Origin of the sequence: Pseudoalteromonas sp. XMcav11-Q (assembly GCF_040104525.1) — a bacterium.
Classification (GTDB): Bacteria; Pseudomonadota; Gammaproteobacteria; order Enterobacterales; family Alteromonadaceae; genus Pseudoalteromonas.
On record NZ_JBECOX010000006.1, the window covers coordinates 230,685 to 288,355 of the forward strand.

The following is a 57,671-nucleotide window of genomic DNA, read 5'->3' on the forward strand; positions in this document are numbered from 1 at the left end:
GAACTATTTAGCAGACTTGGGGCTCACTTGATGCCATGGAATCCAAGTCCTGAAGATTTAGCCAGCGCACTTAAAAGTGCCAGCTTTAACGAATTTCAATTGTTCAGAAAGCAGTTTTTTTCAGCCATTCACGTCAAAGCTTTTATGCATGGTAATTGGCAACTAAAACATGCTGAAAAATTAAAAACATCAGTACACGGGCTGTTTTCAAGCAGCGAAATCTTGGAAGATCTGAAACGCCCCTTAAACGAGTTGACGCAACTAACGGAACAACATATCGAACGTGAAGGCAGTGATTATGCCTTCATTGAATATTTTCAATCACGTACCGATTCTGTTGAAGAAAAAGTCACCATGATGGCGGTTAATAACCTCATAAATCAAGATTACTTTGAACAGTTAAGAACGAAGGAACAACTTGGTTATTTGGTTGGCGCTGGATATGCACCATTCAATACACGTGCGGGTATCGCTTTTTATATTCAATCCCCCAACTTTGATAGTAAGCACCTACTTACAAGGCATACTATATTTCTTAAACAATTTGCAAAGCAATTACATCAGTTAGATGAGAAAAGTTGGCAGCGCTCTAAAGAAAGCTTGTTGTTACATATTTCGGAGCAAGACAAAAACCTGAGGCTAAGAGCGCAGCGTTTGTGGATTTCAATTACCAATGACTTTCACCAGTTTGATATGCAACAAAGATTAATCCAGGCTTTGGCCGATTTGGAACTAGAAGACATCCTTGCCTATATAGATAAGATGCTAGAGCCAAATGCTCCACGATTGATTTTAAAGTGCAATTAATACTTTAGTGTAAGCAAGGAGCGCTTATCAAGTTTTCAGATACCTAATAAGACTTTCCTCACCTAGCGCATCCATATAAGTCTCAACTGAAGCTCAAAAAATGCGCAACCATATTCGTTAGCGCAATGAATTTCATCTGAAACTTTGTTTCGCTGTTGTGAAAAACCGCAATTAACCTGAATTTACCCTTAATCAACGTTTTCCTTTTGACTACTACAATGGCTTGATTTAGATTAGAGATTGCAGTTATGAATTACGCATAATATGAGCCTAAAAATAAAAACAATAACAATCAATGCACTACTTTTATCACTGACTCCGCATGTAACTTACGCCAGTGAAGCAAGTGTATTAACTGGTGCCCAGTTAGCCTGGCTTGTACCATGCGTGATTGCTCTGCTCAGCATTCCTTACTTAGTTTGGTCGAATCACCAACTCAAAAAGTCCACTCTTCAACTTAAGCACTCAGAACAACGATTTAAAAGTACGATTGAAGGCAGTGGCGATACACTATGGGACTGGAATATTCAATCAGGTGAGATTGTTCGGATCAACGACAAATACGGCATGAACTCTGCCAAGCCTGGCAGCATCATCCCCAACCAGCATAGGATCCATCCGCAAGACCTATTAATCGTTGAAAAGCTGATGAAACAGCATTTCGCAGAAAAGACGCCTTTCTTTGAAGCTAGCTATCGTATTAAAGATGAACTAGGTCAGTATCATTGGGTGTTAGACCGAGGCAAAATTATCGAGAAAGATGCCAACCTCAACCCCTTAAGAATGACAGGTACGGTTCGCGATATTAGTCACTTCAAGAGTACCGAAGAAAGGTTAAATCTGTTTGCAAAATGTGTTGAATCACTTACTGACGCAATCGCAATTTACGACAAACATTATAATTTAGTCGACCTAAATCCAAGCTACTTGAAGCTATTTGGTGGTCAACGGGAACATTATCTGAATAAGCACTTTAACTTACCGGGTTATGATCAGAAGTTTGTCGCCCAAGTAAAAGCTCAGCTAAAGCAAACAGAGCATTGGCAAGAAGAACTCAAACTTCGTAATGCAGCAGACGTACTCTTGCCTATAGAAATTACGATTGACGAGATTAAAAATAATCACGGCCAGATCAGCAACTATGTGGTTGTTTACTCAGATTTAACCGAACGTAAGAAAGCAGAATCACAACTCCACAATTTATCAAATCGCGATCGTACGACAGGTCTCCCCAATCGCAACCTGTTCTTTACCAATCTACAAAAGCTATCGTTACAAGGGGCGCATCATGCCCTACTTGTCTTCGACTTAGATAACTTTAAAAAGATCAACGATTCGCTGGGCCACCAGTTAGGTGATACGCTACTAGCAAAACTAGCAATGCGGCTAAATAAACTTGCTCGCCAACAAGATACCTTTTACCGGCTGGGTGGTGATGAGTTTGCATTGGTAATTTCAGGCACCAATGATATTCACACTATTACACGTACTGCAAAACAGTTTCTAGCTGCGATTGCTACGCCTTTTAAAATTGCTAACCACGAGTTAGTGATCACCTCTTCTGTTGGGATTGTACTATGCCCTGAAGATGGTAAGTCTCCTGAAAGCCTGCTGAAAAATGCAGATACCGCTATGTATCATGCCAAGCAAAAGGGTAACCATTATTTATTCTTTAATGATTCAATGAATGAGCAAGCGGTTAAACGTCTGCAAATAGAAAACTTAATGCGTTATGGCCTCAAAGAGGATCACTTTGTTGTCTACTATCAGCCAAAAATGAACATTAAAACCGGCGAACTGGTTGGTATGGAAGCGTTAGTACGTTTCATTACCCCAAAAAAGGGGGTGATAAGTCCTGGTGTATTTATCCCCATCGCAGAAGAAACTGGACAGATCATCGAAATTGGAGAGGTCGTTTTAGACAAAGCATGCCGTGATGTGAAGCGCTGGATTGATAAAGGATTGTTTAATGGCAGAGTTGCGGTGAATTTATCAGCAAAGCAGTTTAGCTTGCCGGATTTGACCACTCGTATCGACATTATCTTGCAAAAAAATCAACTTCCTTCTTATTTTCTTGAGTTAGAAATCACAGAAGGAACGGTGATGGACGATCCAAAAGAAGCAATTTCAATAATGCGCTCCCTCAGTGCTAGAGGAATACACTTAGCCATGGATGACTTTGGTACTGGTTATTCATCACTGGCTTATCTCAAGCAATTTCCACTGAATACACTCAAGGTCGATAAAGCATTTATCGATGACATGGGTAACGAGCGCGGCAGAAACATGGTGGACTCTATTGTCACTATCGCGCACAACTTAGACCTTCATGTTGTCGCAGAAGGTGTTGAAAATGAAGAGCAACTCAATATTTTAGAACAGTTAAACTGCCAAACAGTTCAGGGCTATTACTATTCAAAACCGCTTTCAAGCAATGAATTTGAGCAATTTTTAAAGCAACACACCCCGAGTGAAAAACCAAACCTACAGCTCGTACAATAGCCTTATTTCATTTGACCTAACTACGTTTATGCTTTCCAACTAACTAAATTTGCGCATCGACGCATCCACGCTCTGCGATAGTGCACTCGAAATAGAACCAGCGCCGCGGGACCTGCCACTAAAGCCAAACTTAACCAGCGTTTTCTCGGCATTCCAGTCCACAGAGTTTGAAGATACATTGCCATCGCACATAAAGCTGAAATAATTCCAAAAGCCACTGATACACCTCGGTTTTTTAATTCAAAAAGAAAACTAAAACATTCTTTATTGGGAAAGAAACATCACATTTCGATACTATTTACTAATGCGGGCGATGAGTCTACACAACGTTCAATATTTAATCAATGAAGAAATTATTGTTGCATATTTTTGTATTATTTAATTTAATAGCGGACTGTTTAGAGGTATAGCATTGCACAAGGGGTGTTATGCCGTAACTTTCCTAATTTGGGAAATAGAGACAAGTGGGAAATTTTTTACGGTCAAATGCCAATGATTTCCTAGCTTAGTCCACTTAGGTTATGAGTGTATTTTTAGCGTACTGTGTTGAGCAGACTTTGTCCTTAACTGGAAATTAAAAGTTAGCTTTTCTAATATTGTAGACGACTGAAATTTTAGTGCTTTTACACACTGTACTTATTTTAATCGTCAACTGTGAGTTAAACCGATATAAAACGGTCAGTTATTCAATAATTGTCTGCGTTATAACGCCATAGTATAGACTTTCTGATAGTTTTTACTGATAGACGATTACAGTATTATCACAAGAGCTGCTAAACTTACTCTCATGTAGTATTAACTGTTACTTCAAGGACACGGGCTATGGATCAGAAAAGCGTACATGAATATTTGCAGGCCAAGCCTGCAACCTTTATCACTAAGCCTTTTGCGCAAGACGTAGATGTGTACAAAGTTCAACATAAAATGTTTGCAACTCTGACTGAGGGGAAAGAGGGGCAAGTAAATGAAAATGGTGAACCTGTTTGGTGGTTAAATGTAAAATGCGACCCTGACGAAGCATTATTGCTTAGAGATAAGTATTCGTCTGTTGTGCCTGGTTATCACATGAATAAGCGTCTTTGGAATACAGTCATCTTAGATGGCACTATTCCAGAAGACGAAATAAAGAAAATGATCGATGATTCTTATCAAATCGTCGTGGATAACCTACCGACCGCACAACGTGAAGAACTTGCTAGCAAAGTCACGCAACGTTAATTAAAACGGCATTTAGGTAAACCTAAATGCCGTTTTACCTTTCTATATATATCCTCGCACTTAATCTCTATATTTAATGTCGATCAACTTGTCTTCAAATCACTCTGATAGTATACAAAAAGAATAACCAAGCAATGTTAGAGTGACGACATGACGAAAAGGATAGCAGTATTGACAAGTGGCGGTGATGCGCCGGGGATGAACTCAGCGATTAGAGCTATCACATTAAGTGCCCTGAGGTCTGGATTTCAGTGCTTTGGCTTTTTTCATGGTTACAATGGTCTAATTAATCAAGAGTACACCGAGCTAAGTGCGGTTTCCGTCACCGATATCACCCAACTTGGTGGCACAATTCTAAAAAGTGCCCGCTGCCCTGCGATGCTAGAACCCTCAGGCGTGCTGCAAGCAGCAAATGCCCTGAGAAAGCTCCATATTGACGTACTTATTGTGATTGGTGGTGACGGCTCGTTTAGGGGAATGCAGGCGCTGGCAGCTCACTGGCAAGGTCAGCTAATTGGTATTCCCGGTACTATAGATAACGACCTTTCAGGGTGTGACAACACCATTGGTTTTTCCACAGCCATCAATACTGCCACCTCTGCAATAGATAAAATCCGCGATACCGCAAATGCCTTTGAACGGGTTTTTATCACCGAGGTGATGGGTCGCCATAACGGACATATTGCTTACCATGTAGGTATTGCGACAGGTGCTGAGGCTATCATTTCATTTGAAAATTGCACGGCAGAGAATACCTCTCAGGTCTTAACTCATCTCAAAAATGCCATAGAGCAGCAACATCAACACGGTAGCTTTTTGATAATACTGGCCGAAAATTTATGGCCAGGCGGCGCTCAAGCGCTTAAGACAGAGTTAAATAGCAATGACGATATCAATTGTGCACTTTGCGTGTTAGGCCATATTCAACGAGGTGGGGCACCATCTGTTGAAGATAGAATGCTCGCCACGGAATTAGGAGTAGCGGCCGTGGAAGTGATTAATGGTAGCATCAAACCAAACACTGATGTTGCGACGCCCGTTATGGTAGGAAAAATACATGGTGCAATTGTCATTACTGAAGTAGAGAAAGTCCTGAATATGGATAAACCAGTATCACAGGAATGGGTACAACGTTATCGGCATTACCTCGCCGAGCAATAAAAGCAGTGAGAGTGAAGCACATATTGATTATTCACTCTCACTACACCTTGTGTAAGCGCTAGCCAAACACGCTAAAAGCAGATTCGTTAAGCCACAGGTGACATAAAATGCTCGCGATATAACCAAGCAAGATCACAGGTGCCCACTTTAAGTGCCCCATAAAAGTATAATAGCCTCTAGCTTGCCCCATAAGCGCAACACCTGCCGCAGAGCCAATAGAAAGTAAACTTCCCCCTACCCCAGCCGTAAGCGTGATCAACAACCAATGGCCATGTGACATTTCAGGTTGCATCGACAGCACGGCAAACATCACTGGAATGTTATCGATGACCGCGGAAATAATGCCTAAGAATACGTTGGCATAGGTTGCAGACCATTCACCGTATAATATCTCTGACATTAAACTTAAATAACCGAGAAACCCAAGACCACCAACACACATAACGATGCCGTAGAAGAATAATAAAGTATCCCACTCAGCGCGTGAAACTTTGCTAAAGACATCGAATGGCACAACACTTCCTAACTTCTCGAGACGCTCTTGATCCCCTTCTCTCTCGGCCATCGCTCGCTTTCTTGCTAATGACCCAGGCAATGTCATTCTTAGGAAGTAACCAAAAAACTGTAGGTAGCCCAAGCCCATCATCATGCCAAGAACCGGTGGTAAATGCAGCAAGCTGTGTGAAAGCACAGCGGTTGCGACAGTCAGTAGGAACAAAGTTAAAATTCTCAAAGCGCCGCGTTTAAGCTCTACTCTTTCGTAAACTGCACTGGGCTTTCTATCCGCCACAAAATAACTCATTACGAGTGCTGGTACGATGTAATTGACCAGTGAAGGAACAAATAGCGCTAAAAATTCGCTGAAATGTACCATACCAGCTTGCCATACCATCAAAGTGGTAATGTCACCAAAGGGGCTGAATGCACCGCCTGCATTGGCTGCTATCACAATATTGATACAGCTTAAATTGATAAACTCTTTGTCACCTTCAGCCACCTTCATCACCACAGCACACATCAGTAAGGCTGTGGTTAGGTTATCTGCAATTGGAGAGATAAAAAAGGATAAAAACCCAGTAATCCAAAAGAGATTCTTATAGCTAAAACCCTTTTGGATCATCCACGCTCGTAGCGCATCAAAAAGGCGGCGTTCCTCTAGTGCGTTGATATAAGTCATCGCAACCAGCAAGAACAACATCAGCTCCGCAAATTCTAACAAATTGTGCCGAAATGCATGCTCGGTAACATCGGGTTGCCCCTGATTGACGTAATACGCCCCAATCATGAGCCAAATGACGCCTGCCGCCACGAGCACTGGCTTTGATTTTCGCATATGGAGTTTTTCTTCGAGCATTACAAGTGCGTATGCTAAAACGAAGACAACAATACAAACCAAGCCGAGTGTCGAGCTGGTAAGATCTAAGGTGCCTTGAGCCGCCAAGGCTGGTGATGGGATCACGGATATGACCCATGCGCAACAGAATAGCAGTAGTCCATTGATTTTCATTTTTTTGCCTATCGATGAGTGCAGAGGGATGGCATTTCAGCCAAACTCACTTTAGCATAGATAAAAAGTAATCAGCATTGGACTGAAGTCTAAGGCATGCTGTTTACAGTATTACAAACAGGCCCATACATCAGCAGTAGGTATTTATGCTTCAACTTTCGCAGCAACAACAAATTGAATTACAGCAAAAATTGAGCAACGAAGGCTTTGCACGGATTGAAAATATTCTAGACGATACAAACGCTCAACAACTACATGAGTGCCTCTGTAACCTAGACTACCAACTCGCACTTTTTCATAACGGGGCAGCAAAATCAGTCAAAGACAGTGATATTCTTGCCTTAACACCACAAGAGCAGCAAGCCTTGCTCGAAGATATACATAGCTATGCATCACGTGGCGTTGGTTTTATGTATGGCCGCCACTCCATAGAATCGACGAGTCCTGAGGCGCTGAAAAAGCTCTACAATAACCTCAATAGTAGCGCTGTACAGTCCTGCTTTTCCGCGATATCTGGACAGAACATTATCCGTACCTCTGCCCAAGCAACACGATTTATTGGTGGTCAGTATTTAACGCGACATAATGATATTGTTGAAGCAGAGGGCCGGGTTTATGCCTATGTACTTAGCCTAAGCAAAAGTTGGCACCCTGACTGGGGCGGGCTACTGCAGTTTTTTGAACGTGATGGCACACCCACTAAAAGTTATGCACCTAAGTTCAATTCACTGGTGGTTTTTGATGTAAGTAAAATTCATTCTGTGACTTACGTCGCGCCATTTACAAAAGCGCCGCGACTTTCTGTGACTGGGTGGTTTAGAACAATAGACACGTAAGCTCAACGCGTGTCTATTGTTCTAGATGTCTATTTTATTAATATTTTTCGCTTATCTTTTCAATGGTTAAGATCAGCGCAAGGCCTGCAATGGCAAGCGCAATACATGCCAACGTATTCGGGTCTTGACCATACAGCGTACTGTATTGTGCTGGCAAAATATTGGCCTGACTCAATGGCTTTTCTATACCACTGGAATTCACGTAAGTCGTAAGCACTTGTTTCCAAGGCCACAATAAATTAAGCGAGCCAAGTAAAAAGCCAGCAAGTAGCGAAAACGTTACTTGTTGATAGTGCGCCAATAGCCAGCTGAGTAGGCGCGAAAACGACATTAACCCCACAATACAACCTAGTAAGAATAAACTCACTAAGCCAAATTCAAGCTGGTTCACCGCACTGAGCACATGACCATACATACCCAATAACAGTAGGATAAAGCTCCCTGAGATCCCAGGTAAGATCATCGCGCAAATGGCAATAGCACCTGAGATAAAAAACATCCAATGAGATGCTTGCGCTTCAGCTGGTGAAAGAGAAGTAATAGCAAAGGCCACGACAGCACCAACTGCGCAGGCGATAATATTTTGGCCGTTCCAATGAGAGACCTGTTTTGCAACATAAATAAAAGAAGCGACGATAAGACCAAAGAAAAATGACCATACCAATGTTTGATGTGCTTCCAATAAATAAGTGATCACCTTCGCCAAAGACGCTGCACTGATGAGCAAACCAGAAAATACCGCCAGTAAAAAGCTACCATCAATGTACTGCCACGTTGCTTTTAGGCCGTCACGGCGCAATGTGCTCAAAGCCTGTAAGTTCACACTTTTGATGGCATTTAAAAAACGTGCATAGATACCGGTAATAAAAGCGATAGTACCGCCAGAAACGCCAGGGACAACATCCGCAGCCCCCATTCCGGCCCCTTTCAAAAACATAAAGAGATAGTCTCGTTTGCTATCTTTATACTGCACAAATTTCTCCTTTCATTTCCACTGCCGAGCAGTTTAACTTAAAACGCTAAAAAATAGCGACAGCTAAAGCTTTCGCTTAACTGGTCGATAACCAATTATGATATTTTACGCGCTTGTACCATGATCATCAGAACGCTTTTATTACTTGTTACCGCTTTACCCGCGACAACTTTTGCAGCAGAACATATTGATGCAGCACCGCTTGGTTCTCTTTATCAGCAAGACGCTAATCGGTTCTACGAGCCATCGCAATTGATTAAGTTGGAAAGCGAAAACGAGAGCTTTTATGTATTTCATCAAGAATATATGGCAGCTGCTCGTGAAGGCATCGTGATCTTATTACCAGACATGCAAACTCCACCCCTCAATAACAGCGGCATAAGCTTTCTTGCAAAACGCTTAAGCGATGATGGCTACGACACCTATACCCTTACTCCGCCAGACCTTTCTTATGCACCGAGTCTGCTAGAGCAAGACATCGCGCTCCCCGATGCTGAAAAACCGGCTCAGCAAACGCTTGCACCCATTTCAGAATTTAATCTCGACGAATATAAAATGGCCCTGATCAGCCGCTTTGAGGTGCTTTACAACACCCTGTCCATGACTCAAACAGAAAAGTTGGTGGTTGTCGCATTTGGTAATAGCGCAGGTTTATTCGGTGAGCACTTAGCTACCCTGCCCAATCTACGTATCGATGCCTTTGCCGTTGTTAGCCCACAACTGCCTAATGCAACGCGGCAAAAGCACTTAGCATCCAACCTTTCTCTGATAAGCCCTGCTTTACTGGATGTTTACTACAGTTTTGACAATCCTATTGTGGTCGACAATACGCCGGACAGAGCGCGCTGGGCGAGAAAAAACAGTAAATTAGATTATCGCCAACGGGAGCTTTTTGGAGAAAAAACCGATCCACTCCAACATCAAAGGCTCAGAAAGGAGTTACTCGGCTTTTTACGCGTCTTATAGTGTTTCAAGTTAGCTCTTTTTTAAATATTCATAGGCAGACTGAATATCTTGGCTTTTACGCTTTGCAACTTCCATCATATGCTTAGGTAATCCCTGAGACACCAATTTGTCAGGATGATGCTGCGACATCAGTTTGCGGTAAGCTTTTTTGATATCACGCTCATTTGCCTCTTCATTCAATCCCAGTACAGCCAAAGCTTTAGCACGGCTTAAGCCATTATCTTGTGATGCTGGTTGACGGCCGCCATGTTGCTGGTATTGATGTTGCGATCTCCCCGACGCCTGTGAGCGGCGAAACTCAAATTCTGCTTGGTAGCGTTTTAGCAGGAATAAAAAGTGTGTTTCTGCAAAGCCTAAATACTTGCTCACTTGTTTAAGTAAGGCCTTCTCCGCATCAGACACATGACCATCACAAAATGCCATTTGAATTTGAATCTCTAAAAACAGCTGCCTCAAGTCATAGCGTCTGGCAAAAGCTTCTTTAAAATCGGTAACCGCTTCTTTTATCGAAAAGTCACTGCTTTTTCCCGCAGTAAACGCATGTTGTGCTTCTTTTCGCTCTTCACCCTGCAAGCCCATTTCGCTCATAAACGCAGACGCAGCTTGAATGTGGATTTCGCTGACTCGACCATTAGACTTCGCAATATGTCCCATCACAGAAAAACAGCTGGAAAAGAACAAGGCTTGGCGCTCATGCAGATCTTCACCTTTCATGAAACCTTGAAAGCCACCGACTTTATCAAAATCCTGACGCAAACTTTTATCAAATAAATGGCCGAGATAAAAACCTAAAATAGCACCTAGCCAACGACCAAATAAAAAGCCGAAAATTGTGCCTAATAATTTACCCCACATCGCTATATCCTAACTTTTCGTTGATCATTTTTAGTCGCTCTGGCGTGCCGATGTCGTCCCATGCGCCCAAATACAGTTCAGTAGAAACTTTATGCTGCTCAAGTCCACTGCGCAGCAACGGCCCTAGTTTTATAAAGCCAGCCCCAAGCTCGGTAAAAAAACTTTGGTGATATTTGCCAATGCCAGACAAGGTATACTTTTGCTGATTGAGCGGTTGATGGGCAAGGCAAAAATCGCCTTCAGGATTATGTTCGGGATTTTCTACCAACACAATGTGCGCCTCGCAATGGCCCTCTGCTGTGCTGCCGAGCTGTAACTGCACTAAGCTGCTGACATCATAGTCCGTAAAAATATCGCCATTGAGTACAATAAAGCTGTCATCCTGTTCACATAACATCGGCAGTGCTTGAATGATTCCACCTGCGGTTTCTAATCCACCCTCAGGTTCATCACTGTACTCAATATTGACACCGAAGTGACTACCATTGCCGAAATAGTCTTTTATCACCTGACCTTGCCATGCAAGATTTATCACGATATCGCAGATCCCAGCCGCTTTTAAACGCTCGATATGATGCTCAAGTAGTGGTTTTCCTGCGACGTTAAGCATAGGTTTTGGTTGGTTCGCGGTCAGTGGCATCATGCGTTTACCACGACCAGCAGATAAAATTATCGCTTTCATTGTTACTTCTATTTTGTGCCTAATTTGGCCTGCGCTTGAGGCATTATGTCATTCTCTAGCCAGCTTGCAAGCCACTGAAATTCTTTATACTTATTCGCTACTTCAACGAGGTAGCGTAACGTTGGCAAAATATTTTCTAAGTACCCGCCTTTGCCGTCTCGCTGCAATAGGCGAGTAAAAATCCCGGCAGCTTTAAGGTGCCTTTGCATCCCCGTTAAGTCAAAGTAATGTTGATAGGTGCTAAAATCCATGCCGCCTAATAAATTTGCCGCTTTTAAACAATCAAAACTATGTTGCTGAAGCTCGGTAAACTCATGTACATCAAGACGAGTATAACAATCCCGCAACAGAGAAACCGCATCATAAGTGACAGGTCCTTGTACCGCATCCTGATAATCAATGAGATACCACTGAGACTGATGACATATCAGGTTGCGGCTATGAAAATCTCGATGCATCGTGGCCTGCGGCTGACGAGTCATCGCATCAACGAGTTTCAACTTCACATTATGCCATTGCACTTGTTGATATTCGGTGGGTGTTAAACCAAGCCATTTTGTTACAAGCCACTCGTAAAAGATATTAAGTTCCATATCAACGAACTCAGCATCATAGGGCTTCATCCATTCACTCTTTGGTGTTTTGGCTATTTCTGGAATAAGCGCTATCAACGCACGATAATCCTCTAGCCGAGAAGGCAATGCTAACCTATCGGCCAAATGCTCAGAGCCTAAATCTTGTAACAGTAACAGCCCTTGTTCTTCATTATTTGCAAGGATTTGTGGCACATTAAGGTCTTGCTCTGCAAACACCGTATTTAAACCAATAAAAGGGGCATTATCGAGTTTATCGACCGGTGTCTCCATTAAGATCCACGACATCGTTTGTTGTTTGACGCGATAATAACGCCGGAAACTGGCATCCGAGGTGATAGCCTCACACGTAAAATCGTCGCTATGTATTGCTTGCTGTATAAACTCGACGCGCTGGTTTTGACTATTCATGGATTAACTATTACACCTTCTACTTGTAAATATTTAAATGCTACTGTATTTCCGACAGTTTTCATTTATCATGATGAGCTTATTATTAAATGCTCAGCTAATAGGTTATTAAATGCGCAAAATTTGGGGCTTGGCTGTATTATCCGCGATTCATTCTACAGCTTTTGCTAATACGAACATTGTCGCCGCACAATGTAAAGACTATATGCAGCCAGAAAACTGGAAGCCGTTAGCCTCGCTGCCCAAACATGCCATTGATATCGTTGCCGATGACTTAGAACTACAAGGTACTGATAGTGCTGAGTTTTCGGGTAATGTGGTGATTAACACTGAAACCATGAGCTTAGAAGCTAGACGTGCGCTAATCGATAAAAAAGAAGGCCTGCTCAGCGCTTCTGGACCACTACTCTATCGTGACCAATTTACCAAAGTTCACAGCAATGGGCTATTCGCGGATTTAAATGCTAACACCGTGAGCTTGCTTGGTGCTGAATACGAATTAACAGACCAGCTGGGGCGCGGTGGTGCAGAGAAGTTGCATGCCTCTGGCAGCAAAATTTCACTCGACAACTCTAGCTTCACCACGTGTCCTGCTGATGACCCATTTTGGAGTATCGAGGCAAGCAGTATTGTACTTTCTCGAGAAGACGGTTGGGGTGAAACCTATAATACGGTGTTCAAAATTATGGACACGCCAATTATCTATTTACCCTACTTTACGTTTCCAATCGATGATAGACGAAAATCTGGCCTGCTGACACCGACAATTTCCAGCTCAAATAAGTTTGGCTTGGAGCTGATCACCCCTTATTATCTCAATCTAGCTCCTAACTACGACGCGACCCTAACACCAAGGTACATGGCTAATAAAGGATTTCAGCTTATTACCGAGTTCAGATATTTAACTGAACAACATCAAGGTAAAATTGGCGTCGAATACCTCAGTAAGGATGATTCCGAGCCACAGCTAGACGATCGCTATTTAGTGCATTGGCAACAAAAAAGCTATTTAAGTGATAAATGGCGTGCGTTTGTTGATGTTACAAATGTGAGTGACGATAACTATCTCACTGACTTAACATCCGAATACGCCAATGAAACTGACACTCAGTTATATCGCACCGGCAGTCTAAGTTACCTTGGTGAAGACTGGTTAGTCGACTTAAAGTTGCAAGATTTTGAAGTGTTGGGTGACCACAGAGAATCCTACACTGCACTACCGCAAATTAGCTTCCGTACACGGGACAGCTATGAACTTGTTGGCCTTGATTGGGACTTTGAGGGTGAGTTTGCCTATTTTCAAAATGATGCTTTGCCAATCTCAGAGGCGTCGCGATTACACCTAGAGCCTCGCGTGTCTTTTTCACGCAGCGACTACGCTTGGTCATTTACCTCCGAGGCACGCCTACTTCACACGCGTTATGAACAAAATATAGATATGCCTGATACAGAGTATGATGAGTCTGTCACGCGTACATTGCCTAGTTTACGGGTACACGGACAACTGAACTTTGAACGCAGTACAGAGTTCTTTTTTGAACAAGGTACGCAAACGCTTGAGCCACAAATTCAGTACCTTTACACACCTCACAGAGAGCAAAGCCAAATTGGCTGGTACGATACCGCTAAGTTACAAGATGACTTTATTGGTCTGTTTAGAGCACGCCGTTACTCTGGTTATGATCGGATTGCAGAAGCCAATCAATTCACCGTGGGTGCAACCACGCGTGTATTCGATAACAGTAATGTCGAACGCTTTAACTTCAGTGCAGGTCAGATCATTTATCTTGAGTCATCTGTAAAGCCTTCTGAACAGCTATTTACTGATGATACCAACTATAATGCACTATTTGCCGCTGAATCCATGTTACATTGGCATAAGCGCTGGTACCTCTCAGGTGGGGTGCAATATGATGTGGATAGCAAAGAGTTAGTGCAGTCTCACTTTACTTTGGACTATAAAGGTGACGATAAGCAGTTAGTGCAATTGAACCATCGTTATGTTAATGATGTCTCAGACTATGAAATTGACCAAGTCGGTCTCTTTACAAGTTTACCAATTGACGATAACTGGCAATTTGTAGCAAGCTATCACCGAGATATGACGGCAAATAGAAGTGTTGAATCCTTTGTTGGTGTTCAATACCAGTCTTGTTGTTGGGCTATTCAGGTGACTGCGAATCGTCAAATTGAAACAAACTTAAACCAAACACTTACAAATGATGAAGCAGTGTTTGATTCTGGCTTCAGCCTGAAATTTGTCCTTACAGGGCTTGGAAGCCAAAGCAGTGGTGATGCGAGTAAACTCCTTCGACAGGGTATTTTTGGTTACCGTAGACCGTATTTTTTGAATAAATAGAATTTAGAAAGCCGTATGAATTTAAAAAAGTTGTTATTAGTGGCCTCCTTAAGTGCAGGCCTGTTTACTCAAGCACATGCTGAGCGTGTAAAGCTAGATACAGTTGTTGCCACAGTAAATGATGGTGTAATTTTACAAAGCGAAGTCGATCAAATAATAAATCGTGTAAAAGAACAGGCTGAGCAGCAAGGTACCGAACTTCCTAGCGATAGAACATTACGCTTACAAGCCATCGATAAACTCATTGAGCAATCTTTAATGTTGCAACTGGGTGACCGTATGGGTATGCAAATTTCAGATGCTCAATTGGATCAGACCATTGCGAATATTGCCCAAGACCAAGGTGGTACTATCGCTGATTTACGTCGCTCAGTTGAAGCTAGCGGCGAAAGCTTCCCGGCATACCGAGAAGAGATCCGTAAAGAAATAACCACAAGCCAAGTGCGCCGTGCCAGTGTTGACCGCCGTATTTATATTAGCCCTCAAGAGGTGACTAACCTGCAAAAAATATTGAGTGAGCAAACGGGTAACTCGGAAGAGTATGATATCGGCCATATTTTGATTAAGATCCCAAATAAAGCGACTCCAGAAGAAATTGAAGACGCTCGTGAGCGCGCTGATAACGTGATTAAGTTTTTGAACGAAGGTAAAGAGTTCAAGCGCATCGCAATTGCTTCTTCTAGCGGCTCAAAAGCGCTCGATGGTGGTCAATTAGGCTGGATGGGAATTAACGAAATGCCAACCTTGTTCGCTGAGGCCATAAAAGGTGCGAAAAAAGACGACATAGTTGGTCCACTGCGCTCAGGTGCAGGTTTCCACATTCTAAAAGTACAAGATATTCGTGGTCGTGAAGTCGTTGAAACTGTTGAGGTGCGTTCACGTCATATCTTAATCAAGCCGTCTATTATCCTAAGTGAAGAAAAAGCACGCTCAATGCTAACTGGCTTTGTAAAAGACTTGCGCGCAGGTACCGCTGACTTTGCAGCGCTGGCTAAAGAATATTCTGAAGATCCAGGCTCTGCACTTAAAGGTGGTGAGTACGATTGGACAGATCCAACTACATACGTACCTGCGTTTAGAGACACTCTGTTGTCGCTAGAAAAAGATCAGATCAGTGAACCATTTAGAAGTACATTTGGCTGGCATATTGTACAACTGCTAGATAAACGCGTAGCCGATAAAACAGAACAAGCCAAGTTAAATCGCGCACACCGTCTGTTGTTTAACCGTAAATTTAAAGAAGAAAGCTTTAAATGGATTAAAGAAATGCGTGACCAAGCGCATATTGAAATTATCGAAGCGGAATAACGGCTATGACACTCAGAATCGCAATTACACCGGGTGAGCCTGCAGGTATTGGCCCAGATCTTGTTATCAAACTGGCTCAGCACGCATGGCCTGCTCAGTTGGTTGCGGTGGCTGATAAAAGTATTCTAGAAAAACGCGCCAAAGAACTCGGTGAGCAAATCAAGTTGCTGCCATTTGACAGCGAAGCTGCGCCTGAAGCGGCACCTGCTGGTGCCATTTACTACCTTCAAGTAGACAAAGGTGCTGAAGTGGTCGCTGGTCAATTAGATGAAGCCAATGGCCATTATGTGCTCGAAACCTTGCGCATTGCCTCTGAAAAGAATATGGATGGGACATTTGCAGCGGTAGTCACGGGCCCAGTTCATAAAGGCATTATTAACCAAGCTGGGATCTCGTTTAGCGGCCATACTGAGTACTTTGCACAACAGTCTGATACCGCTGATGTCGTAATGCTACTCGCAACCGAAGGGCTGCGTGTAGCGCTAGTAACTACGCATATCCCACTGGCGTACGTATCAAAGGCAATTACGCCTGAGCGTCTCAGCAAAGTCATTCATATTTTACATCACGACCTACAAACCAAGTTTGGTATTGAACAACCCAGGGTATTAGTTTGTGGATTAAATCCGCATGCTGGAGAAAGTGGTCATCTTGGTCGTGAAGAAATAGAAACCATTGAGCCAACACTGGAAATGCTGAATAAACAAGGCATGAACTTGGTTGGACCGCTGCCAGCTGACACCCTTTTCCAAGCTAAATATTTAGATAATGCTGATGCTGTGCTCGCAATGTATCACGATCAGGGCTTACCTGTGTTAAAATATAAAGGTTTTGGAAACTCAGTAAACATCACCCTAGGATTACCCTTTGTTCGCACATCGGTTGATCACGGTACAGCGCTTGATTTAGCCGGCTCTGGTGATGTTGAAGTGGGTAGTTTTGAATTAGCGATCCGCGAAGCAATTAAGCTCGCAACCAAAAAAGCACAGAATGCATGACAGATAAAGTACATCTCGGACACAGAGCGCGTAAACGCTTTGGTCAAAACTTCTTAAATGACAACAATATTATCGACAAGATAGTAACTGCTATCGACCCAAAACCTGAAGACAATCTGGTTGAAATCGGTCCTGGTTTAGGTGCTATCACTGAACCTGTTTGTGATTTAAGTGGCCACCTAACCGTTGTAGAACTCGATAAAGATCTTGCCGAGCGCTTGATCCATCACCCATTCTTGGGACCTAAATTAACGGTTCACCAAGGCGACGCGATGAAGTTTGACTTCTCTTCTTTAATCAAAGAAGGGGAAAAACTGAAGATCTTTGGTAACTTACCTTACAACGTATCAACCCCTTTGCTATTTCACTTATTTGAGTTTGCAGATCAGGTCGAGCATATGCACTTTATGCTGCAAAAAGAAGTGGTTAACCGTATGGTTGCAGGCCCTGGCAGCAAGGCCTTTGGTCGCTTAAGCGTAATGACGCAGTACTATTGTCACGCTATTCCTGTGATCGAAGTGCCACCACATTGCTTTAAACCAGCACCTAAAGTTGACTCGGCCGTTGTTCGATTGATCCCAAAAGATCCGTCGCAACGTACAGCTAAGAGCACTAAGCTTTTGAACACTGTTTGTTTAGAAGCGTTCAACCAACGTCGTAAGACACTAAGAAATAGCTTATCGAACCTGTTAACCGAAGAGCAGCTGCGAAACTTAGGTATCGACCCTACACTTCGCGCTGAAAACCTGTCGCTTAACCAGTTTATTGAAATTGCAAATTGGATATATGACAACTCAAACTAATATTGGCTCACCTATCAAAGTATCGGTGGAGACCTTTTACGTTGAAGCGCAATCACAGCCTGAAAAGGATAAATATGTGTTTGCCTATACAATTACCATCAAAAACCATAGCTTATGTAATGCCAAGCTACATAGCCGCTATTGGCTCATTACCGACGCTAATGGCAAAGAGACTGAAGTCGAAGGTGAAGGTGTCGTTGGTGAGCAGCCCACTATTCGTCCTGGCGAGAGCTATCAGTACACCAGCGGCGCGGTGCTCGATACTCCCGTTGGTACAATGGAAGGGTTTTATTTAATGCGTAATGAGTTTGGCACTGAGTTTAAAGCGCCAATCAATGTATTTAGACTTTCCTGTCCAAATATTTTGCATTAATACCATTTTTATTTTGCGGAAGCGGGCTTACCCCGCGTTCCTCATACATGCTAGACATCAGAATAAAAACATTGAGTTATAAAAAACCACAGGTAATAAATGGCAAAATACGCAATTGGAGACTTGCAAGGCTGCTTCACTCCACTCATCGGGCTACTCGATCAAGTCAACTTTAACCCAAGCCAAGACCATTTATACTTTGTCGGTGACATCATCGCCAGAGGACCCGATTCACTTGCTTGCCTAGAGTTTCTCTATCAACACGCAGGCTCTATTAGCATTACACTCGGCAATCACGATCTCCACTTTTTAGCATGTCTTGCTTTGGGTGTCGCTCCGAACCCAAAAGATAAATTAGATGCGGTTTTTGCCAGCCCTAAATGCCAAAAATATGCTGACTTATTACGTGCACAGCCCCTCGCTATTTGGCTTGAAACACAGCAAACTTTTATTTCTCATGCAGGTATTCATCCAAGCTGGAATATTACGCAAGCGCTAGAATATGCACGCTTTGCCGAAACCATTTATCAATCAACAAAAGCCCCTGAGTTTTACGCCAATATGTACGGTGCTCACCCAGGACTTGAGCACAACAAGCTCAGTGAACAAGATAAATTTAAAGCCATTGTTAACGTCTTCACTCGAATGCGCTTTCTAAAACAAAATGGCGAACTGGATCTTAAGAACAAATCTGGCCTAAAAGATGCGGCAGGTCTCACTCCGTGGTTTGAGCTCAGCCAAACACCAGCCGAAACTACCCTACTTTTCGGCCACTGGGCTGCTTTGGAAGGCGAAACCAACAAGAAAAATATTATAGCCTTAGACACTGGCTGCGTGTGGGGAGGTCCTATGACGATGATAAATATCAACAGTGGTGAAAAGTACCAGCACAATTAAGCTATTTAACCTGAGGTTTGGATAAGAAATGAGCTAACTCGTTGTTTTTAAATTATTTCCTTATCTAGCCAGAGAGTTTTGGGGATAACCAGGCGAATTTACGCACCAATAGCTGGCTATTGGAAGTGAATTCAACGCAGTTAGCGCTAAAACTGGCTGCTAGAAAAGCATTAATTATCCGAAGCTCAGGTTATTTAACTTTCCTAAGTCGAATCTAGGGTAATCACCCACTTTAATTTTTACAAAACTAAGCTACACTCGAAGAAAACGTGAAGCTTATACTTTTTATCCGTTGAGCTGCTATTTTTTGTAATCCGACCTTTTTTACTGAATTTTTTTGTCACATCTGCTATAAAATACTTAACTTATCCGCAATAAATCCGATAAGTATCCGTATTGCTTTGTAAATTTTGTAGGACAGCTATGAATTTGACTGTTAGCCAACGTATTTGGGGTGGTTTTATTACCATCACCTTGTTGCTTCTTCTTATCGGGGGCAATTCTTTATTTAGAATTGCGAACATTGACAACTCAACTCAACAGGTTAATAACCTGTCTTTGCCAGCACTCTCTAAAAGCTCTGCGCTGCAAGTAGAGTTTACTTTAATGAGCAAAATGGCTCAGGGAAGTTTTTACGCGCGTTCAGAGACTGAACTGGCGACGCTAAAACAGCAATTTAAAGAGCGCCAGAAGATCTTCGACAAAACCTATTCAGAGCTGCAACAGGTCGTTGCCGCTAATAATAAATTGGCCTCAAGCAGTCGTGATGTTGGCAAAAGTTATGATGCGTTCGTAAAAGCCATGAACAGCTTGGTAAACGAGAAAACAACTGAGCTTTCGTTACGGGACAAATTAAAAGAGCAGTTATCTACTATCGATGTTGCCGCAGAAGATGCGACTATGGTGACGGTTGATATCATTGATTTGGATGGCTTAGAAGATGCTGACAAACGTGCTTTTCAAGCTGCAAATAACTTAGAAAATAACTTTTCTTCTGTTGTGACTAGCGCCAATGATATTGTTACTGTTGAAGACATCAATACACTGGAAATCGTAAGTAGGGATCAAAGCTACCTCGTTGAAGAGCTAGGTCGCAATATTGATTTGATGCGTGGCCCCGTTAGCGCGCTTGATAGTAGTTTGTTTGCTGATCTCGAAGGCTATTACACTAATTTGAAAGATGCAGTTACCGGCAGCAACAGCATCGCGGAAAATCAAAAACGCTTGATCAATGCGATAGCCGAGACACGTAAAGAACTAACCAATGCAGAAAAAACCACAAAAGCAGCCCTATCTCAGCTAGATGATTTACTCTCTGAAGCGAGCCAAGTCGCCTTTAACTTACAACAAGGCGTACGTGCCGATGTAGGCACAGCAAACCTATGGACTTGGATTGGTATGATAGTAGCAACGTTAATGGCCGTCGGTGTTGCCTACATTACCGTTAGTCGTATCACAAAACCGCTATCGGAAGTAAATCGAGTCTTAAACATTGTCGCCAGTGGCGATATGACACAGCGCTTAGATGACACAGCAAAAGATGAGTTTGGAGAATTATCTAGAAGCTGTAACACCCTAATATCTAGCTTGCGTGAGCTTATTACTGGCATCATTTCTCGTTCGACACAGCTTGCTGCAGCGTCCGAAGAAACATCGACTATCACTACAGAATCAAGCCAAGCAATTAAAAATCAGCAGGCACAGGTAGAGCAAGCAGCTACCGCTACAACTGAGATGAGTAGCACGTCTCACGGTGTAAGCAACAGCGCGCATCAAGCACTACAGGAAATTAAAAATGCTGATAAAGAAGCGGAGCGTGTCAAAGGCATCTCACATGAGAACAAACACACTATTGAGCAACTCGCAAGAGAAGTGGATGAAGCCTCTCGCGTGATTAACAAACTACATCAAGACAGCGCGTCGATAGGTAGTATTTTGGATGTTATCCGTGGCATTGCCGAGCAAACTAACCTCCTTGCACTAAACGCTGCAATCGAAGCTGCGCGTGCGGGTGAACAAGGTCGTGGCTTCGCTGTAGTGGCAGACGAAGTACGCTCGCTTGCAAGTAAAACTCAAGAGTCGACTCAAGAAATTCAAGCAATGATTGAATCCTTACAAGCCGGTGCCGAAGAAGCGGTAGGCGCAATGTCAAAAGGCAAGCAGCAGGCGGAGTCGTGCGTAAATCAGAGCGACCTTGCTAATGAAGCATTAAACTCTATCACTGCAGCCGTTTCTCAGGCCCATGATGTGAGTGAAGAGATTGCAAACGCGGCGAATGAGCAACAGCAGGTGGCACAGGAAATTAGTGAACGTTTGGAATCGATTGTAACAATCGCAGAGCAAACAGCTGAAGGCGCAAGCCAGACCTCAATCTCTAGTTCTGAGGTTGCTAAACTCGCCGAAGAGTTACGCTTATCGGTAGAGCAGTTTAAGGTTTAACTTTCTAACCTGAGCTTTGAGCAGGAAGCAATCTCAAAGCTTTAGGTGGTTTAGCCAAACCACCTAACACAAAAAAACCCATGCATGGCATGGGTTTTTTGTTTCTTTTCTTTGATTATGCAAACAATGCGTTTGCCTTCTCAATGATATTTTCTACCGTAAAGCCAAATAGCTTGAATAGCTCATCAGCAGGCGCTGACTCACCAAACGTTGTCATACCAACGATAGCACCATTTAGGCCTACATATTTGTACCAGAAGTCCTCAATACCCGCTTCGATAGCGATGCGACGTGTTACTGAGCTTGGTAGTACGCTTTCTTTATATGCAGGAGATTGCGCATCAAAAATGTCAGTCGAAGGCATAGAAACAACACGTACCTTTTTACCTTCTGCACGAAGCTTATCCGCAGACTCAACCGCAAGTTGCACTTCAGAGCCTGTGGCAATAAGGATGATTTCAGGCTCACCGTCACAAGATAGTACATAACCACCTTGCTTAATTGCTGCAACTTGCTCAGCCGTACGTGGCTGCTGCGCAAGACCTTGACGGGTAAATACAAGTGCAGATGGACCATCAGCGCGTTCAACCGCTTGCTGCCAAGCAACTGCTGACTCAACTTGGTCACATGGACGCCAGCTCGCAAGGTTTGGCGTAGTACGTAAGTTCGCCATTTGTTCTACTGGTTGGTGTGTTGGACCATCTTCACCAAGACCGATTGAATCATGAGTATACACAAAAATACTTCTTTGCTTCATCAATGCAGCCATACGTACCGCATTACGCGCGTATTCCATAAACATTAGGAATGTCGCACCGTAAGGGATAAAGCCTCTGTGCAGTGCAATACCATTCATAATGGCAGACATACCAAACTCACGCACACCGTAGAAGATATAGTTACCCGCGGCATCTTCTGCCGTTAAGCCTTTAGATTGATCCCAAAGTGTTAAGTTAGAACCCGCAAGGTCAGCAGAGCCTCCCATAAACTCAGGTAGAATTGGACCATAAGCATTCAATGCATTTTGTGATGCTTTGCGTGTTGCAGGGTTTGCAGGATTCGCTTGAAGCTCTGCGATATAGGCTTCTGTTTTCTCAGACCAGTTTGCTGGAAGCTCGCCTTTCATGCGACGCTCAAACTCAGCAGCAAGCTCAGGATAATGCATTTGGTATTCAGTGAACTTAATCAGCCAGTCACTTTGTTGATTTTGACCACGTGCTGTTGCGTCCCATTTCGCGTACACATCTTCCGGTACTTCAAATGCGCCGTGCTCCCAACCGAGGAATTCACGTGCTGCTTTGATTTCATCATCACCTAGCGGTGCACCGTGACAATCATGACTACCTGACTTGTTTGGTGAACCATAACCGATAACCGTTTTACAACAGATAAGGGTTGGCTTGTCAGACTCTGCTTGCGCCGCTTCGATTGCGGCTTTAATCGCATCGCTATCGTGGCCATCAACACCGGCGATAACATGCCAGCCATAAGACTCAAAGCGTTTTGGTGTATCGTCGCTAAACCAACCTTCAACTTCACCGTCGATTGAAATACCGTTGTCATCCCAAAATGCAATCAGTTTGCCAAGACCAAGGGTACCCGCAAGTGAACAAGCTTCGTGTGAGATACCTTCCATCAAACAACCATCACCTAAAAAAGCATAGGTATAGTGATTAACGATGTCGTAATCTTCACGGTTAAACTGTGCAGCCAATGCTTTTTCAGCAATCGCCATACCTACCGCATTAGTAATACCCTGGCCTAATGGGCCTGTAGTAGTTTCAATACCCGGCGCATAACCATATTCTGGATGGCCTGGTGTTTTTGAGTGTAGCTGACGGAAGTTTTTGATGTCATCAATTGATAAGTCATAACCCGACAAATGCAACAATGAATAAATTAACATCGAGCCGTGACCGTTTGATAATACAAAGCGATCTCTGTCGAACCACTCAGGATTACTTGGGTTGTGCTTTAAAAAATCGCGCCAAAGTACTTCTGCGATGTCCGCCATGCCCATAGGGGCTCCAGGGTGGCCAGACTTGGCCTTTTGTACAGCGTCCATGGAAAGAACGCGAATTGCATTAGCAAGTTCTTTGCGAGATGGCATGAATTCTCCTACCTTTAAATGTGTTTCGCGGGGGTTTGAGCCCATTCTTACTTATTTATATGGCTAACTGCAACGGCAAAGGCCATAAAAAAACGGGTACAGACGGACTTTTTCCGACCATTAAAAAAGTTTGCACAATTTTGGACGTCTAGGCGTAAAATAACTAGTCAATGCCTAGGTTTTTTGGTTAGAATACGCCCCTTAATTTTTCGCGCTGTTCCTGATGTTTGTGAAGCGCAATATTTGTGAGCATAAATACAATGGCTAAACATTTATTTACTTCTGAATCTGTTTCTGAGGGTCATCCGGATAAAATCGCCGATCAGATCTCTGATGCGGTTCTAGATGCCATCCTTGAGCAAGATCCAAAAGCACGTGTTGCGTGTGAAACTTACGTTAAAACCGGTATGGTTATGGTTGGTGGTGAAATCACGACTAGCGCTTGGGTTGATATCGAGGAATTAACTCGTAAGACCGTGCGTGAAATTGGTTACACACACTCTGACATGGGCTTTGACGCTGATTCATGTGCAATCCTTAACACCATTGGTAAGCAATCACCTGATATCAACCAAGGTGTTGACCGTACTCGTCCAGAAGAGCAAGGTGCTGGTGACCAAGGCCTAATGTTTGGTTACGCGTGTAACGAAACTGACGTACTTATGCCTGCGCCTATCACATACTCACACCGTCTAGTTCAGCGCCAAGCGCAAGTTCGTAAAGACGGCACGCTACCTTGGTTACGTCCAGACGCTAAGTCTCAGGTAACATTCGCGTACGAAAACGGTAAAGCAGTAGGTATCGACGCGGTCGTATTATCTACACAGCACTGTGATTCGGTATCACAAGCTGACCTTGTAGAAGCGGTGATGGAAACTATCATCAAGCCTACACTACCTGCAGAGCTTATCACTGAAGCAACTAAGTTCTTCATCAACCCAACTGGCCGTTTCGTTATCGGTGGTCCTATGGGTGACTGTGGTCTAACTGGTCGTAAAATCATTGTAGATACATACGGCGGTATGGCACGTCACGGTGGTGGTGCATTCTCAGGTAAAGATCCATCAAAAGTTGACCGTTCTGCAGCTTACGCAGCGCGTTACGTTGCAAAGAACATTGTTGCCGCTGGCCTTGCTGACAAGTGTGAGATCCAAGTGTCTTACGCAATCGGTGTTGCTGAGCCTACTTCTATCAGCGTAGAAACTTTCGGTACAGCTAAGCTTGATGAGTCGCGTTTAATCGAACTTATCCGCGAGCACTTCGACTTACGCCCTTACGGTCTAATCACTATGCTAGACCTTGAGCGTCCAATTTATCAGCCTACTGCTGCTTACGGCCACTTTGGTCGTGAAGAGTTCCCTTGGGAAGCAACAGATAAAGCTGACGCACTACGTGCAGCAGCAGGCCTATAACCCCTGCTGTAAAAAGTAAAAAAGGCGCCAAGAGCGCCTTTTTTAATACCACGGATAATCCCCTACCCGATAAATACTTCGTCGACATCATCTTTTAAGTTTTGATACTCATCTTCATGCAGATTAAGCTCAATCATCACCTTGTCTTTAAATAAATACCAATCCGCTGCGCTTCTAAAGTGTTTTGCTTCGAAACAGAGATTTTCAGCCAGTTTAAGTGCCGCAAAGGTTTGCACATGCTGTGCATCTTTTTGCTCTTCAAGATAGCTAACGTCATGGTGGCGCAAAATCATCTGGCATATTTCTTTAGGTAAGTGCCAAGACGTCGCAAGAAAGTAGCCTATCACAGTGTGAGGCACTGGATACTTTTGCTGCTCGTAGTAAATAAGCGTTTGCTCAGGTCGCTCTATAGACTGCTTTATTACCTCAGCGTAGTCAGGATATTTTACGGCCATTGCTGGGATCCCGGCATCATGAAACAGTCCGAGCAGCTGCAAATTCTCCATCGGTAATGATGCCTTCAAATGATGTCCAACCACCATCGCCGCTTTTGAAATATCCGCAGCGTTATCCCAAAACTGCTGCAGTGAGATACAGCACTTTGACTGCTCAAACGCATTTTTAAGCAAATACCCAGTCACTAGCTGCGTAATACAGTTAACGCCCAAAAACATCACTGCTTGTTTTATATCTGTGATTGTACGGGCAAGACCATAAGCGGGTGAATTAATTACCTTTAACACCGCAGCTGACGCACCAACATCTGCCGCAATAATATCCGCCACGGTAAATAACTCAGGCTCCGGTTGTGATAATTCATTTTGTAAGGCTTGTAATATTTCAGGCTTAGCAGGTAAGTTAAATCCGCCGCGCAAATCATTCAGCACTTTATCGTCAATATCGATCATTGGGCTACCTCAGAATTGATACACCCAAGTTTAGTTCATCACCTGATATTTGCAGTATTGATTGTAATGAAGTGGTACAAAAAAGCGGGATAAAACCCCGCTTAATCTGGTTAGAACCAATATGGTTCGCTATGCATGGAAGATTGTCGACTTTGCTCCATAGCACTTATCAAAAAGTCAGATTTTTGCTTAAGCCATGCCTGCACTTCTTGCAGCTCGTCTGCGTTTTGGCTTTGGCAAAGTTGATATAAATACGCCAGTGTTTCTAGCTCATAAATACCATAAACGATATCAATCCAAGGCGTTCTAAACACTTTGCGCGCTTCTTTATCGTAAAGCTTGCCCAGACAGTTACCGCTTAGTAGCGTGTTTTCTAACTTTATTCTCACATGTAAATAATCTCTTTCAGAAAGCGATTTATCCTGTGGAAGCAAGTTTTTCAGCTCTTGCCAGTCTTTATCAAATAATTGGCTTGCGATTTCTGTGACAGGTAGCTCTGCTGCACTCAGTGCTTTTTGATCCCAGTTTTTACGCCACGCTCTATCAACCAGCCAGCGAGTAAGTGAAAGGATCAAACGGTTATAGCGGGTGCAATGAAATAAATCTTCAATGTCCGTCGGTGTCGGCTGAACATCTTGCAAATCGGTAATGACCTGCGCCAACTCGGGAAACTGATTAAGTTTCTTATGATAAGCATGACGCTTTGAGGTATAGGTTTTTAAATGAATTGCATTTTCGACCCAGGCAAGTTCTGACAACAACCATTTTAATTCGTTACGAATACTCTCAGTCGAGCTTTTATCAACGATGTCATCGAACAACCAAAACGCGTGGCGGATAAGCGAGACTCCATCAATAACACGTTTTAATGTCTTGAGACTTGGTTTATTAAAATAACACTGCTCATGCTTCTGGACGAACTGAATACCATAACTGACTGTCGCAATTAGCGCTTGTTCTTGCGTTACCTGAGATTTGAGCGGTACAAACCCTATAAACTTATTTGGTTTTAGAGGCTTATCATCGGCAATTCGATACCCTCTGGCGGCCTTTGAGTATAGTCCCAAACGCATGCCAGCCTGTTTAATTAGGTGATCGGCTAATAAGAAAAGATCTTCTTTGTTTCCCTCAATGAGCTCTATTTCAAGCTCATTGATTGGCTCCATCTTCCCTTGGGCTGCTATTTCCCCTTTATCCAACACGACTTCGATTTTGGTTCCTGAATCCGTTTCGATTAACCAAGTTCGACGAATGAAATTCGTACTGAAGATCGGGAATATGTTTTCTGCGATAGACTCAAGTTGCATGCCGTGAGGCCAAATATTCGCGTCAAACGCTAACAAGTCAGGACGTCCTGATTGAATAGGTAAATTGTACTCAGGTCGTTGATGTAACCCTCCTACAACTTCTCCCGCAAGCTTAATCGTTTGCTCGCATTCATCATTGCAACAACGCGTTCTTAGGCCGATATCTAGCGCACGCAATTCACGATTTGGCGTGTCAAAGTAGGCGTTAGTTAAGTTTTTAGCAGGCTTGTTAGTGACCGTTTTTGCAAACTGTGTGATGAGTGCAGGGATCAGCGGAACTTCATTATCTGAAACCAAAAATTTCAGTTCTATTTCAGTGTCCATTAGGGCAGTGTTTTACCTATTTGTCTAAGGGAGGATCAAAATATACAAAGGAGGCTAAGTTTGCAATCTTTTTATCCGATGAGAAGTGCACCAAATATGCGCTAAATCAATAGATAGTCGGGCTAATTTCGCTGAACGTCAGTGGATTAATAACACCGAATCATTGCGTTAAATGCTGCAATTTTCATTATGTAATCAATTATTTCGCGCCATTCAAAATAAACAAAGCCTTGCTATTAGGCCGCGAAATCCCTACTATTTTGTAAACTTTACGACCCAAAGAATAAAAGGCCCACGCATGTTCAACTTTAAGCAATTTATCATTGCGAGCCTGCTCTTCACCAGCTTTATAAGCTTTGCCGAAGAGCCAGACGAAAATAGCACAGTAAACACGGCAACACCAAACGGCTATATTAGTGACAATCTTTTTATTTTCATGCATACAGGTCCAAGTAAAAATTATCGAATTTTAGGTTCTGTTGATGCTGGTACGCCAATCACTATTTTGAGTGGCGCTAATGACGAGTTTGTCCAAATTAAAGACGACAAAGCAAGAGAAGGTTGGGTAGAAAGTAAATTTGTCACCACGGAGCCAGGTTTAAAGCAACAATTAGAGGCGGTTAACCAAACCTTGGTGGAAACCCAAGAGGCGCTGAACGACGCCCAGCAGCAGCTTCCAATGCTGCAGCAAAACAATACCAATTTGCTAGCTGAAAATGCTTCACTTCAAGACACTATTTCAGGGCTTGAAAAGCAACTACAAGATGAGCGTTTAGCACAGCAGCAAAAAGTCCAAAAAGAGCAACACCAGTTGCTCACTTACGGTGGCATCATCGGGATCAGTGGCATTATTATCGGTGTGATCCTGACGCTATTTTTATCTCGTAGAAAGCGTTACGACGGCTGGTAAGTGGTTATATACCTATTGAGGTTAGATAACTTCGTCACTGACGGTTCATCTAAACTCTATTGTCAAAATTGATGGGGTGAATTGCTCAATTCGCCCCACTCTAAATACAGTTCTGAAAATAACCTTTCTCTACTATGAATATCAGCGTATTAAAAAGCCCAACCAAGTAACATGGATATATCGTGCAAATTATGCTCATATTGAACTACGCCTGTGTAGTCATATTCTTTTGATTCTTTAATATTCAAAAGAGAGTATTCCAAACCAACATAGAGATTATCTGTTAGTCGATACTCAACACCTATCGAGGTATAAATATCATTACCGCTATCACCTGAACTAGTGCTGCCTGTAGGAACCAATTGTGCAGGGATCACATCTTTGTATTGCCAATGTGCCATTCCAACTCTTATATTTGCATTAATATTGGTAGACACCTCAATCTCTCCCTTAATCCCCAACCTCAGAGATTCGGTATCAATAGGAAACCTGACTCGATATGAGTAGTCATATGGGTTTTGATAGATTCCAGAGAGTGTGTTAGAAACGTGAACGGAATATTCAGCTAGTGACTCACCATGAAAATGCTGTGCGATTTCAAGAGCTAAATGATCTGTAAGCCCAACACCGAGCCTCAGCCCCCATGAATCAGAATTAGCGGATGACGCACGCCTATATCCTAAATCAGATTCTTGCTCGGCATAAAATTCATTATTGGCTTTACCAAAAAGTACTTCTGAAAATATGGCAATATCAGCCTTCGCGTACATAGGCAACGATAGTACTGCCAGTCCAAATAATTGTTTTTTCATTATCACATCGGTGTTTAAAGATTAAAAAGGAAGCAATATTTAGTTTGAAATATTGAAGTGAAAAGCGAGCGGAAGTATACACTGAATATAAAAAATTTAAACAAGGTGTATGATTGAAAGTTTGGCGATACTTTTTAACTTAAAAATATCAAAAATAAATAAAGGCCGGAAAATTCGGCCTTTATTTATTCCATCTAAAACGTATTAGGCTGAACTCTTCGCATTAATATTACCCAAATGCCAGACTCAGTAACTCCTTGCACTTTGACCTTATCGACTTCGAATACAGGTTCTTTCCCTTTTGCTCTTTGCAGATGATAATCGGCCGTAACCGCCAAGATAGTGGGTGTAAGGCGCACGATGGCAATAACATTCACCACCGTCATTAAACCCAATGCGATGTCGGCAAGATCCCATACCTGTTTTAGCGTTGCCGAAGCGCCCCACAACATCATAGACAAGTAGCATGCGGTATAAATTGAACGGCCAACTTTATTGTCCAGATGGAATAAGTGTAAGTTACTTTCAGCATAGGCGTAATTAGCCACTACAGAGGTGAAAGCAAACAAAGTGATCGCCGCCGCGACAAAGTACACGCCCCCAGTTGCTAAATGCGCGGTCATCGCAGATTGCGTCAGCCGTATGCCTTCCATCTCACTGCCAATATCTATATCTGCCAATAGAATTATGACAGCAGTACAACTACACAACACGATGGTATCAAAGAATACGCCTAGCATTTGGATATAACCTTGGGTCACGGGGTGATTGGGAATTGGCGACGCACTTGCCGATGCGTGCGGCACACTACCCGCTCCCGCCTCGTTAGAATAGAGCCCACGCTGAATACCATTTTTGATAGCTGCGCCAAGTGCGCCAGCGCCCGCTTCTTGCAAACCAAAAGCTGAAAGCAAAATATCTTTGATCATGGCAGGGACTTGCGAGTAATTAATCACGGTAATAATAATGGCCGCAAGGACAAAGACTAATCCCATTACTGGCACTACCTTTTCAGCAAATCGCGCAATCGCTTTGAAGCCACCAAGAATAATAGAGCCGGCAAGGACTGTGATCACAATACCTGAATATAAGGTTGGAATATCAAACGCATTATTGAGCGCATCGGTGATGGTATTGGTTTGCATCGCGCTAAAGGTAAATCCATATCCCAAAAACAAGCAAAAGGCGAAGCATACTGCAAACGCCCGACTTCCCAATCCCATGTGAATATAATAAGCAGGACCACCTCTAAACTCACCTTGGCTATCTCGCACTTTATAGACTTGCCCAAGTACACTTTCGGCAAAGCCTGTTGCCATCCCCAAAATGGCTATCATCCACATCCAAAATATCGCACCACTGCCACCAAGAGAAATAGCAACCGCAACACCTGCAAGGTTACCGGTTCCAACTCGAGCTGATAGCCCCGTGCATAACGCTTGAAAAGAACTGATGGTATTGTCATCACCCTGACTGCTGCCCCGTAACAGGCTAAACATATGGCGAAACTTTACAATTTGTATCCCTCGCAAAAGAATAGTGAACCAAAACCCTGCAAATAGCAGGATATAAATAAGTATCTGGCCTTCTCCCCATAAAAGCCCATTAATACTCTTAACTGCACTTTCAAACATAGGCGATTCCTGTTTTATTATTATTTGCCGTTTATCTAGGGCCTGTTGACCTTCTTGACGGATAAACAGGCTCTAGTATTATTTAACGGTTATTTAAATGGACTCCAGCAATCATACAACGCACTGAGCCACCTGCGGCTTCAATTGTCGGTATATCAATAGCAACTAGCTTAGCTGACTTTTCAATGACAGCAATTTGCTCAGGCAACAACGCCTGATAAGCCGTTGTGGAAAGCGCAAGTATGTGTCCCATGCTTCCTTGTAGCTCAATCGCGTTGCCGCAAAAATGTTGGATCTGCTGATAAGATAGCGCAATCAGGGTGTGGCCGCTTTGCGTAAAACGGTTAATAAGCTGTGCCCGCTGATATTCTGGCACCATATCTAGGCATATCATGGCGAAATCGGTGGCGACACACATTAAGACATTAGTGTGATAAACAGGCACTTCATTCTTATCATAGGCATTAAATACCTCTGCCTGTAGTCCCAACTGCTCGCAAACTTGATTAACTAACACGGCGTTGGTGCGCTTGGATTCTACCGCATAGGCCACTTTAGCTTGATGATCGATAACCATAGAGCCGGTGCCTTCAAGGAATATTTCTTCAGCAGTTAGGTGACTATAATCGTTGATGTTTGTCACCTGATAGTGAGCACTCAGAAAATCGATAATATCGCGACGGATCTCCAATCGTCGATTCAAGGCGTACATAGGGTAAATCGTCAACTGACCATCGCTATGGGTCGAAAACCAGTTATTTGGAAAGACCGAGTCAGGCGTGTCTGTGGAGGTATCTTCAAATAAGTGTACTTTCACGCCAGCCAATTCTAACGCTTGCACGGCGTTGCTGACCTCAACATAGGCTCTGTTGTTAGGGTTGTTTTCACTGCATGCTTGCTGAAAGGCGTTATCTTGCATGGTTTGCGGGTTCGAAGTGAAATGGTGTGGGCGGATCATCACCACCGCTCGTGGTGCTTGAAATATCGTTGTCATACTGCACTCATTATTTGATTTGGGCGTTGTCTTACACAATATCAGTGTAACCACACCATAAGACGATTTAAATGCCAAAATCTTATACAATTAGTGCAATTTTCTATCACTTTGCTAAGTTGAATTATACAAATAGACTAATCATGACAAAAACCACAAAGCTGTACTATGACTCCTTACTTATATGATGCGCTTGACAAAGCCTTGATTGCTGAATTGCGCAAAGATGGCCGAGCAGCCATTTCAACTTTAGCCACTACGCTCGATGTGTCTCGTGGAACCGTACAAAACCGTTTAGATAGACTCATTTCCAGTGGTGCAATTCTAGGCTTTACGGTGCGGGTTCATGAATATATCGAGTCCGAGCTTGTGCGCGCTATCATGATGATAGAAGTGATCGGTAAATCCACTACTCAAGTGATCAATGCACTGCGTGGGATCCACGAACTCAGTAAAATTCATACCACGAACGGGGCATGGGATTTAATCGCTGAAGTGCAAGCCGCTAACCTCAGTGAATTCGATGGTGTACTGAGGCAAGTTCGAGAGATTGATGGCATTTTAAATAGTGAAACCAGTATTTTGCTATCGAGTACGTAAAGCTCGATAGCGTTGTTTATCTAGATTAGGGTGATGAGTCGACAGTCCGAAATAAACTAAATCAGCCATGACACATTTCAACACTTAACCTAATTTACTGCTAAATTATATTATCCCCTTCTTCTGGGCTTCGAGCGCGCTCTGCTTGCTCTCTGATCTCATCCGCATCGCTACTCACATCGTCAATATCCGCATCTACTGCACTTGCTGTGGTTTTGTTCTTTTGTTTCACAGGCGTTCTGCTACTCGAATTACTGGTCGCTTCTTTGTTTACTCCTTGTGTTTCAGTATTCGCAGCTATGATTATCCGCTCTCTAGCATCATCAGGCATGCTTATACCGTGTTCTGTAAAGCAATTAACGGTTTCTCGCATGAGTTGAGACGCCACTTTGATCGGGCTATGTTGTTCGCTATTGACCCAAAAATAAATGGTAAGATTGATAGTCGCGGAGCCTAAGGCTTCAAGTAGAACCTGAGGTGGCGGGTCGTTTAAAACCGCACTTTGCTCTTTAAGTAAGTCAATTGCAATTTGCTGCGTCAGACGAATATCGTTGTCATAGCCAATACCAATCTTAAAGTGTCCACGTGTTTTGGGGTTGGCAGTAAAGTTTTTAATTACATTCTTGTAGACGGTAGCATTGGGTATTTGAATGTGATTACCATCGTAATCAACTAAGGTGGTTGCGCGGGCGGTGACTTTTTTAACGATCCCCAAACGGTTATCCACTTCAATAACGTCATCAATTCTAAACGGGCGTTGGACACTAATTAGCATACTCGAAATAAAGTTCTCGGCGATATCACGAAACGCAAACCCAAGAATAAGACCGACAAGCCCAGTACCACTCATTACTGCGACGGCAAACTCACTCAACCCGGCCAAGCGCAAAAAGATATAAATACCAAAAAATATGACTAACACACTGATAAAACGGCGAGTGACGAGATGTAATAATCGACTTTTACTGACATAACCTATGGGTTTAATCAAAAGATAAGAGATTGGCCGTGCTAAATAATAACAAAGCACAATAACCACAATTCCCAGCGCCAAAGCAGGTAACAATTGCCATGCGGTTTGTAAAAAGTGCACAACCTGTGCGCTTAAACTTAGCGTATCTGATGTGCTCACGGCCTCAGTCACTTCGCGAGAAGCTGCCGCCTGAATCATATTAGTCATTTGATTTTTAATAAGATTATTGATTTCCATATTGCACTCTTTGGGTTTTTATTCATAAGATCACGAGTTGACTAGTAGCAAATATAACGCCAAACGAGATTGGCAGACCTTTTGCTGTATATCACTTCAGATCAACAGGCCCAGAATTGATTTAGGAAAGACCAATGGCAGCTCATAAACATGGCTTTAATGCAGACAGGCCAAGCGATATTCCAGCACTCGGTTGGTGGGATGTCAGTAAACGGCTATACCACAGCTTATCCCAAGATAATTTATCTCTGGTTGCCGCTGGAGTGGCATTTTATGCCCTGCTGGCAATATTTCCTGCGTTAGCGGCCGTTGTTTCTATCTATGCCTATTTTTCTTCTCCTGCAGAAATGGTTGACCAGCTACTGCCGCTTATTGAACTCTTACCACCATCCAGTCAAGAAATTATGTTGCAACAACTCAAAGCGCTCACTCAAAAATCGCAGGCAAGCCTAAGTTTAGGTGCTATTTTTACCCTCTTTTTAACAATATGGAGTAGCAGTAAAGGCTGCCAAGCGTTGATCACAGCCTGCAACATTACGTATCATGAGCATAATAAAAGGCGGTTTTTACAAGCCCTAGTGGTACGCTTTTTGTTTTCTGTGGGGGCGATTTTCGTCGCGATTGTGGCGTTGTCTATTATCGGAATTTTACCGATTGTGCTTAACCTCGTAGGATTTACCACAGCACTGGACTCTGTAATACAGCTAATTACTTGGTCTATTTTAGCGGTACTATTTCACTTTTCCTTAGCGTTTGTTTATCGTTATGCGCCACATCGCAGAGCCGCAAAATGGCGCTGGATAACACTCGGCTCGTTTACTGCAACCGGTTTATGGATCTTGGCGTCATTGGGGTTTTCATATTATGTCGCGCAGTTCGCTTCTTACAATGAAACTTATGGTTCATTGGGAGGCGTCGTCATTATGATGATGTGGTTATATTTGAGCGCATATATCATTATTTTTGGTGCTGCACTAAATGCCAGTACTGAGCTACAAACTTTAAAAGATAGTACCGTTGGACCAGCAAAAACCAGAGGGCAACGAGGTGCATTTGTGGCTGATAATTTAACGACAAGACAACGTAAAGAAAAGGAGCCTCATTGATAATAGCATCAATATTAATAGCTCACTTTCACGATTTAAATTTTGCTTAGATTACTCAGCAGCAAGTTGAGCTTCGCGACCAAAATACACTTATGAGAACATAAACCAAATAGCGAAAAGGTCAACAAGCCCTAATTCAACAAATTAAAATTAGAGAGGCTATTTATTTTTGCTTGATTAAAGTGCTCCCATGGTCCCACAATCGCCAATGTTGTCGTTGGTGAGTACACATTAACAAATAAAGTCTTGCCGTCTGGTGAAAAACAAGCGCCGGCGAGCTCAGTTTGCTTAGCTAGCCGCGCAAAATTATAGAGTTCTCCCTCTGGTGTTACACCCCTTAGGTAGTTATTTACAACATCGGAATACTGATCCTCACAAACAATTAAATGTCCTTGTGGCGACACGGTAAGATTGTCACCAAAGTTATAGAGAGACTGGCTAGTGCTTTCGACAAATAAAGACAACTTTCCTGGATTGAGGCGTTCTTTTTCTGTTCCCTCAAACTCAGATGGCTGATACTTCATGATTTGCCCTAGCTGCTTTTTTCCGCCATTGGTACAGCAAAAGTACAGCTCTTTTTCACCCCAATGGATCCCTTCACCTCGAGCAAATAGCGCAGCTCCACTTCGATAAGCACGGATCCGTAAATCGTCTTTAGCACTTTGTGGGTCGTCCAAATCTATCCACTCAACAGTAAACTCCTGATGAAGTGGCATCGCTTTTTTATTCCAATTTCGACTATCAAATTGCGGGCTTTCTTTCACTACCATCGCTTGTAATTTCCCTCCTTTGTGGAGCTTTGCCTTTTCGTTTGGAATAAAGCGGTAAAAAACGCTGTCTCCCCTGTCTTCCGTGAGATAAACAATGCCTGTTTTGGGATCAACAGCAGCGGCTTCATGATTAAACCGCCCCATTGCTTTTAGAGGTTGTGGCTTAATTAAACCCTTTGCAGTCGCTGGTACTTCAAAAATATATCCGTGATCTTGTGTAAAACCATCATTTTTAGTTGCAGTTGTTTCTTCACAAGTAAGCCAACTCCCCCAAGGCGTTATTCCACCAGAACAGTTACGAATAGTGCCAACCAAGGATAAATATTCTTGTTCTTTTTGGCGTGTTTTTAGGTTATACACAATATGACTTGTGCCACCAGGAAGCGCGATGCCTGAGCCATTTGTATCAAAAGCAAGCTCACTTTTATGGTGACGAATACTGTCCTCGGCTTTTGCTAAATCTGTTGGTTTCAATTCATGATTGCGGATCAATGCAACCCGTTCTTCATCTAAAGCAATACAACCCATACCATCGGCTTTGTCAGGTACAGTAAAACCATCGGACATTTTATCTCCAAGGCTTGATACTATTTGATAACTGAAACCTTGGGGCAAATCGAGTAAACCATTGGGGTCGGTGATCAACGGTCCATACCCAGCTATCATTGTGTTAAAGTCTAATAGTGACACTCTGCCAAATGCGCTTTTAGAAAGGCCGATAAATGCGAGGGTGCCAGCCCCCCTTAAAAACCTTCGACGTGAAACCATAATTTCTCCTGCTGATCGTAGTCGTGTCAGTAATAATCTCGTGCTACATATAGATAAGATTTATGTTGTTGTAAAACTCAGTTACTTGTGTACCTGTGTGGCTTTAACTAACAGGTACACAATGGTTTAACCTGCTAAAACTAAAAATAGCCGCGAATACCAAGCGCGAAACTGCGTCCCGGCCGAGGGCCTATATCTTTTAAGAATGAACTATGTACTCGTGCTTCTGTATCCGTCAGATTGCTCCCTCTAAGATAAATAGAGAGATCTTGATTTAACACAGAAAGATCATAAGAGATGCTAGCATCAACTAAGGTATATCCGTCGGTCGCGGTTTCTTCTGGTGCAATCCGGTCCTGCTCTTGATATCGAGTAATGTGGATATGTGCACTGAGATTATCCGTCTGATAGCTTAACTGCGACCCAAAGCGCAGAGGTGGTGTACGAGGTAAATCGCCGCCTTCTTCTAATCTGGCGCGCACAAAGTCAGAGAAAACATCAACTTTCAACTCGTCGGTCAATTGCCAAGCAACTTGCGCTTCAAAACCGTGCAAAACCACATCATCTGTCTTGAATAAATAAATAGGTAATTCGGAAGCATGATCGTGCTCATGTTCATGATTGTGGTCGTGACTATCGCCGCTCTCGGCGTACAACCCAGTTTCTATTTGATAGTAGTAGTTATCTACTTGGTTGTAAAAAGCATTAAAAATAAAGCCTATATCGCCTTGGGTTTTTCGCAGTGTAATATCAATATTGTGCGACTTTTCTAGCGCTATGCCTTGCTCATCGAGTTCAAAATGACCGTGCTCATCCATTTTGAACAACGCTCCTACCTCGTAAGTGCCGGTTCCTATGTGAGGACCAAAGGAAAATAACTCCGATGAAGAAGGAGCTCGTTCAGAGTGTGAAACAGATAACCCAAGGTTATAATTTTGCGCAAAGTCCCATACAAGACCCGAAGATAAACTGACAGGGGTAAACTGATGCTCAACCGCATATACCTTTGTTGCTTCTGAATCGTGACCGATGTGGTCATGCATTTCAGTATCATGCGAGTGGGCATCAATACTTGGTAAAGGCACATTACTTGCGGTGATCTCCACTTGCTCAATACGACCACCTAACTGCACTAAAAAATCACCAAACCGCCTTTCCTCCATTACCCCTATCGCAAGTGTTTGGGTATCAGATGGCGGCGTAAACGCCTCACTACCTTGAGCCTCAACATCACTGTGTTTGTAATGTAAGCTTACGCCACCAGTCCAAGCAGACAGAGGCTGATGTAGTAAATCAACTTTTAACTCATTGGTATCATTCTTAAATGTTGTTCCAACCATGCCGTGCTCAACTTCAGCATGTTCATACTCTGTAAAACCAGCACGCACATTCACTTTATCAAGCCAACCTTTGTTAAACTTGTACTCGCTTAATAGTTGCACTTTTGTTTGTGCTAAGTCCGCAAAAACCTGCTCTTCAGCCTCATGATGTGCTTCTCCATCACCATGCGTATGTCCCGGAATGCCGTATTTGCGGTTAAATTTCTCAACAGCCACACCGACATAACCTTGGTCAAATAAGTAACTTGAGCCAACCGTAAAACCATCAGACTCTTCAGCACTATTTGCTACTTTATAGTGATGTTCACCACTGTTATTCCTTTCACTATGCTCATGAATTTCAGCAGGAACAGGTACTTCGTAGTCATTAGATTCTCGCCAGAATGCATCAACATATAAAGCCACAGAACCAATACCCGATGTCGCATTAAACGAGGCTGTATTTTGGTCATCAACAGAGTTACTTTCCAGATTCCATTCTCCGCGAGTTGCATTATCGGTTGGAACTCTTGTATCGACGACATTAACCACTCCCCCAATCGCACCGCTACCATAAAAAAGAGTTGCAGGTCCCCGCAATACCTCAATTTGTTGAGCCGTTGAGGCTTCGGAGGCGACTGAGTGATCAGGACCAACTCTAGATACATCACTGACATCTAATCCATTTTGCGTCACCAACACCCGCGGGCCACTCAAACCTCGAATAATTGGTGTACTCGCTACTTTGGCGTGGAAATTTGTGTTGACGCCAGGCAATTTTTCTAAGCTATCCCCTAGCGTAGCGGTTTGCTGTCGACGCAATGTTTCACCTGACAAAACACTAACTGGAACCGCAGATTCCATCGCCGACATATGTACAGGGGTAGCTACAATATCTATAACTTCTATTGGAGAACGATTTAACATTAGCATTGCGTTTTTAACGCCACCTTGATCCAGAGTGAGCGCCTTATGCAGATGAGCAAAACCAGGTGCTCTTACATGGATTTGTTGATTTCCAAGCCCAACGCCCGAAATTTGAAAATGACCATTGTTATCTGTGACTACGCGAATATCAGTTCCTTCGACCTCAATTGATGCATTTGCAATCCCTTTACCAACTTTATTGACGACTGTACCTTCTATAGACTTTGCTACAAGACTTGGTGGTAACAGTGCAGCAACGAGCAAGGATATTGTTGATAGTTTAGACATAACGACTCCAATAAACGTTATATTGTATCAATTATGATTGATATGTTATATTGTATCAATAGTTGAATGAATTATGTCGTCATTGCCGTGAACAAAACTCAACGAAACTTTATTCTCAAACAGGCTCAAGCAAAATGCCAATCGTTAGGGCTGCGTTTAACTGAAAAACGACAGGGCGTGCTAGAAATATTATTGCAAACAGTCGAGCCGCTATCAGCGTATGAACTTACTGACAAATACAATAAAAGCACCAACTCTCCTATTCTAGCAATGTCCGTGTACCGCATTCTTGAATTCTTAGAATCAGTCAATCTGGCACACCGGATCCATTCTGCAAATAAATATATAGCCTGTAAGAGTCTAGATGGTGCGTGCCATCACCATCTATCCGTGATCTTGGTCTGCAGATCCTGCCATCAAATAGAAGAAATAGATTCTGTTCAAGAGGCTGCTAAGCATCTATTTAAAGCGGTAGAAAGCACTGGATTTTCAGCTGCAAATGCACGCTTAGAGTTGCCTGGCTTATGTAACCTTTGCAAAGCCAAACTTGACAAATAGGTCCCTATAATATGAAAAACACACTGATAAAAAATGCAATTGTGGTCAACGAGAATCAATCACAAGTATGTGATGTACTTATCGTTGAAAACAGAATAAATAAAATTGCAAGCTCAATAACTGCGCAGCCAAATGACTATATTGTGGATGCGACAGGTTATTTTCTACTCCCTGGAATGATAGACGACCAAGTACATTTCCGTGAGCCCGGCTTAACACAGAAGGGTAATATAGCCTCAGAATCCAGAGCTGCTGTGGCAGGTGGTATCACCAGCTATATGGAAATGCCAAACGTAAGCCCTGCGACTACAACCATTGAAGCTCTTGAACAGAAATACGCGATTGCGTCTAGAAGCTCGCTGGCAAACTATGGTTTCTACTTAGGGGCAACCGAAGATAATTTAGAACAAATAAAACGTTTAGATGCGAAGAAGTACTGCGGTGTTAAAGTTTTTATGGGGGCATCAACAGGCGATCTACTCGTTGAGCATCCACAAGCACTCGACGCAATTTTCAGAGAAAGTCCAACCCTAATTGTCACCCATTGTGAAGATGGAAGAGTGATTGAAAAGAACTTATCCATGTGCATAGGACGCAGTGGCAGTTTAACAATTCAAGATCACCCCATCATTCGTGACGCCGAAGCGTGTTATTCATCCTCTTCGTACGCTGTATCTTTAGCGAAACAATATCGTAGCGATTTACATGTACTGCATATCACAACAGAAAAAGAATTGAGCTTATTCCCTTCAGGCGATATTCGCGACAAACATATTACGGCAGAGGCATGTGTTCATCATTTGTGGTTCAGTCAAGAAGATTACGCACTGCAGGGTAACCTAATAAAATGCAATCCAGCGATTAAAGCGAAAAGCGATCGTGATGCTTTGTTAGCAGCAGTGCGAAATAATCAAATAGATATTATTGCTACTGATCACGCGCCTCATACTTGGCAAGAAAAGCAACTCCCCTACCAGCAAGCACCTGCGGGTTTGCCTTTAGTTGAACATGCATTATTAAGCTTGCTCGACCATGTGCATCATCAGCGTTTATCTATAGAGCAGCTCGTTGAGAAAGTTGCACATAATCCAGCGTTAAGGTATCACATTGTAGATAGAGGCTTTATTCGCGAAGGATACTATGCTGACTTAGTGCTCGTGAACCCTCATCACGAAACACCCACTTGCCATCAGAAAACACACTATCACTGTGGCTGGACCCCATTCGACGGTCACCGTTTTTCAGCAAAAGTTTTAAAAACTTGGGTGAATGGCAGTCTCGTTTATGACGGCCAACAACCGCTTAATACACCCACAGCCGCTATGCCACTAATTTTTAATCGCTAGGGCATGTTTACCTTTCAAGTTTGTTTTTGCAGCAGTTTGATTGGTATTTGTACAAGGCAGAGCCTGCGTAGCATAGTTATTCTATGTGAGTCAGGCGATAACACAGTAGAAATGCTAATCAAGCGCTGCCCTTTGGGTTCACCTGAGTGCGCTTTGTTCATTGTTGCTCAACTTTTGCCTAGATTACTAGGCGGCAAGTCGAGCGTCGCGACCAAAACACACTCAGGAGAACAAAAATCAAACAGCAAAGATCAACAGGCCCTAGAAACCTCGTCGGAAATAAATATGACAGTATCTTTACCTGATGTTGCCTCTGGGCAGCTTGCAACAACAGCCTTACCGCTAAAGTGGGTGGGTATGGAAAAAATTGCCATACCTTTAGAAGTGGAAATATCAAGCACCTCTCACCAAAGGGTTAACGCTCTTGCAAATATTTTTGTTAGCCTTGATAAACCTGAGGCAAAAGGGATCCATATGTCCCGGTTATACATTCGCTTGAGAGAGATACTAAGTACGACTCCTTTGAATATTAAAACGATTGAAGCGTTATTAAAGGAGTCCGTTCAATCTCAACAAGGGTTGAGCAAAGCAGCCAAGCTTGAGTTACAGTTTGAATTAACTATAGATAAACCAGCATTGTTGAGCGATCAATTCGGCTATCAAAGTTACCCTATCACGCTTAATTGTGAGTATATAAACTCAGAGCTTAGCTATGAGTTATCACTTACTATTGCCTATTCAAGTACCTGCCCTTGTTCAGCGGCGCTTTCTAGACAAGCATTAAGTGAAGAGATCGAAGAACAGTTTTCCCAAGAGGTGATTTCAAAACACGAACTAATGACGTGGATAACCTCTCTAAAAGGGAGCATTGCCACACCTCATAGCCAGCGCTCTTTCGCTTACGTAACAGTAAAACTAACAGAACGGACGTTGCCACTCATTCCAAACCTTATAAAAGCGCTAGAACAGGCCATTGGCACGCCAGTTCAAACTGCGGTAAAACGTGAAGATGAACAAGCATTTGCGAAGCTAAATGCAGAAAATCTAATGTTTTGTGAAGATGCCGCACGACGAGTCAAACAATTTTTAGAGCAAAACACACAGTTTGTTGATTATTGGTTCAAAATTGAACACCAAGAAAGTTTGCATGCTCACAATGCTGTCGCCATTGATAATAAGTTTCCGGCCCAAAAACTGACTTAAGAAACACTTATCTGCCTAAGATGCAAGAATCATGATACTGCCATTATTATGCGATAAAACACAACTACAAACACATAATAGATACACTATAACATTACAACAAATACTGAGAAGTTTATGAAAAAGACCATCATCGCCGTTGCGATTTACTCCACGCTTTTTGTCTCTGGTTGTTCAAATTATACAACGGAGGTGGCATCTAGCGTGCCTAAGAAAAGTGAATCAGTCCATCACAATCCACTGTTCAACGCCAGTACTTTAATCTACCAAACCCCAATGTTTGACCAGATCAAAGATGAACATTTTATGCCTGCATTTAAGTTGGGTATGGCAGAGCACCTCAAAGAAATCGCGCGTATTGCAACTAACTCTGCAACGCCTACGTTTGAAAACACCTTAGTTGCAATGGAAAAAAGTGGTGCACTGCTAAAGCGAACCAGTAGCGTATTTTTTAACTTAATAGGCACTGATAGCTCAGTAAAGCGTCGTCAATTACAAAAAGAACTAGCCCCAATGCTCGCAGAACACCGCGATAACATCAATTTGAACGCCGCATTATTTGATCGTATAAAGTCGCTTTATGATAATCGCAACACACTCGAACTAGACTCAGAATCAAAGCGTTTATTGGATGTTTACTACACCAACTTTGTGCGAGCTGGCGCAAAACTAAGTGCTGAAGATAAGGAGAAAATTCGCAAAATCAATGAAGAGCATTCATCTCTGACTACCCAGTTTTCACAAAACCTATTAGCAGAAACGTCTGCCATATCAGTGATTGTTGATGATAAAGCCGCATTGGACGGTTTAACAGAAAGACAAATTCTTGCCACTAAACGTGCGGCTGAAGCTGCAGGACATAAAGACAAGTACTTAATCGGTATTACCAACACAACTCGCCAACCTATTTTAGCGTCTTTAACCAACCGAGCACTTAGGCAACAGATTTGGCAAGCTTCTGCTTATCGTGCTCAGTCAGGTGATAATGACAATACTCAAATTATCATCCGGCTGGCACAGTTAAGGGCCGAAAAAGCAGCGCTGTTAGGGTATAAAAGCTGGGCAGACTACGGCCTAGAAAAGCAAATGGCTGGAAACCCTAAAGCAGTTTATGACATGCTTGGCAGCATGGTGCCGGCCGTTGTTTCCAACGTGGAAAAGGAAGCAGCAGATATTAAAACGCTTATTCAAAGCGAAGGGCACTCGTTCAACATCAAACCTTGGGACTGGGCATACTACGCTGAAAAAGTTCGTCAATCTCGTTATGACCTGGACGAAACAGAAGTGAAAAAGTACTTCGAATTTAATAACGTCTTAGAAAATGGTGTTTTTTATACCATGAATAAGCTGTACGGCGTAAGTTTCAAAGCTCGCCCTGACTTACCCGTGTATCATCCAGATGTTAAGGCTTATGAACTGATCGATAACAATGGTGAAAGCCTCGCGATATTCTTTGCCGACTATTTTGCAAGAGAAGGTAAACGTGGTGGAGCTTGGATGAATTCATTTGTAGGGCAATCTAAGTTATTAAACCAAAAGCCTGTGGTTATCAATGTCATGAATATTGCAAAGGCACCTGATGGTGAACCAACCTTTGTGAGCTACAGTGAAGTGACAACTATGTTTCACGAAATGGGACATGGCTTACATGGGATGTTTTCTGACGTAAAATATCCGAGTCTTGCTGGAACCGCTGTTTCTCGTGATTTTGTTGAGTTTCCCTCAACCTTTGAGGAAGACTGGGCTGCACACCCTGAAGTTATCAGTAACTATGCAAAGCATTACCAAACCGGGGAACCTATCCCAAAAACACTGCTTGATAAAGTGATCCGCTCACGAACTTTTAATATGGGCTACGATACATTGGAGTACATGGCATCTGCGCTCATAGATATGGAGTGGCATACAATTTCACCTGAGCATGCACCCACTGATATCAATGAATTTGAACAAGCGGCACTGGAAAAGCATGGAGTCGCCCTCGATTACGTTCCACCGCGTTATAAATCAGCATTTTTTGCGCACTCTATGGGAGGCGGCTATTCTGCTGGTTACTATGCTTATATGTGGAGTGAAATATTAGCAGCCGACGCCTATGCATACGTGCAAAAGCTCGGTGGCCTTAAACTTGAAAATGGCGAAAAATATCGTAAACATATTTTATCGGTTGGTAACTCAAGACCTGTAATGGACTCTTACAAAGCATTCCGCGGAAAAGAGCCAACGACTGAAGCGCTATTAAAACGCAGAGGGCTAGATTCCAAATAGTCTTCTCTTTAATTTGACCCAACCAGAAAGGGAAGCTGTATTGCTTCCCTTTTATCAATCTTATACCAGTTGTATTAAGTAAATGATCTATCTTGAAGCGGGAAAATAGCTTTAGTAGCAAGGCAAAAATTTTGCTATTTAGTTGTTCTAAATGAGAAATTTTTAACGAAGCTAATATGCTATTTCACCCTTCAAATTGATTAGAGAATTAATTCAATTGGTATTAAATACAATACCTTGCAAATAAGCTTGCTACGGTTGCAGCAGTTGGCTTGCCATGTTGCCAGTCGCCACCTTCAACGCCGCTACCTGCAATATCCATATGTACATACGGAATTGGCAATTCTGCATTACAACCATGCTTGTCTAAGCCACCAACGATTGCCAAAAATGCCATTGGGAATTGGTGACCACGAGCGGTAACCGCCGATGGTGCGTTGTTGCTCGATAGCACATCATCCGCAAGGGTGCGTGGTTTTACAAAGTCATAGTCTTCGCGTCGGCTACGCGATACTTCCGCGCAGTCAGCCCATAGGTCGCCCATATCTGCAATCTTGCGAGATACTTGTGCTGCTCGTGCAGGACCATTCTCAACATAGGCACTGTAAGGACCCATAGCGCGCGCTGCATGACCTGTCAGTGTTGCAACCGTAAAGATCTCAGGGTTTTTCTCACCCAGAGCTAAGTCTTTCGCTTCGCTGAGTAAGTCACCCATCGCCAAGCGACCTTCCGCATCGGTGTTACCAATACGAACGCGAACGCCTTCTCTGCTCTCAATGATTTCATCCGGCACGAAACAGTCAGAACCAATCGAGTTACGAACCACGGCAAGATAAGCAATTACCTTAATACCTTTTGGTTGGTACTTAGCAACCGCTTCCATAAAACCAACCACTGACGCCGCACCGCCTTTATCACGGCTCATGCCGGCCATAAAACCGCCCACTTTCAAGTCTGCACCGCCAGTATCGTACACAAGACCTTTGCCAACAAAGATAAGAGTACGTTCGACGTCACCTTCAGGCTCGTATACCATTTTTACAACACGAGGATGGTGGCGCTCAACGGCGTAAGAGGCACGCGCTACCGTGCTTAACAGTGGATACTGTTCATCCATAATTTTACGATCAGCGATAACCTCAACGTTTACCGCTGAACCTTGAAATAGCTCAACACAGTAGTCAGCAAAACGAGGCGGTGCCATGCGCTCAGGTTCTGTGCCACACAGATCACGCGCAGCATATTGGCCTGCAGCGATTGCGCTTAGTTGATCGCAGCATTGTGCTGACGCTTCAAAAACATAAATCGCTTCGATTGGTTCAATCACTTCGCCACGGTACTCACGTGCTTCTAATGGCTGCCATAAGCCTTGGCAAGCACCTAAAAAGCTGACTGCACGCGCATTTTCGTAACGAGCATCGGCAGGCACATTTACAACAGCAAGCACAGGTTTTACCGCACCAGCCGCTTTCGCTTCTAAAATACCAGCCTTTGCCGCTTCAAAGTAACGGCGAACGTCATCGTAATCTCTGTCGATTGGTCCGGTTGGCGCAATCACCAAGCGCTTGCCAGGTACTTTGTCTGAAACAAGCAGGCTTGCCTTTTGCGCAATGCGCGCATCTACAGCTAAAAATGGTGCAGCAACTTCGTCAAGCTCCGCACTGCCAAGGTTTTGAATATCATGAGTAACAACAACGATAGCATCTGCATCGCTTTCAAATAGGGTGTTACAAGGTAATGCGATTGGAAAAGACATAAAAACGGCCCTTTTCTATATTAGAATTAGGGCCGACTATAGGTGATTTGTGGTCAAGTTCCAAGGGAACTACGACATATCACGGGCTTCATCTGGTTTCGCTTTGGTTTTGCTGATCACAGACCAAGCTTCTAACATCACCAAAATACTGACCACCAGCACGATGACGTCAAGCACAACCAACAGCCAATTGCCTTTTTGGTAGTATTCACCTAGCTTGATCACTCCAGCAAAAAACGCCATCACCAGCACAAATACCATAGGGATCAAGGTGTACTTAGCGGGACGCCCTAGTTTGATAAGATACACTGAGATAACCAACAAGGTTAAGCTTGCCAAGATTTGGTTGGTTGAACCAAACAGCGGCCAAATCACCATACCACCACTACCCGATGCGCCACCAGCGCCAAAGGCGAGTAGCAAACAACATGCAACGGCCAACAAAGTCGCGATGATACCGTTGTTCAGGAACTTGATGTTATAGATCTCACCCCACTCTTGAATAATATAACGCTGAAGTCTAACGCCAGAATCCATGGTAGTGCCTGCAAAAAGTACAACCATAACGGCAAGTAAAGTTGATGCGATTTCGACTGGTAGTCCCCAGCCTGTACTGATAAGATTTGAGCCACCGTTAATAAAGGCTGATACACTGCCAGCACCAAGGTGGCTATAAATTTCGTGCCACTCTTCAGGTGATACTGCGAGCATCACACCACTCACGGCGACCAAAGTGATAAGTGCTAGTGAGCCTTCACCAACTGCACCTAAGTAGCCGACAAAACGACCGTCTTTTTCTTTGTCTAGTTGTTTTGAACTCGTTCCCGACGAAACAATACCGTGGAAACCTGATACCGCACCACAAGCAATAGTCACAAACAGCAAGGGGATAATACTCGGGGTGTTTTCTACCGTTTGGGTATTAAACGCAGGCGCGGTGATATCAGGCATGACGACAAATACTGCACCATATAGCAGGATTAATCCCACTAACAGCTGCATGCCATTAATAAAGTCACGAGGTTGCAATAGCATCCAAACCGGTAACAATGACGCCACGGCAGCATAGATAAACAGAATGATGATCCAATTGGCTTTGTCGCTTAGACCAAACATTTCGGTTGGTAAGGTGATCGGCATACTACTGCCCATATAAATGGTCGCGTAGAGCACAATAACCCCGATAATACAGAGTGGTACTAGCGGCACTTTGCGTTTCAGTAATTGGCCGATGATAAGCGCCACGACGATAGCAGACCAAGCGGGGAATACCGCATTTGGGTTACCCACGAAGGAGTTTGCTATCACCACGCCGAACACGGCATTCACCATGAGCAGTACAAGGAAGACCACTATCATAAACAATGAACGCGTGCGCTTGCCAATCACGCTTTCAGACAACGCGCCCATCGACTTGCCTTTATGGCGAGCACTTGCCCACAGCGCGCCCATATCGTGGACACCCGCAAAGAATATGGTACCGAATACAACCCAAAGCACAGCTGGCACCCAACCCCAATAAACAGCGATAGCTGGACCTACAATTGGTGCTGCGCCTGCGACTGAAGTAAAGTGATGCCCCCACAATACCACTTTGTTGGTGGGAACATAATCTACGCCGTCCTCAAGCTCATGCGCCGGCGTGACAAAGTTGTCATCCATTTTAAATATTTTTTCAGCAATAAATTTGGAATAGACAAACCATCCAAATAACATCCCTATGATGCCGAAGAGTACGATCATTATGGATTGCATAATGCTTACCTCTTGTTGTTGTTTTAATTACACGCGGTTCGCGTGATTAGTTTGTTGCACGACAACTTCGAAGCTAGCACAAATTAAACTAATTGCAGTTATCTTTTAGTCTAGGTAGGTCAGAATTAGCCATCAAAAAGCCCCAGTTGAGCTTGTGTGTTAGACTTTTCATTTAGCCCTAAATGTAAGCCCACGAGGCGCACGGGTTTAAACTTTTGCCGTGACATTGCTTCAATCAATAGCTCTTCGAAAACGGGCAAATCAATATGCTGGTATTGGCATTCTTTGGTGGTTTGGGTGAAATCGTAAAACTTCACTTTAACGCCAAGCTTATTAAAACCGCGCTGTAAATAAGGCTGTGCTCGGCGAGTCAGTTCAGGTAACAACTTTTCTTTTATGACTTGTTTTAAGGTATCAAGGTCGAGCGTGTCTTCTGCAAATGTGGTTTCAACGCCTATCGATTTACGCACTCTGTCGGTCTCAACTCGGCGCTCATCAATACCTTGACAACGCCGCCATAATACAGCGCCAAACTTGCCAAATGACTGGCGTAACTGAGTTTCAGACAGTGCCTTAATATCTCGGCCATACTCAAGTCCCATGGCTAGCAAACGCTGTTGAGTCACTTTACCTACACCTGGAATTTTTTTAAGGGGTAACGCATCAATAAAAGCGCTCACTTGGTGAGGCGGGATCACACACTGACCATTGGGCTTGTTTTCATCGCTGGCAATTTTGGCTAAAAACTTGATTGGCGCAATTCCCGCCGAAGCCGTAAGGCCCGTCTCTGCAACTATATCCGCTCGTATCTGCTCGGCGATAAGCGTTGCACTGCCATTACATTGCTGACACTCAGTGACGTCTAGATAGGCTTCATCCAAAGACAGTGGCTCAATTAGCTCAGTATAGCGGGTAAAAATAGCGCGAATTTGTTGCGATATTGCCTTATAGACCTCCATTCTCCCCGGTACAATCACCAGCTGAGGGCAGAGTTTTTTCGCTTGATAATTCGACATGGCCGATCGCACGCCATATTGCCGAGCAATATAGTTAGCCGTGGATAGCACCCCACGATGACTCTGCCCACCAATCGCCATCGGCACCTTTGCAAGCTCGGGGTTATCGCGCATTTCTACCGATGCATAGAACGCGTCCATATCAATATGAATAAATTTACGCACGTTAAAACACTGTCTAAATAAACAGTGTTTATTATGTGCTAATTTTCCAACTGTTGCAATCTTGAACATAGGCCTTAGTGTTCTGGGCTATACTTGTGTTGATGTCTGTTGCAAGTTGCACTGCAAAACAGAGATAATGCTAACAATATCAATACAGTTCAAAGTACTAAATCCGTTACTTTGGCTATATTTAACCATTCAGCAATCAATCAGGAGCCTGCATGAAGTACTCACGACTTGGTAGTAGCCCATTAGAAGTTTCGCGCATTTGTTTAGGAAGCATGACTTGGGGCGTACAAAACAACCAGCATGATGCCGACGAGCAAATCAATTATGCACTAAGCCGTGGTATTAACTTCATTGATACCGCTGAAATGTATGCGGTCCCTCCCTCACCTGAAACCTATGGTAAAACCGAAGCCATCATTGGCAATTGGCTAAAGCGGCACCAAGAAAAGCGCGAAAAGCTCGTGCTTGCAACCAAGATTGCAGGCAGCGGATTACCTTGGATCCGTGAAGGCGGTGCTATTACGGGACAATCTGTGATCCAAGCGGTGGACGATTCTTTAGCGCGCCTGAATACCGACTATATCGACCTCTACCAACTACATTGGCCAAACCGTACTTCACCGCACTTTGGTAAACAATGGCCAGGCATAGTGCCTTTGAGTGCACTTGACCACGACGAAGAACGCGCTGGCATGCTAGATATTTTAGAAGGCTTAGCGAGCTGTATTAAAGCAGGTAAAATTCGCCATTGGGGTCTTTCTGATGATACGCCTTGGGGCATTCACACTTACCTTAATTTGGCGATGCAGCACGACCTACCGAAGCCGGTTTCAATTCAAAATGAGTTTAGCTTGCTACATGCCAAAGATTGGCCTTACTTGATTGAGAGTTGCGTAAACGAAGATATTGCCTATTTACCTTGGTCGCCATTGGCTGGTGGTATGCTGAGCGGTAAGTATTTAGGGGGCGCAAGACCTGAAGGAAGCCGCTTTACCTTAGTGCAAAGACAGGGCCTATTTAGGGACACACAACTAGCACAAGAAGCAGTTGCAAAATATTTAGAAATCGCCAAAGAATTTAATATGACTGCAGCGCAACTGGCGCTAGCTTGGTGTAATCAAGTCGATGGCGTGACTTCAACCATCATCGGCGCGACAACCATGGCACAGCTCAAAGAAAATATTCAAGCGTTTGAACAACCGCTATGTGCAGAATCTTTAGCCGAGATTGATACTGTATTTAAAGCGTACCCTGCTCCGTTTTAATATCTTCATTCGCGATACGCCGCTTTTACGCAGGCGTATCGTTTTGTAAACCCATTCTTGTTACCTAAATTGAAGTTAAAACCCCCATGCAAAGCTTAAACAACACCCCAGTCATTCCGCTTCAAGGCAGCTGCTTTACTAGAGAGACCACTCGCGCCATAGTCCTTAGAGGCAACGACATTCTTATGCTTTACACCAAACGTTATGACGATTACACCTTACCAGGTGGTGGCGTTAACGAGGGGGAAAGCTTAGAAGCAGCATTAGAGCGCGAGCTAAAAGAAGAAACTGGTGCAGTATCCATTACAGGTCTCACTCCTTTTGGTCGCTATGAAGAGTATCGTCCTTGGTATAAACCAGATCATGATAATGTACATATTATTTCTTATTGCTACGTTTGTGAGATCTGTGGCAAATTTGATCTGCCAACCATGGAGAATTACGAACTTGCTAATGGTATGAAACCTTTGTGGATTAACATAAATCAAGCCATAGCCCACAATGAAGCTAAACTTGCTGATGCAAATAACAAAGGGATGTCCATTTTGCGTGAATTAACTTTACTGAAACACATATCGGCGCAACTAATCACAGAATAATTCGTCTATTGAGGGAACATTTACACGTTGATTAAGCTCTAACTCTGCATAACTCAAGGATTAATAAGAATAATGCGGCCGCTCCAAAACAACCTAATTAGTTTCACCATTATTGGCTCTATTGTGCTGCATCTACTGCTCGGCTGGTATTTGCAGCAAAGTATTTATATCCCCTCAAAGCCTTTAGAAATTAAGGCAATGAAAACCTATTTGGTTATTGAGCCTGCCAAGCCCAAGGTGGAGCATATTGAGACACCAGCGATAACTGAAGATAAGCCAGTAAAGGAGTTAAAACCGACGCTGAAGGACGATACGGTTGAAGTACTAAAAACTGCGCAAACGGAACCAAAAAAGCCTACGGTTGAAAGTACAACCAAGCACATAGCCAAAGCAGCAGTCGTCACGCAACCTAAAAAGTTAGACCATCGCAAAGCAATCTCTCAATTTCGTCAGCAACTTTTAGAGCCCACTCCCAGTGACGTTGTACTCAGCCAAAACCAAAAAAAGCCGCAGCAGATCACCGTACCTAAAGCGCATCAAACCAGTGCTGCGAGCAAGCCAAGAGAGCTACTCGCGTCCACACCACATTATAAAGTCTACCGTGAAAATGGCTTGTGCTATACTGAGGTTAGGCTCGATCCGAGTATTCCTACACCAGAGGGATTAAGTAATAACTGGCGTACTCCGCCTCGCCCTTGCGATGGCGGTGCCATTAAAAAAGCCTATGATGCCGCGATGAGTAAATGGCTAAACAAACGCTAATCTTGCTATCATAAAGCAAATTTATTGCTAAGAGTCCATTATGGAAAAAGTCACCATTTTAGTTGACGCTCAAAATGTTTATTACACCACCAAACAAGCCTACCAAACAGGCTTTGACTATAACGCGTTTTGGCGTAAAGCAACGGCTAATCGCGAGGTATATCAAGCCATTGCCTATTCCAGCGAACGGGGTGACGACAAACAAAAGCAGTTCCAAAATATCCTGCGAGCGATTGGCTTTGAGGTGAAGTTAAAGCCTTATATTCAACGTGCCGATGGCTCCGCAAAATGTGATTGGGATGTTGGCATTACCATTGATGCCATGGAATGCGCGTCAGGATCCGATGTAATAATTCTAGTAACTGGTGATGGTGATTTTGATTTACTCGCGAATAAACTCAGAGATAAATACCATACCCGAGTCGAAGTTTACGGCGTGCCGCAGCTTACCGCCGCCTCACTGATCCGTGCCGCTAGTGAGTTTATTCCTATTGATAGTAAACTATTAATTAGTCGACGCAGGTCTGAAATACATCACGGCGATTAACACTGTCAGATACGTTCCTATACGACAAATAGTCCACCTCCATAGCCAACCACACAAATTCTTATGACTTGCCGTAAAGTAATTTTATGGCACAGCTATTGCTTATAAAACCACAGATGTCATTTTTTTGATTTGGAGTTTTGTATGGAATTTGCGTTACTTGCTATTTTGGCTCTAGTGGTCGTTGCTTCCATTGTCGCTTCTAAGTACACCGATGTGGGTGGCAATCCTTATCCATTTAATCGTAAAGAATCTGTTTTTACCACCGTTGAAGCATCGTTTCTACATTTATTAGAACGTGCCGTTGGCGATAGATATAAAATCGTTAGCCGCATTAAGCTCATTGATGTGATTGAGTGCAAGCCGGGTATCTCTCCAAAAGCACGTCGTGCTGCGGTAACTAAAGCTAAGAATAAGCAGTTGGATTATGTCTTGGTAGACAAAGAGACACTGAAAATTGTTGCCGCTGTTGACTTGGTCAATAACGCCAATAAAAACGGCCATAAAGCACAAAAAGATTGGTTTGTAAGTGGCGCTCTGGAATCTGCGGGTATTCCACACATTCGTATGAAAATCAAAAGTGGCTACCAAAGCGCTGAGGTCCGTGCGGCAATCCTATTCAAGCTTGGCCAAAAAGTGGAGATGCCAAAGAAAACCAGAAACCGCACCTACAAACCTGCGGTACTGTCTCCTTCACAGGCAAAAGCACAGTCAACTCAGTTGGCAGAAATCTAGCAAAACGGGCGTCAGCCCGTTTTTTGTTTTACCTATCAAAACCCCTTTCGTATAATAAAAGCAATTTTGACACTGGGGCTTTCCCCACCACAAATTAGGAATCTTTTGATGAAAGTAGGCATTATCGGCGCAATGGAGCAAGAAGTTACCATTTTGCGTAACACCATGGAAAACCCGCAAACATTGACCAAAGGTGGCTTTACTTTTTATACCGGCAAACTGGCTGGTCTTGACGTAACGCTTGTACAGTCTGGCATTGGTAAAGTGGCAGCGACGGTTGCGACAACTTTGCTTATCGACAACTTTGCGCCAGATTGCGTGATCAACACGGGTTCTGCAGGTGGCTTTGAACCATCACTAAACGTCGGCGATGTGGTGATTTCAAATGAAGTACGTCATCACGACGTTGATGTTACTGCATTTGGCTATGAAATTGGTCAAGTTCCGCAAATGCCTGCTGCGTTTACTTCGCACACAAAATTAGTTGAAGCTGCAGAGCAAAGCGTACATGCGCTTGAAGGCATTCAAACTATGGTTGGTTTGATCTGTACGGGTGACTCATTTATGTGCGACCCAGTACGCATCGACAAGGCGCGTGCAGACTTCCCTACGATGTTAGCAGTAGAAATGGAAGGTGCGGCAATTGCGCAGGCTTGTCATTCTTTAAACACGCCATTTGTTGTGATCCGCTCGCTATCTGATATCGCCGGCAAAGAATCACCGCAATCATTCGAAGAGTATCTAAAAGTCGCTTCTGTTAACTCTTCTAAAATGGTGATGGCACTACTTAATAAGCTGGATAAGGTTACGCTTTAGTGCTCGACAGCTTGCTTCAGGCCCATGAGGGCCTGATCATTTTCTTACTGGCGATTTTTGCCAGTCTAGGGGTAAGGTTATCAACACTTTATCACCCTAATCTTATTCTTAGCCTTATATTTAAAGCGATTGCCGAAAAAGTTTATCGCCCCAAAGCGGCTTCTAGTTATCAACTGTTATCAGGCACACTGGGATTCCTCCTCCCTATATTAACCATCACCGTATTAACTTATGCGATTATTAGCTTTGCTTTTTATCCTAATTGGCTCGGTGGGCTGGTGTTGTTTTTATGCTTAGATATTAGCCATGAAAGCCGTGCTAAGCGTATTTCCGCGCTGATAAAGTCAAAGCAAAAAGTAACCGCAAGAGCCGTGTTGCAAGGAATGGTAGCAAGAGATGTAGAGAAGCTAACAGAGCTTGGTATTTGTAAAGCCACCATAGATAGCACCGCATTAAATACCCTGCGCCATTTTTTTGTCATTGCTTTACTGTATCTAATGGCAGGCCCCTATCTCGCGCTATTTTATAAACTGTTACTGCTATGCGACCATGCTTGGCGGCAAGTAATGCTCCCCTCAGCCCGTTTTATGACAAGCCTTTCCCGCGTGATTTGGCTCGTTGAGTTTGTACCCATTCGATTATTAATTACCTGCTTTTCATTGCTACTTAGACCAAAGCAAACTTGGCACTACATTAAATACTACGGCCGTCACTTTAGCCAAACGAATACCGGATGGGCACTGAGCTTTTTTGCCGCAAATTTACATACACAGCTCGCAGGGCCGCGCTTTTATTTTGGTGAACGTTATGATGTGATGCGGGTAGGTGCAAAAGCGCAACCCTCAGCTGAGCATATTCAGCATTTACTCGGGCTACTTAATCAAATGCGCTGGCTATTTATTGCTACTTCCGCCTTACTGCTTGTGATTATAAATTTTGCTAGCTTAATGTTGTAACAACCACAAAAAAGGCCAGTAAAACACTGACCTCTTCGGCTATAACAAGTAGATTAGCTTGTTTAGTTTACCGTAACTTTCGCAAACTTACGCTTACCTACTTGGTAGATTTCACAAGAACCTTTCGCAACTTCTAATTTTGTGTCTGTTACTTTATCTTCGCCATTTAGCTTAACCGCGCCTTGCTTGATCATGCGCATCGCCTCTGAAGTACTTGCCACTAAACCGGCTTCTTTTAGCAAGTTAGTGATAAACGTGCTTTCACCCTCAATAGTTACGGTGACTTCAGGGATCTCATCAGGTAAGGCATTTTTTTGGAAACGCTTGATAAAGTCTTGATGCGCCGCTTCAGCGTCAGCTTCACTGTGGAATCGAGCAATCATTTCTTTTGCAAATTCAATCTTAATGTCACGAGGGTTGCGGCCGCCTGCAACTTCTTCTTTAAGTGCAGCGATATCATCCAGTGTTTTTGCGCTTAACAATTCGTAGTAACGCCACATTAAATCGTCAGAAATCGACATCACTTTACCGAACATGTCGTTTGGCGCATCAGTAATACCGATGTAGTTACCTAGTGACTTAGACATTTTCTGTACGCCGTCGGTGCCTTCAAGTAGCGGCATCATCAGTACTGTTTGCGGCTTTTGCCCTTCGTCTTTTTGTAGCTCACGACCCATTAATAGGTTAAAGCGCTGATCGGTACCACCGAGCTCAACATCCGCCTCTAGTGCAACCGAGTCCCAACCTTGAACCAGTGGATATAAGAATTCGTGGATTGCGATTGCTTGGCCATTTGCATAACGCTTTTTAAAGTCGTCGCGCTCAAGCATACGTGCCACAGTTTGACGTGCAGCAAGCTTGATCATACCGGCTGTGCCAAGCTTTTCCATCCACTCAGAATTGAATGCAACTGTGGTTTTGGCAGGATCAAGGATTTTGAAAACCTGTTCTTTGTATGTTTCTGCATTTGCCAGTACATCTTCACGAGTGAGTGGCTTACGAGTTACATTTTTGCCCGTTGGGTCGCCAATCATACCGGTGAAATCACCAATCAAGAAAATCACCTCATGGCCTAAGTCTTGAAAGGTTTTCATTTTATTGATTAGCACTGTGTGTCCTAAATGCAAATCAGGCGCTGTTGGATCGAAACCCGCTTTAATACGTAGTTTTTTACCTGACTTCAGCTTTTCTTTTAATTCATCCTGCAACAGAATTTCTTCTGCACCACGGCTAATCTCTGCAAATGCAGTTTCTAAATCCACTATTCTCACTCCAACAGCTATAACTTGTAATCGCTCGATTCTAGCCTATATTTATCCGAGTTTAAATGCACAAAACGCTGGTATTACGGGTTTATTACGTATATCCTGCAATATTATCTACAATAATTCTTGACAGCAGAAAAGGCGCATTATGGTTCATGTGGTTCATAAGCTCCCCAAAAAGCACAAAGTGCTCATCATCGGCTTCCTATCTGCGATGGTCGGAATTGCCCTGATCCCCTCTGAAAAAGCAACGGCTTCAAAAGACAATGACGGAAAAGCTTTAGAAGTTGGGAAACGTTACGAGTTGCCAGTAAAAATATCAGAAAAAACAGAGCAACTTACTGAATTAGATGCAGCGCCAGTCATCACGCCTGAGTCTGCCCCTAAACAACCTGTATTTGAATTTAAAGACCACGAAGTGAAGTCTGGCGACAGCCTAGCCGTGATTTTTAAACGCGCAGGTTATTCTGCCAAAACGTTACACAATCTGGTCAATACCAACGCAGAAACCCGCAAGCTGACTAAAATCCACCCGGGAGAAGTGCTTAGCTTTGCTAGCAATGATGGTGGTGAATTAGCTCAATTAAAATACATCTTGTCAAAAACGGATACCTTATTGGTCACCCTAAACGACGAGGGTAATTACGAAACCAAAATCGAAAGCAAGGAAATCGAAAGTCGCGAAAAATCGGCAGGTGGCAAGATCAATTCCAGCTTCTGGAGCGCTGGTATTTCAGCGGGTCTTAGCGAACGCCAAATAATGAACTTCGCCGATATTTTTGGTTGGGATGTCGACTTTGCAAACGATATTCGTAAGGGTGACTCTTTCGCTTTAGTGTTTGAAAAGCACTATGTAGACGGTGAAGAAATCGGTAATGGTAAAATTATTGCCGCAGAATTTATCAATCAGGGCGAGCGTTACAGTGCGGTTCGTCATACTGATGACGAGTTCTATACCCCTGAAGGCCGTAGCATGAAAAAAGCCTTCTTAAGAGCACCAGTTAACTTCAAATATATCAGCTCCAGCTTCAATCCGCGTCGCCTTCACCCTGTGACTGGCCGAGTATCGTCTCACAATGGTATAGACTATGCGGCACGCGTAGGCACGCCGGTGGTTTCCTCTGGTAATGGTAAAGTACTAAAGTCTGGTTACAATAAACTCAATGGTAATTATGTGTTTATTCAGCACGGCAGTAAGTATGTGACTAAGTACTTACATTTGAATAAGCGTGCTGTTAAGACAGGTCAAAAAGTGAAGCAAGGGCAGAAAATTGGTACTGTCGGTGCAACCGGCCGCGTGACAGGTCCTCATCTTCACTATGAGTTTTTGGTGAACGGCGTACACCGAAATCCTAAAACGGTAAAACTGCCAAAGTCTGAACCATTACCTCAGTCTGAGCTCGCTAAGTTCAAACCCATTGCAGATGCGATGCTGGTAAAACTAGAGCGCAATAGAGAGTTAATGCTTGCAGCAGCAAACAAAGACTAAAAACTAAAAGGTAGCCAAGGCTACCTTTTTACTATGCTAGATAAAAATGCTAGATAAAGCTTATTTTTGATTAA

The 57,671-nt window shown here is 43.3% G+C and carries 48 protein-coding genes (2 of these 48 cut by a window edge); 29 read left to right on the top strand and 19 right to left on the bottom strand.

Annotation, left to right across the window (positions count from 1 at the left end; genetic code table 11):
* The 4 genes from ABMY45_RS12210 to ABMY45_RS12225 all read left to right on the top strand — a co-directional run.
* Nucleotides 1–807, top strand: partial view of an insulinase family protein gene (locus ABMY45_RS12210; RefSeq protein ID WP_349288925.1) — the 3' portion only. 1,863 nt of this gene lie to the left of the window's left edge; the window shows 807 of its 2,670 coding nt (coding positions 1,864–2,670); its start codon lies beyond the left edge, outside the window; it ends in the stop codon at nucleotides 805–807.
* Between the two features lie 264 nt (nucleotides 808–1,071).
* Complete coding sequence (locus tag ABMY45_RS12215; protein WP_010606019.1) at nucleotides 1,072–3,309, top strand: bifunctional diguanylate cyclase/phosphodiesterase; 2,238 nt, start codon at nucleotides 1,072–1,074, stop codon at nucleotides 3,307–3,309.
* An 822-nt stretch (nucleotides 3,310–4,131) separates the two neighbouring features.
* The gene (locus ABMY45_RS12220; protein ID WP_010606018.1) at nucleotides 4,132–4,527 is read left to right on the top strand and encodes an MmcQ/YjbR family DNA-binding protein; all 396 of its coding nucleotides are present in this window, start codon (nucleotides 4,132–4,134) and stop codon (nucleotides 4,525–4,527) included.
* Between the two features lie 150 nt (nucleotides 4,528–4,677).
* Nucleotides 4,678–5,688: an ATP-dependent 6-phosphofructokinase gene (locus ABMY45_RS12225; protein ID WP_174169789.1), complete on the top strand. Its 1,011-nt coding sequence runs from the start codon at nucleotides 4,678–4,680 to the stop codon at nucleotides 5,686–5,688.
* Nucleotides 5,689–5,746: 58 nt separating this feature from the next.
* Here ABMY45_RS12225 and nhaD read toward each other — a convergent pair whose 3' ends face one another.
* Entirely contained in the window at nucleotides 5,747–7,195 is a 1,449-nt protein-coding gene (nhaD, locus tag ABMY45_RS12230) for a sodium:proton antiporter NhaD (RefSeq protein ID WP_029215836.1), read from the bottom strand.
* A 146-nt stretch (nucleotides 7,196–7,341) separates the two neighbouring features.
* Here nhaD and ABMY45_RS12235 point away from each other — a divergent pair, with 146 nt between their 5' ends.
* Nucleotides 7,342–8,031: a 2OG-Fe(II) oxygenase family protein gene (locus tag ABMY45_RS12235; protein ID WP_174169788.1), complete on the top strand. Its 690-nt coding sequence runs from the start codon at nucleotides 7,342–7,344 to the stop codon at nucleotides 8,029–8,031.
* A gap of 37 nt (nucleotides 8,032–8,068) precedes the next feature.
* Here ABMY45_RS12235 and ABMY45_RS12240 read toward each other — a convergent pair whose 3' ends face one another.
* The gene (locus ABMY45_RS12240; RefSeq protein WP_010606014.1) at nucleotides 8,069–9,004 is read right to left on the bottom strand and encodes a DUF368 domain-containing protein; all 936 of its coding nucleotides are present in this window, start codon (nucleotides 9,002–9,004) and stop codon (nucleotides 8,069–8,071) included.
* A 120-nt stretch (nucleotides 9,005–9,124) separates the two neighbouring features.
* Between ABMY45_RS12240 and ABMY45_RS12245 the strand changes: the two genes are divergently transcribed.
* Nucleotides 9,125–9,970 (top strand): DUF3530 family protein, encoded by an 846-nt coding sequence (locus ABMY45_RS12245; protein WP_349288926.1) that lies wholly within the window; start codon nucleotides 9,125–9,127, stop codon nucleotides 9,968–9,970.
* Between the two features lie 9 nt (nucleotides 9,971–9,979).
* Here ABMY45_RS12245 and djlA read toward each other — a convergent pair whose 3' ends face one another.
* From djlA to ABMY45_RS12260, 3 genes are read right to left on the bottom strand one after another with little or no spacing between them, the layout of a single operon-like run.
* Nucleotides 9,980–10,825: a co-chaperone DjlA gene (gene djlA / locus ABMY45_RS12250; protein ID WP_227386887.1), complete on the bottom strand. Its 846-nt coding sequence runs from the start codon at nucleotides 10,823–10,825 to the stop codon at nucleotides 9,980–9,982.
* Nucleotides 10,815–11,507: an N-acetylmuramate alpha-1-phosphate uridylyltransferase MurU gene (gene murU, locus ABMY45_RS12255; protein WP_102057425.1), complete on the bottom strand. Its 693-nt coding sequence runs from the start codon at nucleotides 11,505–11,507 to the stop codon at nucleotides 10,815–10,817. Before murU ends, djlA begins: the two co-directional genes overlap by 11 nt.
* Nucleotides 11,508–11,515: 8 nt before the next feature.
* Complete coding sequence (locus ABMY45_RS12260; protein ID WP_349288927.1) at nucleotides 11,516–12,511, bottom strand: phosphotransferase; 996 nt, start codon at nucleotides 12,509–12,511, stop codon at nucleotides 11,516–11,518.
* Nucleotides 12,512–12,623: 112 nt separating this feature from the next.
* Between ABMY45_RS12260 and lptD the strand changes: the two genes are divergently transcribed.
* From lptD to ABMY45_RS12295, 7 genes are all read left to right on the top strand, one after another.
* Nucleotides 12,624–14,870 (top strand): LPS assembly protein LptD, encoded by a 2,247-nt coding sequence (gene lptD, locus ABMY45_RS12265; RefSeq protein WP_349288928.1) that lies wholly within the window; start codon nucleotides 12,624–12,626, stop codon nucleotides 14,868–14,870.
* A 15-nt stretch (nucleotides 14,871–14,885) separates the two neighbouring features.
* On the top strand, nucleotides 14,886–16,178 hold the full coding sequence (gene surA, locus ABMY45_RS12270) for a peptidylprolyl isomerase SurA (RefSeq protein ID WP_010606008.1): 1,293 nt from the start codon (nucleotides 14,886–14,888) through the stop codon (nucleotides 16,176–16,178).
* Nucleotides 16,179–16,183: 5 nt separating this feature from the next.
* A complete protein-coding gene (gene pdxA, locus ABMY45_RS12275; RefSeq protein ID WP_174169782.1) occupies nucleotides 16,184–17,176 on the top strand; it encodes a 4-hydroxythreonine-4-phosphate dehydrogenase PdxA in 993 nt (330 codons plus the stop codon).
* Nucleotides 17,173–17,979 (top strand): 16S rRNA (adenine(1518)-N(6)/adenine(1519)-N(6))-dimethyltransferase RsmA, encoded by an 807-nt coding sequence (gene rsmA / locus ABMY45_RS12280; RefSeq protein WP_010606006.1) that lies wholly within the window; start codon nucleotides 17,173–17,175, stop codon nucleotides 17,977–17,979. The genes pdxA and rsmA overlap by 4 nt, the downstream gene beginning before the upstream one ends.
* Nucleotides 17,963–18,352: a Co2+/Mg2+ efflux protein ApaG gene (gene apaG / locus ABMY45_RS12285; RefSeq protein ID WP_010606005.1), complete on the top strand. Its 390-nt coding sequence runs from the start codon at nucleotides 17,963–17,965 to the stop codon at nucleotides 18,350–18,352. The genes rsmA and apaG overlap by 17 nt, the downstream gene beginning before the upstream one ends.
* Nucleotides 18,353–18,451: 99 nt before the next feature.
* Nucleotides 18,452–19,249: a symmetrical bis(5'-nucleosyl)-tetraphosphatase gene (locus ABMY45_RS12290; protein ID WP_174169781.1), complete on the top strand. Its 798-nt coding sequence runs from the start codon at nucleotides 18,452–18,454 to the stop codon at nucleotides 19,247–19,249.
* Between the two features lie 423 nt (nucleotides 19,250–19,672).
* Nucleotides 19,673–21,688 (top strand): methyl-accepting chemotaxis protein, encoded by a 2,016-nt coding sequence (locus ABMY45_RS12295; RefSeq protein ID WP_349288929.1) that lies wholly within the window; start codon nucleotides 19,673–19,675, stop codon nucleotides 21,686–21,688.
* Nucleotides 21,689–21,803: 115 nt separating this feature from the next.
* On the opposite strand, the gene tkt is transcribed toward ABMY45_RS12295, so the two are convergent.
* A complete protein-coding gene (tkt, locus tag ABMY45_RS12300) occupies nucleotides 21,804–23,798 on the bottom strand; it encodes a transketolase (RefSeq protein ID WP_010606002.1) in 1,995 nt (664 codons plus the stop codon).
* A 260-nt stretch (nucleotides 23,799–24,058) separates the two neighbouring features.
* On the opposite strand from tkt, the gene metK reads away from it, so the two are divergent.
* Nucleotides 24,059–25,210 (top strand): methionine adenosyltransferase, encoded by a 1,152-nt coding sequence (metK, locus tag ABMY45_RS12305; protein ID WP_010606001.1) that lies wholly within the window; start codon nucleotides 24,059–24,061, stop codon nucleotides 25,208–25,210.
* 62 nt (nucleotides 25,211–25,272) lie between these two features.
* Here the strand turns inward: metK and ABMY45_RS12310 are convergent, their stop codons facing one another.
* Entirely contained in the window at nucleotides 25,273–26,118 is an 846-nt protein-coding gene (locus tag ABMY45_RS12310; RefSeq protein WP_174169779.1) for an HDOD domain-containing protein, read from the bottom strand.
* A gap of 110 nt (nucleotides 26,119–26,228) precedes the next feature.
* Nucleotides 26,229–27,749, bottom strand: a complete 1,521-nt coding sequence (locus ABMY45_RS12315; protein WP_174169778.1) for a CYTH domain-containing protein — start codon at nucleotides 27,747–27,749, stop codon at nucleotides 26,229–26,231.
* A gap of 298 nt (nucleotides 27,750–28,047) precedes the next feature.
* Here ABMY45_RS12315 and ABMY45_RS12320 point away from each other — a divergent pair, with 298 nt between their 5' ends.
* Nucleotides 28,048–28,659, top strand: coding sequence for a TIGR04211 family SH3 domain-containing protein (locus ABMY45_RS12320; protein WP_227386883.1), 612 nt, complete (start codon nucleotides 28,048–28,050; stop codon nucleotides 28,657–28,659).
* A 149-nt stretch (nucleotides 28,660–28,808) separates the two neighbouring features.
* On the opposite strand, the gene ABMY45_RS12325 is transcribed toward ABMY45_RS12320, so the two are convergent.
* The 3 genes from ABMY45_RS12325 to ABMY45_RS12335 form a co-directional block, all read right to left on the bottom strand.
* Complete coding sequence (locus ABMY45_RS12325) at nucleotides 28,809–29,471, bottom strand: outer membrane beta-barrel protein (RefSeq protein WP_102057433.1); 663 nt, start codon at nucleotides 29,469–29,471, stop codon at nucleotides 28,809–28,811.
* A gap of 194 nt (nucleotides 29,472–29,665) precedes the next feature.
* The gene (locus ABMY45_RS12330; RefSeq protein ID WP_349288930.1) at nucleotides 29,666–31,105 is read right to left on the bottom strand and encodes an alanine/glycine:cation symporter family protein; all 1,440 of its coding nucleotides are present in this window, start codon (nucleotides 31,103–31,105) and stop codon (nucleotides 29,666–29,668) included.
* 82 nt (nucleotides 31,106–31,187) lie between these two features.
* Nucleotides 31,188–32,099 (bottom strand): arginine deiminase-related protein, encoded by a 912-nt coding sequence (locus tag ABMY45_RS12335; RefSeq protein WP_349288931.1) that lies wholly within the window; start codon nucleotides 32,097–32,099, stop codon nucleotides 31,188–31,190.
* 168 nt (nucleotides 32,100–32,267) lie between these two features.
* Here ABMY45_RS12335 and ABMY45_RS12340 point away from each other — a divergent pair, with 168 nt between their 5' ends.
* On the top strand, nucleotides 32,268–32,699 hold the full coding sequence (locus ABMY45_RS12340; protein ID WP_349288932.1) for an Lrp/AsnC family transcriptional regulator: 432 nt from the start codon (nucleotides 32,268–32,270) through the stop codon (nucleotides 32,697–32,699).
* Nucleotides 32,700–32,799: 100 nt separating this feature from the next.
* Here the strand turns inward: ABMY45_RS12340 and ABMY45_RS12345 are convergent, their stop codons facing one another.
* Complete coding sequence (locus tag ABMY45_RS12345; RefSeq protein ID WP_045962697.1) at nucleotides 32,800–33,909, bottom strand: mechanosensitive ion channel family protein; 1,110 nt, start codon at nucleotides 33,907–33,909, stop codon at nucleotides 32,800–32,802.
* A gap of 134 nt (nucleotides 33,910–34,043) precedes the next feature.
* Here ABMY45_RS12345 and ABMY45_RS12350 point away from each other — a divergent pair, with 134 nt between their 5' ends.
* Nucleotides 34,044–35,015 (top strand): YihY/virulence factor BrkB family protein, encoded by a 972-nt coding sequence (locus tag ABMY45_RS12350; RefSeq protein WP_227386880.1) that lies wholly within the window; start codon nucleotides 34,044–34,046, stop codon nucleotides 35,013–35,015.
* Nucleotides 35,016–35,146: 131 nt separating this feature from the next.
* Here the strand turns inward: ABMY45_RS12350 and ABMY45_RS12355 are convergent, their stop codons facing one another.
* Together ABMY45_RS12355 and ABMY45_RS12360 are read right to left on the bottom strand one after the other, a co-directional pair.
* Nucleotides 35,147–36,553 (bottom strand): alkaline phosphatase PhoX, encoded by a 1,407-nt coding sequence (locus ABMY45_RS12355; protein WP_206472150.1) that lies wholly within the window; start codon nucleotides 36,551–36,553, stop codon nucleotides 35,147–35,149.
* A 140-nt stretch (nucleotides 36,554–36,693) separates the two neighbouring features.
* Nucleotides 36,694–39,087 carry a TonB-dependent receptor gene (locus ABMY45_RS12360; RefSeq protein WP_206472148.1) on the bottom strand — a complete coding sequence of 798 codons (2,394 nt, stop codon included), beginning with the start codon at nucleotides 39,085–39,087 and terminating at the stop codon, nucleotides 36,694–36,696.
* Between the two features lie 66 nt (nucleotides 39,088–39,153).
* On the opposite strand from ABMY45_RS12360, the gene ABMY45_RS12365 reads away from it, so the two are divergent.
* The 4 genes from ABMY45_RS12365 to ABMY45_RS12380 all read left to right on the top strand — a co-directional run bounded on the left by ABMY45_RS12365 (nucleotide 39,154) and on the right by ABMY45_RS12380 (nucleotide 44,462).
* Complete coding sequence (locus ABMY45_RS12365) at nucleotides 39,154–39,645, top strand: Fur family transcriptional regulator (protein ID WP_227386879.1); 492 nt, start codon at nucleotides 39,154–39,156, stop codon at nucleotides 39,643–39,645.
* A gap of 11 nt (nucleotides 39,646–39,656) precedes the next feature.
* The gene (locus ABMY45_RS12370) at nucleotides 39,657–40,991 is read left to right on the top strand and encodes a dihydroorotase (RefSeq protein WP_206472146.1); all 1,335 of its coding nucleotides are present in this window, start codon (nucleotides 39,657–39,659) and stop codon (nucleotides 40,989–40,991) included.
* Between the two features lie 285 nt (nucleotides 40,992–41,276).
* Nucleotides 41,277–42,194: a GTP cyclohydrolase FolE2 gene (folE2, locus tag ABMY45_RS12375; protein ID WP_349288943.1), complete on the top strand. Its 918-nt coding sequence runs from the start codon at nucleotides 41,277–41,279 to the stop codon at nucleotides 42,192–42,194.
* Nucleotides 42,195–42,311: 117 nt separating this feature from the next.
* A complete protein-coding gene (locus ABMY45_RS12380; protein WP_349288933.1) occupies nucleotides 42,312–44,462 on the top strand; it encodes a M3 family metallopeptidase in 2,151 nt (716 codons plus the stop codon).
* A gap of 223 nt (nucleotides 44,463–44,685) precedes the next feature.
* On the opposite strand, the gene ABMY45_RS12385 is transcribed toward ABMY45_RS12380, so the two are convergent.
* The 3 genes from ABMY45_RS12385 to dinB all read right to left on the bottom strand — a co-directional run bounded on the left by ABMY45_RS12385 (nucleotide 44,686) and on the right by dinB (nucleotide 49,223).
* A complete protein-coding gene (locus ABMY45_RS12385; protein ID WP_349288934.1) occupies nucleotides 44,686–46,218 on the bottom strand; it encodes a leucyl aminopeptidase family protein in 1,533 nt (510 codons plus the stop codon).
* Between the two features lie 69 nt (nucleotides 46,219–46,287).
* Nucleotides 46,288–47,973 carry a carbon starvation protein A gene (locus ABMY45_RS12390; protein ID WP_010374688.1) on the bottom strand — a complete coding sequence of 562 codons (1,686 nt, stop codon included), beginning with the start codon at nucleotides 47,971–47,973 and terminating at the stop codon, nucleotides 46,288–46,290.
* A gap of 125 nt (nucleotides 47,974–48,098) precedes the next feature.
* Entirely contained in the window at nucleotides 48,099–49,223 is a 1,125-nt protein-coding gene (gene dinB / locus ABMY45_RS12395; protein ID WP_349288935.1) for a DNA polymerase IV, read from the bottom strand.
* 152 nt (nucleotides 49,224–49,375) lie between these two features.
* On the opposite strand from dinB, the gene ABMY45_RS12400 reads away from it, so the two are divergent.
* The 7 genes from ABMY45_RS12400 to ABMY45_RS12430 all read left to right on the top strand — a co-directional run bounded on the left by ABMY45_RS12400 (nucleotide 49,376) and on the right by ABMY45_RS12430 (nucleotide 54,843).
* Entirely contained in the window at nucleotides 49,376–50,428 is a 1,053-nt protein-coding gene (locus ABMY45_RS12400; RefSeq protein WP_349288936.1) for an aldo/keto reductase, read from the top strand.
* An 86-nt stretch (nucleotides 50,429–50,514) separates the two neighbouring features.
* Complete coding sequence (locus ABMY45_RS12405; RefSeq protein WP_010605982.1) at nucleotides 50,515–51,027, top strand: NUDIX domain-containing protein; 513 nt, start codon at nucleotides 50,515–50,517, stop codon at nucleotides 51,025–51,027.
* A 72-nt stretch (nucleotides 51,028–51,099) separates the two neighbouring features.
* Nucleotides 51,100–51,789 carry a hypothetical protein gene (locus tag ABMY45_RS12410; RefSeq protein WP_010605981.1) on the top strand — a complete coding sequence of 230 codons (690 nt, stop codon included), beginning with the start codon at nucleotides 51,100–51,102 and terminating at the stop codon, nucleotides 51,787–51,789.
* Between the two features lie 40 nt (nucleotides 51,790–51,829).
* Nucleotides 51,830–52,336 carry an NYN domain-containing protein gene (locus ABMY45_RS12415; protein WP_010605980.1) on the top strand — a complete coding sequence of 169 codons (507 nt, stop codon included), beginning with the start codon at nucleotides 51,830–51,832 and terminating at the stop codon, nucleotides 52,334–52,336.
* Nucleotides 52,337–52,480: 144 nt separating this feature from the next.
* Nucleotides 52,481–53,071: a DUF2726 domain-containing protein gene (locus ABMY45_RS12420; protein ID WP_010605979.1), complete on the top strand. Its 591-nt coding sequence runs from the start codon at nucleotides 52,481–52,483 to the stop codon at nucleotides 53,069–53,071.
* A gap of 108 nt (nucleotides 53,072–53,179) precedes the next feature.
* Nucleotides 53,180–53,887: a 5'-methylthioadenosine/S-adenosylhomocysteine nucleosidase gene (gene mtnN / locus ABMY45_RS12425; RefSeq protein WP_349288937.1), complete on the top strand. Its 708-nt coding sequence runs from the start codon at nucleotides 53,180–53,182 to the stop codon at nucleotides 53,885–53,887.
* Entirely contained in the window at nucleotides 53,887–54,843 is a 957-nt protein-coding gene (locus ABMY45_RS12430) for a cobalamin biosynthesis protein (protein WP_174169764.1), read from the top strand. The genes mtnN and ABMY45_RS12430 overlap by 1 nt, the downstream gene beginning before the upstream one ends.
* A 62-nt stretch (nucleotides 54,844–54,905) precedes the next feature.
* Here the strand turns inward: ABMY45_RS12430 and tyrS are convergent, their stop codons facing one another.
* Nucleotides 54,906–56,105: a tyrosine--tRNA ligase gene (gene tyrS, locus ABMY45_RS12435; protein ID WP_102057449.1), complete on the bottom strand. Its 1,200-nt coding sequence runs from the start codon at nucleotides 56,103–56,105 to the stop codon at nucleotides 54,906–54,908.
* A 151-nt stretch (nucleotides 56,106–56,256) separates the two neighbouring features.
* Here tyrS and ABMY45_RS12440 point away from each other — a divergent pair, with 151 nt between their 5' ends.
* The gene (locus tag ABMY45_RS12440) at nucleotides 56,257–57,597 is read left to right on the top strand and encodes a peptidoglycan DD-metalloendopeptidase family protein (protein ID WP_010605975.1); all 1,341 of its coding nucleotides are present in this window, start codon (nucleotides 56,257–56,259) and stop codon (nucleotides 57,595–57,597) included.
* 60 nt (nucleotides 57,598–57,657) lie between these two features.
* On the opposite strand, the gene ABMY45_RS12445 is transcribed toward ABMY45_RS12440, so the two are convergent.
* Nucleotides 57,658–57,671, bottom strand: partial view of an amidohydrolase gene (locus tag ABMY45_RS12445; RefSeq protein ID WP_010605974.1) — the 3' portion only. It continues 1,300 nt past the right edge of the window; the window shows 14 of its 1,314 coding nt (coding positions 1,301–1,314); its start codon lies off the right edge, out of view — the gene reads right to left on this strand; it ends in the stop codon at nucleotides 57,658–57,660.

Coding starts and splice junctions, on each gene's coding strand:
- rsmA (WP_010606006.1), top strand. CDS start 17,173: ATGACAGATAAAGTACATCTCGGACACAGAGCGCGTAAACGCTTTGGT.
- ABMY45_RS12220 (WP_010606018.1), top strand. CDS start 4,132: ATGGATCAGAAAAGCGTACATGAATATTTGCAGGCCAAGCCTGCAACC.
- ABMY45_RS12350 (WP_227386880.1), top strand. CDS start 34,044: ATGGCAGCTCATAAACATGGCTTTAATGCAGACAGGCCAAGCGATATT.
- ABMY45_RS12365 (WP_227386879.1), top strand. CDS start 39,154: ATGAATTATGTCGTCATTGCCGTGAACAAAACTCAACGAAACTTTATT.
- djlA (WP_227386887.1), bottom strand. CDS start 10,825: ATGTGGGGTAAATTATTAGGCACAATTTTCGGCTTTTTATTTGGTCGT.
- nhaD (WP_029215836.1), bottom strand. CDS start 7,195: ATGAAAATCAATGGACTACTGCTATTCTGTTGCGCATGGGTCATATCC.
- ABMY45_RS12380 (WP_349288933.1), top strand. CDS start 42,312: ATGAAAAAGACCATCATCGCCGTTGCGATTTACTCCACGCTTTTTGTC.
- mtnN (WP_349288937.1), top strand. CDS start 53,180: ATGAAAGTAGGCATTATCGGCGCAATGGAGCAAGAAGTTACCATTTTG.
- ABMY45_RS12370 (WP_206472146.1), top strand. CDS start 39,657: ATGAAAAACACACTGATAAAAAATGCAATTGTGGTCAACGAGAATCAA.
- ABMY45_RS12400 (WP_349288936.1), top strand. CDS start 49,376: ATGAAGTACTCACGACTTGGTAGTAGCCCATTAGAAGTTTCGCGCATT.
- ABMY45_RS12340 (WP_349288932.1), top strand. CDS start 32,268: ATGACTCCTTACTTATATGATGCGCTTGACAAAGCCTTGATTGCTGAA.
- ABMY45_RS12245 (WP_349288926.1), top strand. CDS start 9,125: ATGATCATCAGAACGCTTTTATTACTTGTTACCGCTTTACCCGCGACA.
- ABMY45_RS12410 (WP_010605981.1), top strand. CDS start 51,100: ATGCGGCCGCTCCAAAACAACCTAATTAGTTTCACCATTATTGGCTCT.
- ABMY45_RS12440 (WP_010605975.1), top strand. CDS start 56,257: ATGGTTCATGTGGTTCATAAGCTCCCCAAAAAGCACAAAGTGCTCATC.
- ABMY45_RS12260 (WP_349288927.1), bottom strand. CDS start 12,511: ATGAATAGTCAAAACCAGCGCGTCGAGTTTATACAGCAAGCAATACAT.
- ABMY45_RS12345 (WP_045962697.1), bottom strand. CDS start 33,909: ATGGAAATCAATAATCTTATTAAAAATCAAATGACTAATATGATTCAG.
- ABMY45_RS12235 (WP_174169788.1), top strand. CDS start 7,342: ATGCTTCAACTTTCGCAGCAACAACAAATTGAATTACAGCAAAAATTG.
- ABMY45_RS12355 (WP_206472150.1), bottom strand. CDS start 36,553: ATGGTTTCACGTCGAAGGTTTTTAAGGGGGGCTGGCACCCTCGCATTT.
- ABMY45_RS12335 (WP_349288931.1), bottom strand. CDS start 32,099: ATGACAACGATATTTCAAGCACCACGAGCGGTGGTGATGATCCGCCCA.
- folE2 (WP_349288943.1), top strand. CDS start 41,277: ATGACAGTATCTTTACCTGATGTTGCCTCTGGGCAGCTTGCAACAACA.
- ABMY45_RS12290 (WP_174169781.1), top strand. CDS start 18,452: ATGGCAAAATACGCAATTGGAGACTTGCAAGGCTGCTTCACTCCACTC.
- tkt (WP_010606002.1), bottom strand. CDS start 23,798: ATGCCATCTCGCAAAGAACTTGCTAATGCAATTCGCGTTCTTTCCATG.
- ABMY45_RS12390 (WP_010374688.1), bottom strand. CDS start 47,973: ATGCAATCCATAATGATCGTACTCTTCGGCATCATAGGGATGTTATTT.
- ABMY45_RS12310 (WP_174169779.1), bottom strand. CDS start 26,118: ATGATCGATATTGACGATAAAGTGCTGAATGATTTGCGCGGCGGATTT.
- lptD (WP_349288928.1), top strand. CDS start 12,624: ATGCGCAAAATTTGGGGCTTGGCTGTATTATCCGCGATTCATTCTACA.
- ABMY45_RS12325 (WP_102057433.1), bottom strand. CDS start 29,471: ATGAAAAAACAATTATTTGGACTGGCAGTACTATCGTTGCCTATGTAC.
- ABMY45_RS12420 (WP_010605979.1), top strand. CDS start 52,481: ATGGAATTTGCGTTACTTGCTATTTTGGCTCTAGTGGTCGTTGCTTCC.
- ABMY45_RS12385 (WP_349288934.1), bottom strand. CDS start 46,218: ATGTCTTTTCCAATCGCATTACCTTGTAACACCCTATTTGAAAGCGAT.
- ABMY45_RS12225 (WP_174169789.1), top strand. CDS start 4,678: ATGACGAAAAGGATAGCAGTATTGACAAGTGGCGGTGATGCGCCGGGG.
- surA (WP_010606008.1), top strand. CDS start 14,886: ATGAATTTAAAAAAGTTGTTATTAGTGGCCTCCTTAAGTGCAGGCCTG.
- ABMY45_RS12320 (WP_227386883.1), top strand. CDS start 28,048: ATGTTCAACTTTAAGCAATTTATCATTGCGAGCCTGCTCTTCACCAGC.
- ABMY45_RS12405 (WP_010605982.1), top strand. CDS start 50,515: ATGCAAAGCTTAAACAACACCCCAGTCATTCCGCTTCAAGGCAGCTGC.
- murU (WP_102057425.1), bottom strand. CDS start 11,507: ATGAAAGCGATAATTTTATCTGCTGGTCGTGGTAAACGCATGATGCCA.
- ABMY45_RS12215 (WP_010606019.1), top strand. CDS start 1,072: ATGAGCCTAAAAATAAAAACAATAACAATCAATGCACTACTTTTATCA.
- ABMY45_RS12415 (WP_010605980.1), top strand. CDS start 51,830: ATGGAAAAAGTCACCATTTTAGTTGACGCTCAAAATGTTTATTACACC.
- apaG (WP_010606005.1), top strand. CDS start 17,963: ATGACAACTCAAACTAATATTGGCTCACCTATCAAAGTATCGGTGGAG.
- ABMY45_RS12360 (WP_206472148.1), bottom strand. CDS start 39,087: ATGTCTAAACTATCAACAATATCCTTGCTCGTTGCTGCACTGTTACCA.
- pdxA (WP_174169782.1), top strand. CDS start 16,184: ATGACACTCAGAATCGCAATTACACCGGGTGAGCCTGCAGGTATTGGC.
- dinB (WP_349288935.1), bottom strand. CDS start 49,223: ATGTTCAAGATTGCAACAGTTGGAAAATTAGCACATAATAAACACTGT.
- ABMY45_RS12330 (WP_349288930.1), bottom strand. CDS start 31,105: ATGTTTGAAAGTGCAGTTAAGAGTATTAATGGGCTTTTATGGGGAGAA.
- ABMY45_RS12295 (WP_349288929.1), top strand. CDS start 19,673: ATGAATTTGACTGTTAGCCAACGTATTTGGGGTGGTTTTATTACCATC.
- ABMY45_RS12315 (WP_174169778.1), bottom strand. CDS start 27,749: ATGGACACTGAAATAGAACTGAAATTTTTGGTTTCAGATAATGAAGTT.
- metK (WP_010606001.1), top strand. CDS start 24,059: ATGGCTAAACATTTATTTACTTCTGAATCTGTTTCTGAGGGTCATCCG.